General features: G+C 35.1%; 35 protein-coding genes and 1 pseudogene. 19 read left to right on the forward strand and 17 right to left on the reverse strand.

The window, feature by feature from the left end:
• A pseudogene (locus ACSVH9_RS15095) lies at positions 1 to 2,502 on the reverse strand (hypothetical protein); the annotation flags it as partial.
• 798 nt (positions 2,503 to 3,300) lie between these two features.
• Positions 3,301 to 5,217 carry an ABC-F family ATP-binding cassette domain-containing protein gene (locus tag ACSVH9_RS15100; RefSeq protein ID WP_438064426.1) on the reverse strand — a complete coding sequence of 639 codons (1,917 nt, stop codon included), beginning with the start codon at positions 5,215 to 5,217 and terminating at the stop codon, positions 3,301 to 3,303.
• A 64-nt stretch (positions 5,218 to 5,281) separates the two neighbouring features.
• On the opposite strand from ACSVH9_RS15100, the gene ACSVH9_RS15105 reads away from it, so the two are divergent.
• A complete protein-coding gene (locus ACSVH9_RS15105) occupies positions 5,282 to 5,665 on the forward strand; it encodes a DUF983 domain-containing protein (RefSeq protein ID WP_159690767.1) in 384 nt (127 codons plus the stop codon).
• A gap of 1 nt (position 5,666) precedes the next feature.
• Here the strand turns inward: ACSVH9_RS15105 and ACSVH9_RS15110 are convergent, their stop codons facing one another.
• From ACSVH9_RS15110 to topA, 7 genes are all read right to left on the reverse strand, one after another.
• Positions 5,667 to 6,719, reverse strand: a complete 1,053-nt coding sequence (locus ACSVH9_RS15110; RefSeq protein ID WP_438064427.1) for an NAD(P)/FAD-dependent oxidoreductase — start codon at positions 6,717 to 6,719, stop codon at positions 5,667 to 5,669.
• Between the two features lie 79 nt (positions 6,720 to 6,798).
• Complete coding sequence (gene gldN / locus ACSVH9_RS15115; RefSeq protein ID WP_438064454.1) at positions 6,799 to 7,788, reverse strand: gliding motility protein GldN; 990 nt, start codon at positions 7,786 to 7,788, stop codon at positions 6,799 to 6,801.
• 46 nt (positions 7,789 to 7,834) lie between these two features.
• Positions 7,835 to 9,373, reverse strand: a complete 1,539-nt coding sequence (gene gldM, locus ACSVH9_RS15120) for a gliding motility protein GldM (RefSeq protein ID WP_438064428.1) — start codon at positions 9,371 to 9,373, stop codon at positions 7,835 to 7,837.
• A gap of 49 nt (positions 9,374 to 9,422) precedes the next feature.
• Positions 9,423 to 10,067: a gliding motility protein GldL gene (gldL, locus tag ACSVH9_RS15125; protein WP_159690758.1), complete on the reverse strand. Its 645-nt coding sequence runs from the start codon at positions 10,065 to 10,067 to the stop codon at positions 9,423 to 9,425.
• A gap of 47 nt (positions 10,068 to 10,114) precedes the next feature.
• Positions 10,115 to 11,515 (reverse strand): gliding motility lipoprotein GldK, encoded by a 1,401-nt coding sequence (gldK, locus tag ACSVH9_RS15130; RefSeq protein WP_438064429.1) that lies wholly within the window; start codon positions 11,513 to 11,515, stop codon positions 10,115 to 10,117.
• Between the two features lie 108 nt (positions 11,516 to 11,623).
• Positions 11,624 to 12,775, reverse strand: a complete 1,152-nt coding sequence (locus ACSVH9_RS15135) for a formimidoylglutamase (RefSeq protein WP_438064430.1) — start codon at positions 12,773 to 12,775, stop codon at positions 11,624 to 11,626.
• Positions 12,776 to 12,778: 3 nt separating this feature from the next.
• Positions 12,779 to 15,298: a type I DNA topoisomerase gene (gene topA / locus ACSVH9_RS15140; RefSeq protein ID WP_438064431.1), complete on the reverse strand. Its 2,520-nt coding sequence runs from the start codon at positions 15,296 to 15,298 to the stop codon at positions 12,779 to 12,781.
• A 316-nt stretch (positions 15,299 to 15,614) separates the two neighbouring features.
• On the opposite strand from topA, the gene miaB reads away from it, so the two are divergent.
• The 7 genes from miaB to groL all read left to right on the forward strand — a co-directional run bounded on the left by miaB (position 15,615) and on the right by groL (position 22,327).
• On the forward strand, positions 15,615 to 17,060 hold the full coding sequence (miaB, locus tag ACSVH9_RS15145) for a tRNA (N6-isopentenyl adenosine(37)-C2)-methylthiotransferase MiaB (RefSeq protein ID WP_438064432.1): 1,446 nt from the start codon (positions 15,615 to 15,617) through the stop codon (positions 17,058 to 17,060).
• A gap of 88 nt (positions 17,061 to 17,148) precedes the next feature.
• Complete coding sequence (locus tag ACSVH9_RS15150) at positions 17,149 to 18,402, forward strand: sigma 54-interacting transcriptional regulator (protein WP_438064433.1); 1,254 nt, start codon at positions 17,149 to 17,151, stop codon at positions 18,400 to 18,402.
• An 82-nt stretch (positions 18,403 to 18,484) separates the two neighbouring features.
• Entirely contained in the window at positions 18,485 to 18,988 is a 504-nt protein-coding gene (locus ACSVH9_RS15155) for an LptE family protein (RefSeq protein WP_438064434.1), read from the forward strand.
• 27 nt (positions 18,989 to 19,015) lie between these two features.
• On the forward strand, positions 19,016 to 19,867 hold the full coding sequence (locus ACSVH9_RS15160) for a tetratricopeptide repeat protein (protein ID WP_438064435.1): 852 nt from the start codon (positions 19,016 to 19,018) through the stop codon (positions 19,865 to 19,867).
• A 3-nt stretch (positions 19,868 to 19,870) separates the two neighbouring features.
• Positions 19,871 to 20,209, forward strand: a complete 339-nt coding sequence (gene secG, locus ACSVH9_RS15165) for a preprotein translocase subunit SecG (protein ID WP_159690734.1) — start codon at positions 19,871 to 19,873, stop codon at positions 20,207 to 20,209.
• Positions 20,210 to 20,349: 140 nt separating this feature from the next.
• Positions 20,350 to 20,625, forward strand: coding sequence for a co-chaperone GroES (locus ACSVH9_RS15170; protein ID WP_024982279.1), 276 nt, complete (start codon positions 20,350 to 20,352; stop codon positions 20,623 to 20,625).
• Positions 20,626 to 20,695: 70 nt separating this feature from the next.
• Complete coding sequence (groL, locus tag ACSVH9_RS15175; protein WP_064716469.1) at positions 20,696 to 22,327, forward strand: chaperonin GroEL; 1,632 nt, start codon at positions 20,696 to 20,698, stop codon at positions 22,325 to 22,327.
• A 116-nt stretch (positions 22,328 to 22,443) separates the two neighbouring features.
• Here groL and ACSVH9_RS15180 read toward each other — a convergent pair whose 3' ends face one another.
• The 8 genes from ACSVH9_RS15180 to xrtF form a co-directional block, all read right to left on the reverse strand.
• Entirely contained in the window at positions 22,444 to 23,115 is a 672-nt protein-coding gene (locus ACSVH9_RS15180) for a DedA family protein (RefSeq protein ID WP_438064436.1), read from the reverse strand.
• Between the two features lie 140 nt (positions 23,116 to 23,255).
• Positions 23,256 to 23,600: a heavy-metal-associated domain-containing protein gene (locus tag ACSVH9_RS15185; RefSeq protein ID WP_438064437.1), complete on the reverse strand. Its 345-nt coding sequence runs from the start codon at positions 23,598 to 23,600 to the stop codon at positions 23,256 to 23,258.
• Positions 23,601 to 23,620: 20 nt separating this feature from the next.
• Positions 23,621 to 25,630, reverse strand: coding sequence for a TonB-dependent receptor plug domain-containing protein (locus ACSVH9_RS15190; RefSeq protein ID WP_438064438.1), 2,010 nt, complete (start codon positions 25,628 to 25,630; stop codon positions 23,621 to 23,623).
• A gap of 229 nt (positions 25,631 to 25,859) precedes the next feature.
• The gene (locus ACSVH9_RS15195; protein WP_438064439.1) at positions 25,860 to 26,267 is read right to left on the reverse strand and encodes an HYC_CC_PP family protein; all 408 of its coding nucleotides are present in this window, start codon (positions 26,265 to 26,267) and stop codon (positions 25,860 to 25,862) included.
• A gap of 51 nt (positions 26,268 to 26,318) precedes the next feature.
• Positions 26,319 to 27,674 carry an MBL fold metallo-hydrolase RNA specificity domain-containing protein gene (locus ACSVH9_RS15200; RefSeq protein WP_438064440.1) on the reverse strand — a complete coding sequence of 452 codons (1,356 nt, stop codon included), beginning with the start codon at positions 27,672 to 27,674 and terminating at the stop codon, positions 26,319 to 26,321.
• Between the two features lie 24 nt (positions 27,675 to 27,698).
• Positions 27,699 to 28,526, reverse strand: a complete 828-nt coding sequence (locus ACSVH9_RS15205) for a restriction endonuclease (RefSeq protein ID WP_438064441.1) — start codon at positions 28,524 to 28,526, stop codon at positions 27,699 to 27,701.
• 62 nt (positions 28,527 to 28,588) lie between these two features.
• Positions 28,589 to 29,026, reverse strand: coding sequence for an exosortase F system-associated membrane protein (locus ACSVH9_RS15210; protein WP_438064442.1), 438 nt, complete (start codon positions 29,024 to 29,026; stop codon positions 28,589 to 28,591).
• A complete protein-coding gene (gene xrtF / locus ACSVH9_RS15215) occupies positions 29,001 to 29,567 on the reverse strand; it encodes an exosortase family protein XrtF (protein ID WP_438064443.1) in 567 nt (188 codons plus the stop codon). Before xrtF ends, ACSVH9_RS15210 begins: the two co-directional genes overlap by 26 nt.
• Before the next feature lie 56 nt (positions 29,568 to 29,623).
• On the opposite strand from xrtF, the gene ACSVH9_RS15220 reads away from it, so the two are divergent.
• The 11 genes from ACSVH9_RS15220 (at position 29,624) to ACSVH9_RS15270 (ending at position 40,631) form a co-directional block, all read left to right on the forward strand.
• On the forward strand, positions 29,624 to 30,079 hold the full coding sequence (locus ACSVH9_RS15220; RefSeq protein WP_438064444.1) for a GAF domain-containing protein: 456 nt from the start codon (positions 29,624 to 29,626) through the stop codon (positions 30,077 to 30,079).
• 105 nt (positions 30,080 to 30,184) lie between these two features.
• A complete protein-coding gene (rpsO, locus tag ACSVH9_RS15225) occupies positions 30,185 to 30,454 on the forward strand; it encodes a 30S ribosomal protein S15 (protein ID WP_064716460.1) in 270 nt (89 codons plus the stop codon).
• 164 nt (positions 30,455 to 30,618) lie between these two features.
• Entirely contained in the window at positions 30,619 to 32,754 is a 2,136-nt protein-coding gene (locus ACSVH9_RS15230; protein WP_438064445.1) for a polyribonucleotide nucleotidyltransferase, read from the forward strand.
• A 199-nt stretch (positions 32,755 to 32,953) separates the two neighbouring features.
• On the forward strand, positions 32,954 to 33,352 hold the full coding sequence (locus ACSVH9_RS15235) for a hypothetical protein (protein WP_438064446.1): 399 nt from the start codon (positions 32,954 to 32,956) through the stop codon (positions 33,350 to 33,352).
• 97 nt (positions 33,353 to 33,449) lie between these two features.
• Complete coding sequence (locus ACSVH9_RS15240) at positions 33,450 to 35,177, forward strand: tetratricopeptide repeat-containing sensor histidine kinase (protein ID WP_438064447.1); 1,728 nt, start codon at positions 33,450 to 33,452, stop codon at positions 35,175 to 35,177.
• A 1-nt stretch (position 35,178) separates the two neighbouring features.
• Positions 35,179 to 35,925 (forward strand): LytR/AlgR family response regulator transcription factor, encoded by a 747-nt coding sequence (locus tag ACSVH9_RS15245; protein WP_438064448.1) that lies wholly within the window; start codon positions 35,179 to 35,181, stop codon positions 35,923 to 35,925.
• A gap of 291 nt (positions 35,926 to 36,216) precedes the next feature.
• Complete coding sequence (locus tag ACSVH9_RS15250; RefSeq protein ID WP_438064449.1) at positions 36,217 to 38,439, forward strand: peptidase domain-containing ABC transporter; 2,223 nt, start codon at positions 36,217 to 36,219, stop codon at positions 38,437 to 38,439.
• Between the two features lie 14 nt (positions 38,440 to 38,453).
• Positions 38,454 to 39,743: an HlyD family efflux transporter periplasmic adaptor subunit gene (locus ACSVH9_RS15255; RefSeq protein ID WP_438064450.1), complete on the forward strand. Its 1,290-nt coding sequence runs from the start codon at positions 38,454 to 38,456 to the stop codon at positions 39,741 to 39,743.
• 210 nt (positions 39,744 to 39,953) lie between these two features.
• Positions 39,954 to 40,094, forward strand: coding sequence for a bacteriocin (locus ACSVH9_RS15260; protein WP_438064451.1), 141 nt, complete (start codon positions 39,954 to 39,956; stop codon positions 40,092 to 40,094).
• Between the two features lie 123 nt (positions 40,095 to 40,217).
• Entirely contained in the window at positions 40,218 to 40,361 is a 144-nt protein-coding gene (locus tag ACSVH9_RS15265) for a hypothetical protein (protein ID WP_438064452.1), read from the forward strand.
• 132 nt (positions 40,362 to 40,493) lie between these two features.
• Positions 40,494 to 40,631, forward strand: coding sequence for a hypothetical protein (locus ACSVH9_RS15270; RefSeq protein ID WP_438064453.1), 138 nt, complete (start codon positions 40,494 to 40,496; stop codon positions 40,629 to 40,631).
• Positions 40,632 to 40,862: the final 231 nt, after the last annotated feature.

Raw genomic sequence — 40,862 nt, forward strand, 5'->3', positions numbered from 1 at the left:
TGATGCTGAACAAGTAGCGGCAACTGTATCAACCGTTGGCTGTGCTGGCGTTGCAGCAACGGTAATTATTCCAGATGTAGAAGCTGGAGTACAACCACCAGTTGTATTTACTGTATAATTGAATGTTCCAGAAACCGAGGGAATACCACTAATAGTAACTACATTTCCAGACCAAGACCCCGATACACCAGTTGGTAAACCTAAAAAAGTTGCACCAGTAGCTCCTGTTGTGGCTAAAGTTATATTCGTAATCGGACTATTAACACAAACAGTTTGATTTGAACCAGCCGCTATAGTATTCAATGGCGTAACAGTTACCGTTACAAATGCCGTTGGATCTGACTCCCCTAATGTTGTGACAGCGATCCTGCGGTATCTTGTAGTTATATTCAAACCAGCGGGAACATCGTAAGTTGCCGATGTAGCTCCTGTGATCGTAGTCCAAGTGTTAAAAGGACTTACTGCACTTTCCCATCTATAAGTTATAGTTCCAACCCCTACAGCATCTGCAGTACTTGAAAATGCCGCAGGATTTCCTCCACTACAAATAGTTTGATTTGCTGAGATTGAACCAGGTAAAACAGTGACTCTTACATAAGCAGTAGCTTTATCACAAATTGTTGGAGTTAAACTTGTTGAACACAACTCGTATTCTATCTGATAAGTTCCATTAACTGTTCCAGATGCAACTGAAATGATTCCTGCAGCATCTATTGTCAAAGGACCTTGCGTTTTAAGCGTTACAGTCGTATTGGAAGACGTTACTGCAATCCCATCCAGGAGATCGTTAGCTTTAACAGAAGTAGCTAGAGTGGATCCCGAAATCACAGTTGCAAATGGCGAAGCTAAACTACCATCATTAACAGCATCAATTGGAATACAATTTACTTGATAAGGTGTTGAAGCAACAGACAACCCACAAGCTTTAGTACCTGCTACAGAGTAAGAACCTGTTTCGGTAGGAACATACGTTTGGCTCGTTGCCCCAGGTATCAAAACATCGTTCAAATACCATTGATAAGGTGCTAGACCTGGTTCAGCTGTTAACGCAGTTACACAACCTGCTCCGTTAAGTGTTGGAGGATTTTGCTGTGTGGAGTTATCATTGTAAGATGACAAATAAGAAGCCATAGAATAACCATCCCCCTGTTGTACCATACTAATACTCATTCGTACTGCTGAAGTAAAAATAAGATCAGTAGGATCTGATAATTGAGTATTGGTGAAATCTATTAGATAAAACCCTGTAGTTCCTATCTGTCTTCTGGTCCCTGCGATAGTTTCAAGGTCAGTACTATTCATAAAAACCTTTTCTGTCGCACTATTTATCAAGACATAACCAAAATACTTTATATTAGTATTATTATAACGAGTAAATTTTTTTGTTTCTACTCTAAATGAGCCTGTACATGAACTAACTGGAGCTACACAGGCCATATCCACCTCACAACCATCAGCAGTTCCAGAATAGACCATAATTTTCTTATCGGATGAAATAACAGACGCTGAATACTGAACCCCATTAATTCCGTGAAAAATATTTTGAAAACTTCCAGCTGTTGCAAGCGTGTAAGTGTTTGTTGCTGTGACAACTCCTGAAGGATTAACTGTACTAACCGTTACTGTAGTATTATCTTCTGTAGCTATAAAAATCGTTTGTTCTGACAAATTTGTAGCAGTACCGGATGTACCATTACCCCTTACTACCAAATAATTAGTACCTAAAACTCGTACAGGAGGGATTTGATTTAAAACAGAGTCTCCACATCCACTAGGTGTATCTCTCCATTGCCCGGAATTCATCACTACTGGTTTCGAAGCAGTTACCAAAGAACCTATCGCAGATTGAAAAAGATACGACTGACCCGCATTCAATGTTACCAAAACGGTTCCGTTAACTGATACTACAGTATTGTTATCAATTGCCATCACAGAATAAACTGGAGCGGCTATTGCTGCAGGAAAACCAGATGGCGCATAGGCATATAAACCTGCAAAATTAGAACGGTAATACCCTACTCTAAAAGAAGATCCGATTGCCTCATTACCATAGCTAGATAAAGAAGAATTCCCTTTTATTTCTGTAGGTCGCCCACCATTTATTGCATCACTCTCTACATTCCTAACAGATACAGCGATTGGCAAAGAACTTGTAAAAATTAAACCTCTATCATTGTATATGGTGTTGATGGCATTTGCTGGTCTAGAAGCAGGAGATCCTAGAGGTCTAAAAGCAACTGGTATACCAGAAGTCACATTTAATAAAGTTGTTATTAATGTACCATCACTTTTAGTAATCGTAACATCAGTAGCACCAGAAGCAGAAGACACAATAAACTCATTAGCATTAGATGAATAATCCCAAGGAGCTGCTGCTATATAATGTTTTGTAGAATACTGAGAGAAAACAGACTGACTGAACAATAAAACTAAAAAAAGGAAAAATACTTTTTTAAATAAAGAAATAGTATTTAAATAATCAAGAGTAGAGTTTTTTATCATAAATAAATAGCGATTCAAATTTATTCCAGGATGTTTTTTTAGGATTTTTAGCACACATTCAATAAGGTTGAACTTGTATAAAACACTCTGCGTATAATCCGCAGGGCAAAAGTATTTATACGTAGAACAAGTACTACAAAAAAATATTAATAATAAAGGCAAAATTAATAGTATTTTAATCATAACATAATAATATTAAGTATTTTATATAAAAAGTCGATGAAATGCACATAAAAATCGATGAAATACATATATTGTAAAAAAGCGATTTCATTATTTAAAAGACAAAATGCATATTTTATCGGTAAAATCAACAGTATCAGCAAGTTGTTACTTATTTTCTTGTTAATAAAAATTGAATAAAATGTAAAAAATAAAGAAATTAACTTTTTTTTATTCATTTACGTAAAATCCAATGTTTTAGATCTACTAGCATATGACAAAAAACAAACCAAAGAAAAAAATGAAAGACTACTATTGGAAGAAGATAATTCTAACAGAAAGGTGAAGAATAAAAAAAACAAAGAAGAAAAGCCCCTTAAGGCCTATGAATTCAATAGAAAATTCAAATAGAACATTTTATAAAAAACAAATAAAGTCTTTAAAACACATCCATTTTAGTGTTCCAATAAAATGAATTTGGCAACTTCTCAAAATTTAAAAGTCTTGTTTTTGGAAATGAATCCAAAAAATGGAAATATTATGAATACTTCTTGCGTACTTTGCATAAAAAAAGGTTACCCATAGGTAACCAATCTTGAACTATATCACAAAATAGTGTGTTTCTGTATTCTCAGTCTACGACAAATTATCAATTTCTTCTTGAACAATTTCCCAATCCAATAAGAGTTGATCTAATTCGTCTTTCTTTTTAGTGTAAGCAATAAAAAAATTAGCATCTTCAATATGCTTATCATAATTAGAGGCCAACATTTTATCATCATGCTGAATATCAACCTCCAATTGTTTAATTTGACTTTCAATTTTACTTAACCTATTATGCAAAGCTTTATGCTTTTTTTGATCCTCATATGATGCTTTAGACTTTGCATTGTCTTTAGTTGAAGATTGCTTGTCTACATCTTTTTTCTCAACTTCACGCATGTTTTCTAAATTGCGTTGTTCTAAGAAAAAGTTAATGTCACCCAAATATTCTTTTATTTTTTGGTCTTTAAATTCATAGACAATATTTGACATCCCTTGCAAAAAATCACGGTCATGAGAAACCAATAACAAAGTACCACCAAATTTTTGCAGAGCCGCTTTTAAAACGTTTTTAGACTTGATATCAAGGTGATTTGTTGGCTCATCCATCAAAAGTACATTAATGGGCTGCAACAAAAGTTTACATAATGCTAATCGGTTGCGCTCTCCTCCTGAAAGAACTTTTACCTTTTTTTCTACATCGTCACCTCTGAATAAAAAAGCACCCAACATGTCGCGAACTTTCATTCTGTTCGTATCAGTAGCTGCATTTTCCATTGTCTGCAAAAGTGTAATCTCTCCATCTAAATATTCAGCTTGATTTTGAGCAAAATAACCCAACTGAACATTATGTCCTAGCTTTATATTCCCATCATATTTAAATTCATTTACAATGGCTTTAATAAATGTTGATTTTCCCTGACCATTTTGCCCAACAAAAGCAATCTTACTTCCTCGCTCGACCAACAAATCAATATCTTTTAGAATTATTTTGTCGCCATATGCTTTAGTAACATTCTCTGCTTCAATTACAACCTTTCCGGGTTCTTTTGAAACAGGAAACGAAATACTCATAACTGAATTATCATCTTCATCAACCTCGATTCGTTCCACTTTATCAAGCTTTTTGATGAGTGATTGAGCCATCGAAGCTTTTGAAGCTTTCGCTCTAAACTTCTCTATTAACTTTTCAGTTTCTTCAATTTTTTTGGCCTGATTCTTTTGAGTTGCTAACTGTTTTTCTCGGATTTCATGACGCAACTCTAAATATTGAGAGTAGGGTTTATTAAAATCATAAGCCTTACCTAAAGAAATTTCAATTGTCCTATTAGTGACATTATCCAAAAACATTTTATCGTGAGAAACAATCACAACTACACCTGGAAAGTTTCTTAAAAAACCTTCTAACCAAATAATACTTTCAATGTCCAAGTGATTTGTAGGCTCATCTAGCAAAAGAATATCATTGGATTGTAATAATAATTTAGCTAACTCAATTCGCATTCTCCAGCCACCAGAAAAAGTATCGGTTTGATTGTCAAAAACTTCTCTTTTAAAACCTAGACCTAAAAGAATCTTTTCAGTATCACCAACATAATTGTATCCTCCCAAAAGTTCAAAACGATGGGTATAATCAGATAAATCTTCGATGATTTGTCCATATTCCTCACTTTCATAATCAGTTCTAGTAACTAATTGATGATTGATTTCTTCTAATTTCTTTTCAACTATCTTAATCTCAGTAAATGCCTCATAGGCTTCCTCAAGAACGGTTCGTCCCGCTTCAAAATCAATGTCTTGTCGAAGAAACCCCATTCGTACCTCTTTTTCCTGAGCGATACTTCCTGAGTCTGGCGCAAAATCACGAGCTAAAATCTTAAGCATTGTTGACTTACCTGCTCCATTTTTACCAACTAGACCTACTCTATCGCCTGCACCCAAACGAAATGTAACCTCTTCAAACAAATAGGAACCACCAAAAGAAACCGATAAATTATGTATATTAAGCATAGATTGTGACTAATGTTACATAGGTAGCAAACTAAAATTGTACCTTTGTTAAAATTTTTTGCAAATGTTAAAAAAAGGATCCAAACTAAATAGCATTTTAACAGGAACTTGTCCGAAATGTCAAAATGAAAGTATGTATGAGGACAAAAATCCTCTTAATTTGAGTAAAGTACTTAAAATGAATGAAACTTGCAGCCATTGCGGCTTAAGATATCAAATTGAACCTTCCTTTTTTTATGGATCGATGTATGTAAGTTATGCATTAAATGTAGCAGTAGGAGTTGCGACATTCATAGTTTCCTACGTCTTTTTGGGGACAAGTATAAAAAACTCTTTTTTCGCAATATTAGGTTCCTTAATTATTTTATTCCCTTGGGTTTTACGATGGTCGAGAAACATTTACATCAATATGTTTGTGAGTTACGATCCATTGAACTCAAAGAAATAAACTACTTTCTAAATTTCTTAAGATATCTATTCCAATTTATTTCATCAGATAAAGGCAACTGATGTTCAATATTATTATACAAAGCTTTAGCCATTGAAGGCCCTAACATAACTCCTCGTGTACCCAAACCATTTAAAATGTGAAGCTGAGAATAGGTGTCATGCGTACCTACAAGAGGTCTTCGGTCACGAACAGTCGGTCTTACTCCAGCAAAATGCTCTATAACCTCAAATTCACAAGATATAATTTCTTTTATACGAGCAATTAATTCTTCTTTACCATCACTTGTTGGCAAGTCTGTTTTATCTTTCCAATTATAGGTTGCTCCAACTTTAAAAAGACCATCTCCAAGAGGCAAAATAAATACACTTGTATTTACAATTACATCAAGAGTAAGATTAGGAGCTTTGATAATAAATAATTCACCTTTTGTTCCGTCTAGTGGCAAATAATTAAAATAAGGATTTTGATGCATTCCAAAACCCTCAGCAAAAATTATATGCTTTGCTTTAATGCCATTGTACGCAATTCCTTCCTCTAAAAAAACAATATCGTCATACTTGAACTCTTGTTGAAATAATAAAGAACGACTAAGTAAATACCCACGATAATGTTCCAATAAAAGAGAGGTATCCACATAGCCCGTTTTAAGCACCTCACCATAACCAAATGGAGCATCAATACCATTGTATTTTTTAAACTGCAAAGTAGTTGACAAAAAGGGGGCTAAACTTTTTTTATCAGAAGCCAAAAACCAATTGTTTTGTTCTTCGATAGAGAAAAACTTTCGATATATAGGTAATTTAGTATCAAAAGCAACAGAAAACTTATTTCTCAATGAATTATAAAAATCATCCATATCGCACAATTGACTACTAGCATCCCATACTTCTGTAAAACGCTTAAGGATAACCGGGTTATACAAACCTCCAGCTATACGAGATGAATTTTGAGAATTGTTTTCAAAAACAACAATTTTTTTATTGTTATTCAAAGCTAAATCAGCAAAGGAAATTCCAGCTAAACCAGCACCAACAATCAAATAATCAATCATACAATAAAAATTTAATAAGATTAAAAACAAAAAACTCTTACTAAAAAGTAAGAGTTTTTTCTATAATGAACTACATTAATTAATAGTTCCACATATCTTGTTCGAAATTACGAATTTTCTCTTTAATTCTTTCCGATTCAATAAGCTGATTTTGGGAATTGTCTTTCATATAATCTTCAACCGCACGGTCTCCGTAGATATTTTCCTCTTTGTATACAACTGCATTAAATCTTCTTGAATTCAAGATTTGATCGAAAGAAATTGGCATTGAAGAATTCTTCTCATTAAAAGTTTTTGCTTCATGCAAAACCTCTCTTGATGCAGGGAAAAATACCCAGAACAATTCAATATAATCTTTTTCCTCACTGTTCATTGTGTAAACATCAGGAGTTACTGGACATATTCCAAGTAAACGGTACTTTAATTCACTTTGACGTTTATCAAAATACCAAAAACCTTTAATCTTATATTGAGTAACATCTTGCGCAGATAAATCTTGTTTCAAGATATACTCAGCAGGAATGCTTTTAGTTGGTCCAACTGTTTCGTCAACATAAGTAACTGTTTTCTTTTTACCAGTACCAGTAACAACTTTTTTCTTTACTACTCTAGATCTGTATGCATCTGGGTCTTGATTAATCAATTCTCTACCAGCATCAGTTGTATCAATACGAGATAAAGAACCTTGTATATCTTTAAGCGATTTTTTAGTATTAAAATAACTGTCTGTATACACTTCGGTAATCTTACCTGACTTCATTGCTTTTGTTAAAACATCGTACAATGAACGTCTATCGTGTCCAATGTTAGCAGTATCAATAGGGAAATAAAGAGGGAAATTGATTTTTTCACTTAAATCAATTATTTCCCAAGTTGTTTTACCCATCAAGATATCTCTATCATGAACATAGCCATAAGCTAATGGTTTGTCATTATCTGAAATAAGTTGAGCTGCAGTCTTAAGTCCAATTTCACTAGGCTTTTTGGCATTCAAAAGATTGGATTGTGAAAACCCAGCTACACTACCTAATACAGTGACAATAGCTACTAAAAAAAATCTTACATTCATCATGGTGTCCTTATAAAATATTGGAGTAGTTTTTACAAACGTACTATTATTGTATTTCGTAAATTACTGGAGCTGTTCTTGGTAATAAATAACTACCAGCACCAACTAATTTAGTTTTAATTTCAGAAATCGTTACTTGATCTCCTCTTCCCGCTTTTGACAAAGCAGTAATACATTGTGAATTTAAACGGTTACCTGAAACAACAACAGTTGGTTGACCTGCAATTTTGAAGTTGAATCCAACAACATCCAAACCTACTTCAAAATCAAAATCAACTAATTTAGCACCAATTGTAGCCACTTGAAGATTTGATTTAGGCCCTTTTACTACGCCCATTTCTCCTCTAATAGTTCCAGCTGGACCAGGAATACCTTTAATTCTATAAACTTTCTTATCTGATGCCATTTTACCATCAGACATTTTTCCAGTAACATTAATTACTACTTCAGTACCAGTACCTGGACTCATGTTGTATTTACCATTACCAACTTTAGTCAAACCAGGTGCAGAAGCCACTACATCTTTATCAGAAATACCCGCAAAAGAAATAGACATTGGATTAACCACACCACGATACACTACATTCATCTTATCTGCAGAAATAGTAGCAGAATTAGGTCTTGGTACCACAACATATTTACCTTCAAATTTCAAAGGAATTGTTTTACCATCTTCTAAGAATGTAAATTGACCGTTAATATTTTGCTCTCCAACACCACCAGCTGTAAGTGAGATAACCGCTTGACCGTTTTCTAATCTACCTGGACCTTGGAAAGAAGTTGGTTTTGTGTTTTCGTCATAACGACCTAAAACTACTTTACCTTTTACATTCTCTCCTTGGAAATAAGCATTCTTTTCTAATACTACGATAGCTTGATAGTTACTGTAAGAAGCTGCTTCAACAGCTGCTTTTCCTAATGCAGAATTGTAAACATCAGCCTCAACTTTTTTAACATCATTTTGCCAAGCAGATAATTTTGCAACAGATGCTACAGCAGGAAATCCTTTAAAGTGGTACGAAAGGTATTTTATTTTATTACCTTCTTTATCTTTAACCTCACTTAAATCAAACTTTGCATCAACTTCTTTAGCAATTGCAGCATATTTTTTGTCAGCTCCTAAAGCCGCTTTAATATCTGATTTATACTTTTCAATTTTAGCAATAATTTCATTTCCTTTTTTAGTGTACCCTTCACCAATAAACCAGTTATCAATGTTGTCACCTTTATCCATATTCTCGTATGGTAATTTGCCAGTTTCTGAATCTACAGTAAAGCCTTTAAGAACATCTGTTTTTAAAGTGGCAATATAAGCATCAAATTCTTTGGTAATTACTTCTACTTTATGTGCAGTAGCTGCAGCGGCAACGAAATCACCTTTTGCTTCAGCAGCTTTTGTGTCTAAAGACATCAATAAAGCTTGATTGTTTTGTGTAGAAGCAGCATTTGCATTTTCAAATTTTTCATTCATCAATCCAAAAGCAGATAAAACTTCTTTGGACATATTCATTGCTAACATTGCGATGAAAACCAAGTACATTAGGTTAATCATCTTCTGTCTAGGGGTTAATTTTCCTCCTGCCATTTTTTCTAAATAATTAGTTTAATAAATAATAATTTTAGTCGAAAACTAATTATCCTTTGTTGTTCATTGCAGAAAGCATTCCTCCATAAACACTGTTTAATGAAGCAATATTTGCTGTCATTGAAGCCATTTGCTCTTTCAATTTACCAGCATTTTCAGCAATTTCTTTATTAGCTTCAGCGTTTCTTGAAGCACTTTCTAATTGAACTTTATATAAACTATTTAATGATTCCATTTGAGCAGCAGCCATAGATAACTCTTCGCTGTATTTTTTTGTAGATGCTATAGAATCAACTGTTGGAGAAATTGCTTTAGCAGCCCCTTCAAAGTTTTTGATGCTATTTCCTAAGCTTGACATCAACTCAGAGTCAATTTTAGCTTCTTTCAACATTGCATCTAATTTTTGAGATAAAATCCCTTGAGCATCAACTTTCTCTTCTTTTTTAACTTGAGATTTAGCTTGACCATTCGCTAATTCTGGATAAACTAAAGTCCAGTCCAATTCGTCTTCAACTGGTTCGAATGCAGATAAAGCAAAAATTGCCGCCTCAACCAAAAGACCAATAGATAACATTAATGTTCCTGTTAATGGTCCTAATTCAAAGTGAGTAATTTTGAATAATGCTCCGATAATAACTACTGCCGCTCCCATACCGTAAGCGAAATTCATTGTTTTTTTGCTTAATAATGCCATGATAATTTGTTTTTAGGTTAATTTAAAATATTTAGATTTGGTTTAATTTATTTTCTTCCTTTGGTAGTACCTGTAACTTGAGTACCCATGTAATCTTGAACAGTTCTAAATCCGATAAAACTTCTTGCTGAGTCAGCATATTCAAAATCTCTTGTGCTTACTTGCAAGAAATAGGCAACATCTTTCCAAGAACCTCCACGTACAACTTTACGTTTATTAGAAGCATCTGAAACGTTTGGATTCATAGTTGAAACATACTCAAATCCATTTGGATCGTAAGCATCGTTAGTCCATTCAGCAACATTACCAGCCATATTGTATAGATTATACCCATTAGGCTCGTAAGATTTTGCTTCTACAGTATACAATGCATTATCTGCAGCATAATCACCACGACTTGGCTTGAAGTTGGCCAAGAAACAACCTCTATCGTTTTTAGTGTAAGGACCTCCCCAAGGGTAAGTAGCTGATTCCAGACCACCTCTTGCAGAGTACTCCCATTCAGCCTCTGTAGGTAAACGGAAAGAGTTAATTAAATCACGTCCTTTTTGTTTTGATTTTATATAAGTGTTTTTGTTTTGAGTTCTCCAAGCACAAAATGCTTTTGCTTGAGTCCATTTTACACCAACTACTGGATATTCTCCATAAGCTTTGTGCCAAAAATAATCATTATGCATTGGCTCATTATAAGAGTAAGCATAATCTTTAATCCATACAGTCGTATCTGGATAAACATTAATCTCTTCTGTTCTAATGAAATCTTTTCTAGAACCTTTTTTAGCTTTTGCTGCAGCTTGGATGTCCATCCAAGTGTATTTGTATTTCAATTTATTAACGTCAATTGTTCTAAGACCGTTGTAGGATTGGTCTATTGGCAAATACATTGAATCCATCACTTCAGCATAATACTCATCTGGATACTTTTTAGTATCCTTTATTAGCTTAACCTTACGGTTCAACTTTCTTGTAGCGTATGGATCTTTTTCAGTACCTACACTATAATAATTGTCATACATGTACTTATCGTAAGCAGTCATCTTGGTAGGATCGGAATCATTAAAAGCAAAATCGCCAATACTTCCAGCATTTTTACCTTTGCCAGCAGCAGCTTTTTGCCCACTATCTTCCGCAAGAATTGCTAAACGAACTCTGATAGTTGAATCTTTTACCCATTCTACGAAAGAACGGTATTCACTATTTGTAATTTCGGTTTCGTCCATATAAAACGAACGTACGGTAACGGTTTTAGTTGGTGCATCGTCAATAGCGGCAATATCATGCTCTGATTTACCCATAATAAAAGAACCACCTGGAACTAATGTCATTCCATAAGGTTTTTCTGGGTGCCACTTACCTCCTTTAACACCTACTAATTCTCCTTTATCGCTTGATTTACCACAGCTTATTAACAAAGTCAAAAAAGCCGTAAACACAATGATTTTCTTCATATAAATTTGGGGGTTAACTATTCATCTTTTAAAGTTTGTAAACCTATTTATTATTTTTTAAATAAACAATTTTTACAAGTAACAAATCCGTTTTTTTTTTAACTACTTTTAAACACTGTTTTTACGCTGTGCTTTCCACCATCTCTCAGGCAACTCTTGATTACAAGCGGCCAAATACTCTTCATAAGAACAGGGTAACAACGTATTTCTTTTTAATTTATTATTCCCATTGGTTAAAAAAGGAATTTCTATCCACCATCTGTCCGTTTTATTACTTTTATAAAACACTAACTCTTCTTCTTCTAAAGGAACGATATACTTAAGGTAATTATCTTTACTTCCAAAGGGATACTCCCCTGAACGAAATTGATAACCTTCAATAAAATACCATATAATTTGCGCAATTAAGACCGCCTCTTGAGCGGTACTGGTATGATTGAATATCCCAAATAAAGATACTTTATCACTTATACCAGCATATCTTGACAATGAACAAATTTCCTTTCCATTAAATCCATTTGGCGCGAAAGTATTAAAATTTCCCGAATCTGAGGATTTTACAGCAGTTAAATCTAAACTTACTACATCAGCATCCCTAAAAACAGGCTCTGCGAGCGCAATATTATTTGAAATCTCACCTAATCTGTAGGCATCAAAGTATAATTTCTCTATAATATCAATCTCTTCTTGAGAGTTATAATAGGTTTGATAACCTATATTACAATAGTTAAATAGATTATTCGGAGAATCAATAACCATTTTTGTTAAATACGAAGTGCTTGATAAGCGATCCGTTTCTTTACCAAAATCAAACTTGTTATCTATTGCGACCAAATTAACCATTTGTTCCAACTCGTCATAAGCTCTATAAAGTGCATAAGTTAGGTCTTGAGAACCACCAATAACAATTGGAACAATTCCTTTTTTAATCAAACTAGCTACTACTTTTTTAACAGCAAAGTAAGTGTCCATTGTTGAATTTCCGGCTAAGATATCTCCCAAATCAGCGATTCCCATTTTCCAATTACCCATAAACAATCCATAGAGCGACTTACGAACTGAAGTTAAATCCACAACAGTCGCTACTCCTTCATCTCCTCTATTCTCGAGCACTCCAACCAAAGCGATTTTAACTTCACTTAAATCAGGAAACGCATCATCAGTATGCAATGCCATAACTCCACCAATGTGCTGAGAAGACAACTGGTTTTTATAATCTACGATTTCATTATCTATCGGTACAAGAAAATCAAACTCCATAGTTTACTTTTTTTTAGCCACTGCTTTTTTAGCAGGTGTAGATTTCTTTGCTGTCGCCTTTTTTGCAGGAGCTTTTTTTGCTGGTGTTTTCTTTGCAATCATTTCCTGAACTTCAGCTAAAGTCAATTTAGACGCATCAACATCTTTACTTAATTCGATTTTTATCTTACCTTTAGTAATAACCGAACGTCCCCAGCGTGCTTTCTCAACTAAAATTCCTTCGTCTTCCCAATTGTGAATGACTTTATCAATATTCTTTTGTAATTTATCCTCAATTAGAAACTCTATATCCGCTTGAGACAAATTATCAAAATCAAACTTCTTCGAAACATTGATAAAAATACCATTCCATTTGATAAAAGGTCCAAATCTTCCGGTACCTTTTTGAACACTTTCACCTTTATAAACAGCAATAGGCGCATCGGCCAATGCTTTTTCATCAATTAATTCTTGAGCACGTTCTAACGAAACATCCAATGGATCTTCGCCTCTTGGCAAAGAAATAAAGACAGCTCCGTGGCGTACATAAGGCCCAAAACGTCCGTTACTTACTTCGACTTCTTCTCCTTTATAGGTACCTAAATTTTTTGGTAACAAAAATAAATTCAGCGCTTCTTCTAAAGTAATGTTTCCGATATTTTGTTCGTTACGCAGACTGGCAAATTTTTTATCCTCATCTTCAGCATCTCCAATTTGAGCCATTGGACCAAACTTACCCAAACGAACTGAAACAGGTTTTCCAGAAGCTGGATCTGTTCCTAAAATACGCTCTCCACTTTCTCTATCAGCATTTGCCTCAACATCTTTTACATTAGGATGAAATTTATCGTAGAACTCTTGCATCATTTTAGCCCATTCGATGTTGCCTTCTGCAATCTCATCGAAATCTTGCTCCACTTTTGCAGTAAAATTGTAATCTAATATAGAACCAAAATTTTTCACCAAGAAATCGGTTACTATGGTTCCAATGTCTGTAGGTACTAATTTTCCTTTATCAGAACCTGTATTTTCTTTTAATACTTTTTCGGCTATTTTTCCAGCTTGAAGTGTAAGCTGAGTATAATTACGTTCCTGCCCTTCTAGCGTTCCTTTTTCAACATAATTTCTATTAATGATAGTAGAAATAGTTGGTGCGTAAGTAGAAGGACGACCAATCCCAAGTTCTTCTAACTTTTTTACCAAAGAAGCCTCTGTATACCTTGCAGCAGGTCGAGAATAACGCTCCGTTGCAGTAATAAATGAGTTGGCTAATGTCTCGTTTACTTTCAAAGCAGGCAACATCCCTTCTTGCTCTTCCTCGTCATCATCATGTCCTTCCAAATATACTTTTAGAAAACCTTCAAAAAGTAACACTTCTCCAGAAGCCACAAAAACTTCACTATGATTATTCGCTTCAATTTTAACATTGGTACGTTCTAATTCAGCATCACTCATTTGAGAAGCCAAAGTCCTTTTCCAAATCAAATCATACAAACGCGCTTGATCTCTATCCACATTTACAGTATGCAAAGACATGTCTGTTGGACGAATCGCCTCGTGCGCTTCTTGTGCTCCTTTGCTTTTGTTAGCAAAAGTTCGTGGCTTAGAAAATTCTTTCCCGTAAGACTTTATGATTTCGGCTTGAGCCGCATCCATCGCTTCTTTAGACAGATTTACACTGTCCGTTCTCATATAAGTAATCAATCCCGCCTCATACAAACGTTGTGCTAACTGCATCGTGATTCCAACTGGCAAATACAACTTACGAGCTGCTTCTTGTTGTAAGGTTGAAGTCGTAAAAGGTGCAGTAGGTGATTTTTTCGTCGGTTTCGTTTCTAAATCTGAGACCTTATATAAGGAGTTGGCATTTTTATTTAAAAAATCTTGTGCTTCTTGTTTGGTAGCAAAATTTTTAGGCAATTTCGCTTTTACCGTTTTTCCTGCTTCGTTGGTAAACTCTGCAACAACGGAATAACTAGCTGTTGGCGTAAAATTTTGAATTTCTCTTTCGCGTTCCACAATCAAACGTACCGAAACAGATTGTACACGACCTGCAGAAAGACCACCTTTAATTTTTCTCCAAAGAACAGGAGACAACTCATATCCTACTAATCGGTCCAAAACACGACGAGCCTGCTGAGCATTCACTAAATTATAGTCAATCTCACGAGGATTATCAATGGCTTTTAATATCGCATTCTTAGTAATTTCATGAAAAACAATACGTTTGGTTTTTTTAGCATCTAATTTTAATTCTTCTGCTAAATGCCAAGAAATAGCTTCTCCCTCACGGTCCTCATCGCTTGCTAACCAAACCATTTCTGCATTCTTAGAAAGTGTTCTTAGTTTACTCACCAAAGCCTTTTTGTCCGAAGAAACTTCATACTTGGGTTTAAATCCATTTTCAACATCTACCCCTATTTCTTTTGAAGGCAAATCGGCAATATGCCCATAACTTGACTCTACTTGAAACTCACTTCCTAGAAATTTTTCGATTGTTTTGGCCTTTGCAGGTGACTCCACTATTACTAAATTCTTTGCCATATCCCGTTTGTTTATGTCGGCAAAAGTATATGATTTTTTTAAATTTCAAGATTATTACACTTTAAAAGTAAAATTTATAGTTAAAATACATGTTTTACAAAGCTCCAAAAGAACTCTTTTTATAAAAACTCATAAAGGTTAAAAATACTACATTCCGCTTTTTCTTTAGCTAAAAAAAACAGAGCACTTCTTATTATTCCTTCATATAAAACAATGTTTCTATTTTAAAAAAAACTCTAAAAACATTGTTAATTCTAATTCTGACATCTTGTCATATTCGCCTAATTTCGCTTATATTTGCGCTTTTAAAATACCCATGGAAAAGATCATTGAAGAAAGCAAACAAGGTGAAAGTCTTGTTTTAGAAAATAAGCCCGAAAACACAAAAAAGCTTTTTATAGAAAGTTACGGATGTGCTATGAATTTTTCTGACAGTGAGGTTGTCGCATCAATATTATCTACTAACGGATACAACACCACTCAAAAACTAGAAGAAGCCGATCTTGTATTGGTTAACACATGCTCAATTAGAGATAAGGCTGAACAAACCATACGTAAGCGTCTTGAAAAATACAATGCTGTAAAACGAATTAATCCAAAAATGAAAGTTGGCGTTTTAGGATGTATGGCGGAACGTTTAAAAAGTCAATTTTTAGAAGAAGAAAAAATTGTAGACTTGGTTGTTGGACCAGATGCATACAAAGACTTACCAAACTTACTAAATGAAGTTGAAGAAGGTCGTGACGCTATTAATGTAATTCTATCCAAAGAAGAAACTTATGGTGACATTGCTCCGGTTCGATTAATGAGCAATGGAGTTACTGCTTTAGTTTCTATAACACGTGGTTGTGACAATATGTGCACGTTCTGCGTTGTTCCATTTACCCGAGGTCGAGAAAGAAGTCGTGAACCTCAAAGTATAATGAATGAGATTCAAGAATTACAAAACAACGGATATAAAGAAGTTACTCTTTTAGGACAAAACGTAGACAGTTATTTATGGTATGGTGGCGGTTTGAAAAAGGATTTCGTCAATGCTTCTGAAATGCAAAAAGCCACAGCTGTAGATTTTGACCAATTACTCGAAATGGTGGCTGTAGGATTTCCAAAAATGAGAATTCGTTTTTCGACTTCCAATCCGCAAGACATGCACGAAAGCATTTTACATGTTATTGCAAAATATCCTAATATTTGTAAACACATCCATTTACCTGTTCAATCTGGAAGCAACCGAATTCTAAAAGAAATGAATCGTTTGCATACTCGTGAAGAATATATGGCACTTATTGACAAAATCAATTCAATTATCCCAAATTGCGCTATCTCTCAGGACATGATTGCGGGATTCCCAACCGAAACCGAGCAAGACCATCAAGATACATTGAAGCTGATGGACTATGTTAAATATAGTTTTGGGTACATGTACAGTTACTCTGAACGCCCAGGAACTTTAGCCGGAAGAAAAATGGAAGATGATGTTCCTGAAGAAACAAAAGCAAGAAGATTACAAGAAATTGTAGATTTACAACAAGCCCACGCTCGATACAGAACAGAACAATACATCGGTCAAACCGTAGAAGTTTTAGTTGAAAAAGTATCCAAAAAATCGCCTAACGAATTCTCTGGAAGAAATTCACAAAGCATCACAGTAGTTTTTCCGAAAGAAAACTATAAAATTGGTGATTTTGTTAATGTACTAGTAGAACGAACAACAGGCGCTACACTTATTGGTAAAGCAATTGGGCTTAGCGAGATGAATTAAGAAAAAGTTTAATAGTTTAAAATGGCTTAAAGTCGTTCCAAAAAACAACTTGAAACCATTAAACACTTAAACCTTTAAACAAAACAATATGGAAACAGTTCAAGCAATAAAACAACGATTTGAAATTATTGGGAATGACCCCAAACTCAATCGCGCCATCGAAAAAGCCATTCAAGTGGCTCCAACAGATATTTCGGTTCTGGTTTCTGGTGAAAGTGGTGTGGGTAAAGAAAACATACCTAGAATAATTCATTCTCTTTCTCATAGAAAACACGGCAAATACATTGCCGTAAACTGTGGTGCCATCCCTGAAGGAACTATTGACAGCGAGCTTTTTGGTCACGAAAAAGGCGCTTTTACTGGAGCAACGAATACACGAGAAGGCTATTTTGAAGTTGCCGATGGCGGAACCATATTTCTAGACGAAGTGGGAGAACTTCCTCTTACTACGCAAGTTCGTTTACTGCGTATTCTTGAAAATGGTGAATTCCTAAAAGTAGGTTCGTCTCAAGTACAAAAAACGAACGTTCGAATTGTGGCAGCAACCAATGTTAATCTTTTTGATGCCATTGAAAAAGGAAAATTCAGAGAAGATTTATACTATCGTCTAAGTACGGTAGACATTACTTTACCTCCTCTTCGCGACCGCAAAGACGACATTCATTTATTGTTTAGAAAATTTGCTGCCGATTTTGCGCATAAATACAAAATGCCTCCATTAAAACTAGACGATAACGCCGTTCATATATTGCAAAAATTTCGTTGGAGCGGAAACATCAGACAGCTAAGAAACGTTGCAGAGCAAATTTCTGTTTTAGAAACCAATCGCGATATTAATGCGGCTACTTTGCAATCGTATCTCCCAATGGAAAGCAGCAATTTACCTTCTGTAATTAAAGACAAGAAAAGCGAAAGCGACTTTAATACCGAAAGAGAGATTTTATACAAAGTGCTTTTTGATATGAAAAGTGACTTACATGATTTAAAAAAACTGACGTTGGAGCTAATGCAAAACGGAAGTTCTAAGGTACAGGAAACCAACCAAAATTTGATTCAAAAAATTTATGGTTCAAAATCAGACAGCGAAATAGAATTCGAAGAAGAACCGAGAACAGCAGTAATTACGACTCAAAATATTGACAACAATTATCAAGAACCTGAGGAAAACTATCTTTTTGCCGAAACTATTGAAGAAGAAGAGATTCTAAAATTAGAACAAAAAGAAATCGAATTGATTAAAAAGTCGTTAGAAAAAAACAAAGGAAAACGAAAGGCTGCCGCTGATGAACTTGGAATTTCAGAACGTACTTTGTATCGAAAAATCAAACAATTTGATTTATAAAAATGAATACAATTTCAAATTACTATATTTGAATAAAATTGGAATTGAGAACTTAAAATGGTGTTCGTTTCACCACAACTTTATGAGAAAATTATTTTTTTTATTTGCATTCGTTTGCCTTTTCACACTGAATAGCTGTGGCGTATACAACTTTACTGGCTCAGGTAAAATTGATGCCAAAACATTTCAAGTGAATTTTTTCCAAAACAATGCCGAATTGATTGAACCTGGAATAGACAGAACTTTCACCTTACAATTACAAGATTTAATTCAGAATCAAACCAATTTAAACTTAGTAAAAAACGGAGGTGATTTGGTATACGAAGGAGAAATTACCGATTATAGAATCAGCCCAATGACAGCAACGGCCGATCAGCGTGCCGCACAAAACCGTTTAAAAATCAGAATTAATGTCCGCTTCACTAATAAAAACAAAGAAACCGATAACTTTGAAAAACCATTTGAGTTTTTCTATGATTATCCTGCCGACCAACAGTTAACAGGTTCGACATTGAGTGCTGGTCTAAAAGAAATTTTCGATAGAATTTCGCAAGACATTTTTAATGAATCACTTGCTAAGTGGTAATCCAATTAATCCTATCTTGATTATAAAATGAACGTTACTGATTATACCTTTTTGATAAACAAACCCGATACTATTAATAGTGTCTATACGGATGCACTTGGAAATATTCTAAATGAATTTCCCTACTTTCAAAGTGCAAGAGCCTTGCGTCTAAAAGGTCTTTTCAACCAAAATAGCTTCAAATATAATTATGCATTAAAAGTGACAGCGGCCCATACTACAGACCGTTCGATACTATTTGATTTTATTACCTCAGAACATTTTGACACCATACAAAATGATTTGTACGACAAAAAAAATATCGAACTGATGAATATGGAAGTGGTAGATAGTGAAATCGTACATCCAAAAACTATTTTGGAACAACAACAAAAAGCACTAGAATTATCTATACTCACGTCTATAAAAGAAGCGACTAATAATAACGATACTATTTCCGAAAACGAATCGGAATCGGTTATTGAACTCGGCAAACCCATTGACTTCACTCCAAATGAGAAGCACTCCTTTCAGGAATGGTTACAATTATCGAGAACACAGCCTATCGACCGAAGTATAGAAAACAATTCAAAAACCTTCGAAGATAGTATGGAAGAAGAAAGAAAGAAAAAAGCAGCATTGATTGATAAGTTCATAGAAACCAATCCTAAAATTGCACCAATCAAACCCGGTTCTGCTCCAGCTCCGCAATTTGAACTCAATTCTTCAGACAATACCCACTTAATGACAGAGACTTTAGCAAGAGTTTACTTGGAACAAAAAAAATATCAAAAAGCGATACAAGCTTATGAAATATTAATTTTGAAATATCCAGAAAAAAGTAGTTTCTTTGCAGACCATATATCAGAAATAAGGAATTTACAAAATAACAATAATTAAACAATGAGCACATTTTCAATTTTTTTAGTTTTAATAACTATAGTTTGTTTTTTACTAATCGTAGTAATTATGGTTCAAAACCCTAAAGGTGGAGGATTATCATCATCAATAGGAGGATCACAAATGTTGGGTGGTGTTCAAAAAACGACTGACTTTTTAGACAAAAGTACTTGGACATTAGCTACTATCTTGATTGCTTTAATTTTGCTTTCTAGCTTAAGCTTTTCAGGATCTATGAGTGATACAGATTCTAAAATCATCGAAAAAACTGAAACTGCTGCTCCACAAACAGCTCCAGTACAAAATGCACCTGCAACACCTGCTGCACCTGCTACAAAATAATAGAAACCTATACATTATAAAATGCCAGCCTGTCAAAGCTGGCATTTTTTTTAGGAAAAATTGTCAGTTTACAAGGGTTGGCACAATTTCTGAAATTCAAGAATCGATTAAAAATTAATTCAAAATAAAAAATAAAAACCATGGCATTAAACATTAAACCCCTATCGGATAGAGTTCTTATCGAACCTGTTGCCGCTGAAACAAAAACAGCTTCAGGGATTTTTATTCCTGATACCGCAAAAGAAAAACCTCAAAAAGGAACTGTAATTGCTGTTGGTAACGGAACCAAAGACCACGCAATGACAGTAAAAGTAGGCGATACCGTACTTTATGGTAAATATGCGGGTACAGAATTAAAATTAGAAGGAACCGATTATTTGATTATGCGCGAGGATGATATTCTTGCAATTATCTAAAAAATTAAACAGTACGGATAAGTCGCGGCTTATCCCTTCAATTTATTAATTATTCTAAAAAAATAAAAAAATGGCAAAAGATATTAAATTTGATATTGAAGCACGTGACGGTTTAAAACGTGGGGTAGACGCATTAGCTAATGCAGTAAAAGTAACACTTGGACCAAAAGGACGAAATGTTATTATTGGAAAAGCTTTTGGAGGACCAAATGTAACTAAAGACGGTGTAACGGTAGCTAAAGAAATCGAATTGAAAGACCCATTAGAAAATATGGGAGCTCAAATGGTAAAAGAAGTAGCTTCAAAAACCAACGACTTAGCGGGTGATGGTACTACAACTGCAACTGTTTTAGCGCAAGCCATCGTAAAAGAAGGCTTAAAAAACGTAGCCGCTGGAGCCAATCCAATGGATTTAAAAAGAGGAATCGACAAAGCTGTTGAAGCTATTGTTGCCGACTTAGCCAAACAAGCCAAAGTAGTAGGAAGTGATTCTGAAAAAATCAAACAAATTGCTTCTATTTCTGCCAACAATGACGAAGTAATTGGTGAATTAATCGCTACTGCTTTCGCAAAAGTTGGAAAAGAAGGTGTAATCACTGTTGAGGAAGCCAAAGGAACCGAAACCTTTGTAGATGTAGTAGAAGGAATGCAATTCGACAGAGGTTATTTATCTCCTTACTTCGTAACGAATCCAGAGAAAATGGAAGCTGAATTAGAGAATCCATTCATCCTTTTATACGACAAAAAAGTTTCTTCATTAAAAGAATTATTGCCAGTTTTAGAACCGGTAGCACAATCAGGAAAACCATTATTAATTATTGCAGAAGATGTAGATGGCGAAGCTTTATCAACATTGGTAGTAAACAAATTACGTGGTGCCTTGAAAATTGCTGCGGTAAAAGCACCTGGTTTTGGAGATAGAAGAAAAGCAATGTTAGAAGACATCGCAATCTTAACAGGAGGAACTGTAATCTCTGAAGAAAGAGGCTATACACTAGAAAACACTACTATCGATATGTTAGGAACTGCCAACAGAGTAACTATCGACAAAGACAATACTACTATTGTAAACGGTGCTGGAGATACGGAATTAATCAAAAACCGTGTGAACCAAATCAAAGGTCAAATGGAAACTACGACTTCTGATTATGACAAAGAAAAATTACAAGAGCGTTTGGCTAAACTAGCTGGCGGTGTTGCTGTTCTTTATGTAGGTGCTGCTTCTGAAGTAGAAATGAAAGAGAAAAAAGACAGAGTTGACGATGCTTTACACGCTACTCGTGCCGCTGTAGAAGAAGGTATTGTTGCTGGTGGTGGTGTAGCTTTATTGAGAGCAAAAACTGTTCTTAGCACACTAAAAGCGGACAACGCTGATGAAGCTACTGGTATCCAAATCGTTTCTCGTGCAGTAGAAGCTCCATTGAGAACTATTGTAGAAAACGCTGGATTAGAAGGTTCTGTTGTAGTAGCAAAAGTAGCTGAAGCAACTGGAGATTTTGGTTACAATGCCAAAACTGACGAATATACTGATATGCTAAAAGCAGGTATTATCGATCCTAAAAAAGTAACTCGTGTAGCTTTAGAAAACGCAGCTTCTGTTTCTGGAATGATCTTAACTACAGAATGTGCTTTGATTGATATTAAAGAAGAAAATGCCGGAGGCGGAATGCCAATGGGAGGCGGAATGCCAGGAATGATGTAATTTCAAAAACGAAGTACGATATACGAAGTTCAAAATAAAAAAATCCGAAGTTTAAAACTTCGGATTTTTTGTTTGTATAATCAACTAAGGACTAATCACTATTTACATGGACAAAATTATTCTGGTCGCTTTTTCAACATTTTCATAAATACTGGAAAAGTAGAAACCAAAATAATTCCAATCACAATATATTCAATGTGTTTTTTCAAGTCGATACCGTATTCAAGAAAAATGCCATACAAATAATGCCCTGCAAAAATTAAAAGAAACGCCCACATAAACGAACTTAAAATATTGAAGAACATAAATTTCTTTTTATCCATAGAAACAATACCTGCCACTATAGGCGCAAACGTTCTGAAAATAGGCAAGAATCTAGCATAAATAATAGCTTTTCCTCCATACTTTTCGAAGAAATCTTTCGATTGCAATAAATACTTTTTCTTAAACCAAAAAGTATCTTCCTTTTTGAATAAGTAATAACCACTTTTGGCACCAAACCAGTAGCCTACCATATTCCCTAATACTCCAGCAATAGCAACCATAACAGACAAGAACGTTACGTTGATAAAATCACTTTCAACCACGAAAAGATTTTCAACTAAACTACGACTGTAAATTCCTGAAAGAAAAAGCAAACTATCACCTGGAAGAAAAAAACCTGCGAAAAGTCCTGTTTCGGCAAAAACAATAAACAGAACTACATATAACCCAATTTGAACGCCACCAATACTTAATGTGATATAAAACTCAGGATTCAATAATTGGGTCCATTCAAAATTATTCATATTCGGGCTTAAATTTGGATTTATTAGTTGGTGAAAATAGGCATTTTTTAACAAAGGCGCAAAACAAACCCCTATTTTAAAGTTTTATTAACGGTTTAAAAAAACACCCAAAACGATTGTCTTGGGTGTCATTGTCTTTGCTATTCTTTTCTCTCATACAAACAACATGAATGCAACTTGTCATAATCTTCTTTGGTTGCTTTTACCTCATCCGTATCATGACCCACTTTTGCAATTGCCTTTTTAACATCAAGAAGGGAACACTTTTCTTCATTGAGAATTAAAGATAATTGATGCGAAGGAATATCCCAAGTAGCTGACTTCACTCCTTCTACCGAAAGAGCTGCTTTTTGAATACGTTTTTGACACAAACCGCAATTCCCGTTTACCTCAGTTACATATTTAGCATTTTTGTTCTTTTTTTCTTGTGCTTGAGCAACAAAACCAACTAAAGCAACTAATACAACTAAAACTATTTTTTTCATGATTTCTATTTATTTAAAGTTTATTTTATTTTAAAACGTAGGCCTGCATAATACATTTGACCAAAGATTGGCGCATATACAATTGAGGCATCAAAAGTAGGCCCAAAAGGAGTTTCTGCTCCAAGTATTGCTTTGCTTTGCTTATAATTTCCAATATTTTCTCCTCCAACATATATTTCAAAGCTAGAAGAAAACACATGTGTTACTTGAGCATTAATCAAGTTATAAGAAGGTGAAAACTCAGGCAAACGATCTTGAGCAGGATTCGAGGCTGTTACTGGCAATTGCTGTTTGCCTAACCAATTATAAGTCGCATCAAAACGCCATTGGCTTCCAGATTCACTTCGTCCTGTTTCGTATTCTAAATTCCCAAAAAAACGATGCTTCGCTTGCAAAGGTCTTTGATAAACACCAGACAAATAGTGCGTTTGAATGTCATAATACTTATAAGCAGAACGCAAACTAAAACGATTCGCAAGTTCATAATTGAATTCGATTTGCAAACTCGTCGCATAGGACTTCCCTTTTAGATTATAAAACAAAACCTGCTGCGGCGATTGCATAACATCAACAACCGCTTGATTTTGAAAATCGGTTCTGTAAAGATCAAATCCTGCATCGCCGTTTCGTCCAAACAATTGAAATTTTTGATTAAAACTTAGACCATAATTCCAGGCAATTTCTGGATTCAACCCATAGATTTTTCCATCGGTATCCAAAACAGAAAGCGTTCTAGAGCTAGCAAACAACGATTGGTTCTCGGCAAAAATATTCGCCGCGCGTTTTCCTCTTCCTGCCGAAAAACGAATCACCGATTTTTCCCAAGGATTGTAACGAAGATGTAAACGTGGCGTTACAAAAGTCCCCAATCGATTGTGATTATCGACTCTTCCGCCCAAAACTAAACTGAAATTATCGTCGTTATCATACGTATACTCAAAAAAAGCACCTACAGAATTATCTACTCTTCCATAATCTATCAACCCCACAAACTCATTGTAGTTATCGTATGCAAAGTTGATTCCTGTAGCAAACTTATTTTTGGTATTGTTAATAATAGAATTGAAAATCAAATTCGAATAAAAGCTACTTTGCTTAATATCGTACACATTCAATCCGTAATACGAATTTTGATCGTGTAACGTAAAAGCATTTTGAAAACCTATACTTTGAAACGGCATATCTTTGAAGACATAGCCCACTTTCGTAGCCAAATCCAATCGTTGTGTATTGATTTCAGAACCCCAACGATTAGTAGTACCTCTGTCTTTATCTGGATCAAAATCAACCTCTCCCGATTGCTTTTTGTCATTCATATACCTGAAATTGATAAAACTCACAAGACCTTTTTCGGCATCATAATATTGGTAGCGATTCATAACATTGATTTGCTTTGCCAACGGATTATCCATAAAACCATCGTTGTTCTGGTCCATTTTAGACACACGAGTGTTACCGTGTACAAACAAACTACTACTCCACTTTTGGGACAATTGCGTGTTAAAATGCGTGTTCAACTCAAATCGAGAATCGGTAGAACCGTAGGCATTCAAAAAGAAAGGAATATCATTGATAGGCTTGATTAATTCGGTGTTAATTTGTCCCGAAATGCTCTCATACCCATTCACCACGCTTCCCGCGCCTTTGGTAATTTGAATACTTTCGACCCAAGTTCCCGGAGTAAACGACAAGCCATACGCTTGGGATGCCCCACGAACGGATGGTACATTTTCTTCCGTAATCATCAGGTACGGACTCGTCAAACCTAACATTTTGATTTGTTTCGTGCCCGTCAAAGCATCCGAAAAATTCACATCAATAGATGGATTGGTCTCGAAACTTTCGGCCAAATTACAACAAGCTGCTTTAAGCAACTCTTTGCTGGTCACCAAGGTAGTGTTGGTGGTAACCGTGAAGGATTTTTGCAATCCTTTTCGCTTTTTGGTCACCTTTACTTCGTCTAGATTTTCTTGTGAAAAAACCGGAAACGCAAGTAAAATGGTGGCTAAAAGCACTATTTTTTTATACATTGTTTACTCTGATTTATGCCGTCGTCCCAACATATTTTGGGCGTAACCCCATTTAGTCAAGGGGGCAATAAAAGTAACGTGCTATTCGCCCCCTTGCCTAAATGCGGTCGGGCTATACGCGTCCGCCGCGGCGGACTGCTGCTATCCCTTACGCAAACCTGCGTACAAGAAAAAATAGGCTCAAACGACAACTGTTTATAAAATTTTCAAGAAATTAAATAAACAAAAATCAGGCGTAAAAAATGTATTGATGGTATAATTGATAGAGCGGCGGTGCATTGATAGCAACATAAAAATCGTTGACTACCGCTTTTTGAAAATGAAGTGTTCTAGCAAAAACTGGAACTTGCTGAACAGGCACTAAGAAAGGAGCCGAAATATCAAACAGTACAATTTTCACAGTCGCATTATCCGACTTTTTCTCAAAATGCACCACTTTATCTTTACAGCAAGAATCTTTTTCGACAACTGCTGTTTTCTCACAACAGCCATCAGGTTCCGTCAAAGATAAAAGTTCAGAATGCAAACTTATCGCAGCAATAGAATCGCCACAATAATGCACATTAAAAGCCATACCTATATTGGAAACCAATAATAGGAGTGCCAAAAATAAACTAGTGCTCTTCTTTACATTCATACTGCGAAATTACTCATTGGATTCTTGTAGCAATTAAAATATTTGTTAAAATTACAAATCAAACGCTTGTCCCATCATTGGAACTACACATTCAAAGCCATAAAGTTCTTGAATCTTAATGCGCAATTCATCAGCCGCTTGATTTTCGCCGTGCACCAAAAACACTTTCTTAGGTTTGTTTTCTAAAGCCGATAGCCAATGCAATAAATCCTTCTGATCACCGTGAGCTGACAAGCCTTCAATCTCTACAATATTGGCTTTGACCTCATAATATTTACCGCGAATTTTGATATCCTGAGCGCCTTCTAATAATTTTCTACCCCGAGTTCCTTCGGCCTGATATCCAATAATAATTACTGTTGTTTCTGGCAAACCAATATAGCGTTCTAAATAACTCAAGACTCTTCCTCCTGTTATCATTCCACTCGCAGCAATAACTACTTTTGGCTGTTTGTTATAAATTATCTCAATCGTTTCTTTATAATCAGAAACCATCGTAAACATTTTACACATTCCAACATACTGTTCTTGCGTTAATTTATGCCATTTCGCATTATGCTCAAAAAGGTCAAGCATACTAATTCCCATTGGGGTATCAATAACATAGGGAATCGAAGGAATTCGCCCTTCTTCTTTCAATTGCCACAATAAAAACATCACACTCTGAGCTCTTTCGACTGCAAAACTGGGCAAAATTACCGTTCCGCCTTTGGCAATAGCGTTGTTGATGTACATTTCCAACTCAAGTTTGGGGTCGGTTTCGGGATGCAATCTGTTTCCATAGGTACTTTCTAAAAACAAATAATCGCCTCGAGTTGGTAAGGTAGGTGGAAATAGCAACACATCATTGTCGCGTCCAATATCTCCCGAGAAAACCAAATATTGATTTTCTAAATGCAATTCGATACTACAAGCACCTAGGATATGTCCTGCGTTACTAAAAACAGCTTGAATTTCGGCATCCAAAGAAATAACTGTTTTGGGCTGAATCACTCTAAAATGGGAAAACACTTGTTCGGCTTGAGCCACAGTATAAAGTGGTTCAGCAATTTGATGTTTCGAATAATGGCCTTCATTCGCTTTATTGGCTTCTTCTTCTTGAATTTTGGCGCTATCTAGTAAAATTAATTTGGCTATAGCAGCCGTGGGACTCGTACAATAAATCTTTCCCTTAAAACCTTGATCGACTAATCTTGGCAACCAGCCACAATGATCTAAATGACCGTGAGTCAGCAAAACAAAATCAATGGTAGCAGGCAAAACAGGCAAAGGTTCCCAATTCAATTCTCGCAAGGGCTTAATCCCTTGAAACTGTCCACAATCAATCAAAATCCGAATTCCGTTACTTTCTACGAGGGTTTTCGAACCGGTAACAGTTCCTGCCCCTCCAATACATGTAATTTTCATGAGGAATGTTTTTTAAATTAAATGCTAACTACCACACAATTCTCTTGCTTCTTTGAGTACATTTTGTATCCTATTTGGACTCAAACCAATTGTATTCAAAACCGATGAATGGGTCAAAATATCTTTAACCAATAGTAAATCTTTTTGCAATAAATGCTCCTTTTCTGCCAGAGACAAAGTGGTCAAACATGTAATGGGATATAATTTATTCTGGTCCGTTTTGGACTTCAAACAATTATTTTCGGGATAATTCCAACTCAAAAGTTGCAATCCTGAACAATTTGCAAAAGTGATGGCATCTGTCGTAAATCGATTATTGGTTACTATCCAACACAAAGTCAGAGGACTTTTGGAATCAAAAAAAGAATGTGATTTTGTTTTTAAATCATTGAATCTTGACAAAATGTACATCGGTACTTTTACATCCGAAGCCACTTCTCTACCCGCGTGAAACTTGCATTCAACCATCCCCATTTCAGAGTCTTTTTGAATCAAAACATCAATCTCGTGCGTAACACATTTTCCTTGTAAAACTAAATTGGTTTTCGTTTTATAGCCTTCTGATTCAAAAAGTCGCGCTATATATTTTTCAAAATAAAAACCTGCAGGACCTAACATTCGGATGGCTTCACGCAAGTTGTAACGCGCCGCATGTGCATTTGAATTTTTCTTTAGCAAGGCAAAAGCCATCTTGTAGATTTGCTTGGTCGCCATCCCCTCAAAAAGTTGCGCACTTATGGTCGAAATGATATGTTGGGCTTGCTCAGGATTGGCACCTGCTTTTAGTAGTGATTCCAATAACTTATTGGAATTAAAATCAACTGTATCCCCTGAATATTTGACAACTTTCATCACGCTTTAGTTTACATATTCTATATGCAGAAATCCAACTAAAGGTACGTATAAATTAGCTATTAAAGGTGTTTTTGATAATAAAATCCAGGGATAAAGAGCAGGATAAAAATAGGTTGAATCAAAAACCTACGCACATAAAAAAGAAGCAAATAATTTTGATTCTGAAAAGAAAGGATGTAAAAAAAAGTCAATAGTAAAACCACAAAGAAAACAGCAAACAGTACACCCGAAAACTGAAGCATATCCTTATCTTCAAAAATAACATACAACAAAGCCAAGGATAACAAGGAATTCAATCCGTATCTCAAAAGCAATCCTAAAAACAATGGAATGGGTTCATATATTGGCAAAGGTTGACCAGCATAATCACTTTTAAAAAAAGCCAAAAAAGGATCATAAAACAGTTGTGTTTCAAATTCGCGAATTAACACTAAAAGAAAAACAAGCAACAACCCAAGAACGATTTTGCCTTTATTTTGAAGTAGGTTTTTTAGCATAGATAGAAAAGTAGTTAACCCAAATAAACCATAAGATAAAAACGACCCCATAAATAAACAGAGGAAAAATCACACCATGCAAAAGATGCTCATAGGCTGAAAAACGATACAAGAGTAGGCTCAAAACTGCAATTCTAATCACGTTGAGCAAATAAATCAAGACATTACCTCCAATCAAATACAACAAAGTAGCCTTAAACTTTCCAGCGAAAGCAATCACAAAAGAAACAAAAAGTATCATAATACTTATTGCATTGCATCCCTCAATTACGGTAGCCACTTCTTTTTGATGCATCAAAATACTGATTTTAGTATTTTGATGATACACTACAGCCGAATTGGAATCGAATACTTGCAAGACTTTTTCAACGTGACTTGCTACAAGACGCGTGATACCATCCAATTGATTATTTTCATATCCTGACAGATACCACTGGTATAAAAAAGTAAGCAAGATATAAGCGAATAAAAATGCCCCAATGAATTTCAAAAAAGGCTTGTAAAGTGTCCAATAGTTTTTCAAAATTGATTTTTTTTTCAAATTTATGTAATTTATAAGACTAGCATTAAATACTTTTGTATAAAAACAATTATAAAATGACATTTCAAGAATTACAACCAAAGGTAATTGCCATTACAAGCAGCGCCACTAGTACTAGAGACGAGAAATTATTAGCCATTTGCCAACTGCTGAACGAATCTGTTGACTACTACAATTGGGTAGGATTTTACTTCGCCAACCACGATACCAAAACCTTACACTTAGGTCCTTATGTAGGAGCTGAAACAGACCATACTGTTATTCCCTTCGGAAAAGGAATTTGCGGACAAGTAGCCGAATCGAATGCCAACTTTGTAGTTCCTGATGTGGCCGCACAAGATAACTATATTGCGTGCAGCTTTACCGTAAAATCAGAAATTGTAGTGCCGCTATTTGTAAACGGGGTAAACATTGGTCAAATCGATATTGATAGTCACGTTATCGACCCTTTCACTGAAGCCGACGAACGATTCTTGGAGTTTGTGAATGAAGAAATTGCAAAGTTATTTTAAGGATTTCATTAATTTGTACTTAATAATTAATAATTATTTTCTACTTTTGCACCCGTCTTACAATAGCTGTAAGTCATACATAAAAATCATTTAAATAATATTAGCATGTATTTAACTAAAGAAGTAAAAGCGGAAATTTTCGCGAAACACGGAGGAAAAGCAGAAAACACTGGATCTGCAGAAGGACAAATCGCTTTATTCACTCACAGAATTAGCCACCTAACTGAGCACTTGAAAAAAAATCGTCACGATTATAACACTGAGCGTTCTTTGGTACTATTAGTAGGTAAAAGAAGAGCTTTGTTGGATTACTTGAAGAAAAAAGAAATCAACAGATACCGTGAGATTATCAAAGTATTGAATATTAGAAAATAATCAATATAAAAAAGAGGTGCGAAAGTGCCTCTTTTTGTTTTTACATTTCAAGCATTTACAAGAAAAAAAGTTTGGTTTTTCATTGGGTTTTAGGAACAACAACTACTACAACAACTACTACAACACAACTAAAACCCATTGTATAACCAATTAAGGAAAAATTTATGATTCCACAATTATTTGTAGAAAAAATCGATTTGGGTGATGGCAGAAGCATCACAATCGAGACAGGACGATTAGCCAAACAAGCGGATGGTTCTGTAGTAGTTAGAATGGGCGACACGATGATACTTGCCACAGCAGTTTCAGCTCGTAGCGCTAACCCAGCGGTAGATTTCTTACCATTAACAGTAGATTACCGCGAAAAATTCGCAGCAGCAGGTCGTTTTCCAGGTGGTTTCTTCAAAAGAGAAGCACGCCCTAGCGACAGCGAAGTATTGACGATGCGTTTAGTAGACCGTGTTTTACGTCCACTATTCCCAGATGACTATCATGCTGAAACACAAGTTATGATTCAATTGATGTCTCATGATGAAGAAGTAATGCCAGATGCATTGGCAGGTTTAGCAGCATCTGCAGCATTAGCAGTATCTGATATTCCGTTTTACAATTTGATTTCCGAAGTACGTGTTGCACGTATTGATGGTAAATTTGTAATCAACCCAAGCAGAGAAGACTTAGCAAAATCAGACATCGACATGATGATTGGTGCTTCTATGGACTCTGTAGCGATGGTGGAAGGTGAGATGAAAGAAATCTCAGAAGCTGAAATGGTAGAAGCCATCAAATTTGCACACGAAGCGATTAAAGTTCAAATTGAAGCACAATATCGTTTACAAGCGGCTTTTGGCAAAAAAGAAACTCGTACTTACGAAGGAGAAAAAGAAAACGAAGAAATTTATAAAAAAGTAAAAGCTGCTGCTTACGATAAAATTTATGCTATCGCAAAAGTAGGTTCTGCTAAACACGAAAGAAGTGCTGCATTTGCTGAAGTAAAAGAAGAAGTAAAAGCTTTATTTACTGAAGAAGAATTGGCTGCTGACGGTGATTTAGTTTCAAAATATTTCTACAAAACCAACAAAGAAGCCGTTCGTAATGTAGTGTTAGAATTAGGTGTTCGTTTAGATGGTAGAAAAACAACTGATATTAGACCAATTTGGTGTGAAACAGATTATTTGCCAAGAGTTCACGGTTCTTCTTTATTTACTCGTGGAGAAACACAAGCTTTGGCTACAGTAACTTTAGGAACATCTAGAGAAGCGAACCAAATCGACTCTCCATCAGAACAAGGTGAAGAGAAATTCTATTTACACTACAACTTCCCTCCTTTCTCTACTGGTGAAGCAAAACCACTAAGAGGAACATCAAGAAGAGAAGTAGGTCACGGAAACTTGGCACAACGTGCGTTAAAAAACATGATTCCTGCTGACTGTCCTTACACTATCCGTGTGGTTTCTGAAGTATTAGAATCTAACGGTTCTTCTTCTATGGCAACCGTTTGTGCAGGTACAATGGCCTTAATGGATGCTGGAGTTCAAATGGTAAAACCAGTTTCTGGAATTGCTATGGGATTGATTACTGACGGAGAGAAATTTGCGGTATTGTCTGATATTTTAGGTGACGAAGATCATTTAGGAGATATGGACTTTAAAGTAACTGGAACTGCTGACGGAATCACAGCTTGTCAAATGGATATTAAAATAGAAGGTTTACGTTATGACATTATGGAGCAAGCCTTGGCACAAGCCCGTGATGGACGTTTGCATATTTTAGGCAAATTGACCGAAACTATCGCTGCACCTAGAGCTGACGTAAAAGCACACGCTCCAAAAATCATTACAAGAACTATTCCTGGAACTTATATTGGTGCCTTGATCGGACCTGGTGGAAAAGTAATTCAAGAATTACAAAAAGCTACAGGAACTACCATCGTAATCAACGAAGTAGACGAGCAAGGTGTGATTGAAATTTTAGGAACGGATCCTGCTGGAATCGAAGCTGTATTAGCAAAAATTGCTTCTATTACTTTTAAACCACAAATGGGAGAAGCGTATGAAGTGAAAGTAATCAAAATGCTTGACTTTGGTGCTGTGGTAGAATATACTGCTGCTCCAGGAAACGAAGTGTTATTGCACGTTTCTGAATTAGCATGGGAAAGAACTGAAAACGTTGCCGATGTTGTAAAAATGGGAGATGTTTTCCAAGTGAAATACTTAGGTATTGATCCTAAAACTCGTAAAGAGAAGGTTTCTAAAAAAGCATTAGTACCTAGACCTCCACGCGAAGAGAAAAAAGAATAACGATTCAAGTAAAGGTTATATTCAAAAACCCCTTATTCATTTTGAGTAAGGGGTTTTTCTTTGCATAAAAAATCGAGCCTAAATCCATAGTTATTTATGAATTTCACAATAAAAATCAAAAAAAGTTAAACAACTTTACATTTAATTCATATAAAAAAAATACCTTTAACCTTATTAACCTTATAAACCAGTAATAGACATGGCAATTACAGTTATTCAAAACACAAAAATTAACACACAAGTATTTACTTTTACAAGTCCTGCAACCGTAACCTATCCAGTTGCTCCTTTGGTTTCGGCAAAATTCTACACCCCTGAAGGTGGTCCCTTAACCCTAAAAATTAGAGCTACTTTGTACATGAACTCAGAGGACACTATCCCACCAACAGTGCAAACCCCAATAGAAAATGGAAACGTACTAACCATGAATTACGATTACAATTTCTCCGAAGAAACCCCAGAAACTTGCGATGTATATTATATAGAAGTGGATTATACTTCGGACACTGTGGGAAACATTACAGAAATTGATTCTTATATGGTAAATGAAGATCCTGAGACTTCTAGAGGAACGGAGGTAATCGTTAAGTATCCATAATAAGCCCTATAAATAGTATAAAAAGGCATCGAAAAAACAGTCTTTGACACATATTTTTCTCGATGCTTTTCATTTTACATCCATAAAACAAATCGTTATGTTTAGAGTACGAATAATTATAAATCTATGCATTGTATTCTCTAGCTTTTTTGTATTCCCACAAGAAAACAACAAAGATTTATTGCACTTAGAACTTAATAAACAAACGCAAAAATTTCCAACCGAAATTAATTTTAAAAAAGCAAAAATATTTTTTTATAAAAAATACTGGGATTCTACTCTAGTATATTCAATGAAACAGCTAAATTCTAGCAAAACTAAAGAAATAGCAGATTATTGCCATTTTTTAAGAGGTAGTAGTTTCCGAGAATTAAAACTTTTTCGAGAAGCGAAAACCGAATTTAATTTGATTTCCAAAAAATGGCCGTTATATCCTTTTGTTTACAATAATCTTGGTATCATTTCATTAGAATTAAAAGACTATAAAAACAGCATTTATTACTTTAGTATACTCGAAAAACTTTCAGAAAAGGATAAAAAAAAGTATTATATCAAAAGTCTATATGAAAATATTGGGCTTTGTTATTTACTTTTAAATCAGCTCTCAAGTGCAGAAAATTACTACTTAAAAAGCAATGAGATTTTAAAAAAAGAAAAAGACACTATTTCATTAATTGGAAGCTATAGCAATATTGCAAATTTATACTATCAACAATACAAAGATCGCCAAGCCATTCCCTATTTTGAGAAAGCCTATTTTTTATCCAAAAAAGTAAAAAATTTTGACACCAGAAGGGTAGCTTCCAAAAACATGGCGATAGTCGAAGAAAATCGAGGCAATTTCAAACAAGCCCTAGTCTACCGCAAAGAATCAGAGCAATGGCAAGATTCTCTTAACAACCAAAACAAAGTTTGGGCACTCGCAGATTACGAGAAAAAATATGCGGTGGCTCAAAAACAAAAACAAATCTCGGTACTCAAAGTAGAGAATGAATTAAAAAATACGCAACGCAATACCATGTTTTTCTCTACCGTAGGTTTGCTACTCCTTTTAACTGGCGGTGTGTATGTTTATGGACAAAAGGTAAAAAATGCCAAAATCATTTTAAGCCAAAAAGAAAAACTAGACGAACTCAACGCGACCAAAGACCAACTGTTTTCTATTGTTAGCCACGATTTGCGTTCATCAGTTAATGCACTAAAAACCAGCAACACCAAACTCACCAGTTCATTAGAATCCAAAAACTACGACGAACTCGACAAACTCCTGCATCAAAACAGTGCGATTGCCAATGGCGCCTATAGCCTATTAGACAATTTGTTGCATTGGGCGTTACTACAAACCCAACAATTGTATTTTCATAAAGATTCGGTGCATTTGTTTTCTATTGTACAACAAATAGAATACAGCTACAAACCCTTACTGTTAGAAAAAACAATTGCCTTTGAAAATGAAGTATCCAAAAACTGTTTTATCTTCGTAGATCTCGATTCGTTAAAAATAATTTTGCGCAACTTGTTGGATAATGCTATTAAATTCTCTCCAGAGAACAGCAAAATTCGTTTTTATAGCCTAGACACCCCATCCGAGTTCCATCAATTCATCATTGAAGATCAAGGCATTGGGATGCGTCCAGAAACCATAGCCGAGTTATTAGAAGACAACGAACTATTGGCCAAGAAAAGCAATTCAGAAATCATAGGAACGGGACTCGGAATGCAATTATGCAAACAAATGATCAAGAAAAATGGCGGCACACTCGCCATAGAAAGCGAACTCAACAAAGGCACTAAGATGATTTTATCATTCCCAAAAACCGTATAATATGGATACCATCAACATTCTAATCATAGAAGATACACCAGAAGAAAGCCACGCCTTAAGCAAAGTACTTTTGGAAAACAACTACAACATCGTTGGGGTAGCAAGAACCTTTAAAGATGCCTTAACGCTGTTTTATAGCGAAAAAGTAGATATTGCCATCATAGATGTTTTTTTGGATGGAAAACCCGATGGCATTGCTTTTGCTGAAGCGATTAGCATAGTACCCAATGCGGTTAAGCCTTTTGTGTTTTTGACCAGTTCGCAAGACCGTCAAATCTTCGAAAGAGCCAAACTCACTAAACCGTTTAGTTTCTTGATGAAACCTTTCAATGCATTAGAAATTTTGTATGCTATTGAAATGGCAGTAGAAAAATTTTATGCCCAAAGCCAAGTCTTTCAAAGCGAAGAACAAGATACCGTGGTAAGCAATGAGTATTTGTTTATCAAGAAAAAAAATGCCTTAAAAAAAGTAGCCCTAAAAGACATCCTCTACATCGAAGTGGAAGAACGGTATTGCAACATCATTACTGAGAAAGAAAAATTTGTGATTTTAATTTCGTTGACCAAAATCAGCGGTTTACTCAATCCCAATGAATTCATCAAAACCCATCGCAATTACTTGGTCAATGTAAACAAAATCGAAGAAATCATCCTTGCCGACAATTTAATCATCGTACAAGGCGGACACAAAGTCAACCTAAGCGACACCTACAAAGACTTCATTAAGAAAATGAATATTTTGTCGTAATATCGTTTCCTCAGATTTTGCAATCGCTATATTATAAAAAGACAATAACTAACACCACTTAAATTACTTAAACGAAGTAAGAAATAAGTTCTGATGAAGTTATTAAATTCAAAATGCATATAAAAATCTTCTCTCCATTTAAAAAACACTAATAAATTATTTAGTGGTTTACATACTAGTAAGTAAGTAAATTACTTTTAAAAATAACTAAACTATTTCTCATTAGTAGGTATTTGACTATATTTACAACCTCCCAAATTAAAAACCAAATCCCTAATTTGAAATAACGGAATGAGAAAAAAATACCCCCATTATCATCAATATGATTTTATGGATTGTGGTCCAACCTCCTTAAAAATGATTTGTAAATATCACGGCAAGAACATCGATTTGGTTTATTTGCGTGAGATTTCGTTTATTTCTGGACAAGGTACCTCCATGGCAGGACTAGTGGATGCTGCTGAGAAAATCGGTTTTGCTACTATGGGACTAAGTGTGAATTATCAATCCCTAGCCGAGGATATACCTTTACCCTGTATTGTACATTGGCGGCAACGCCATTATGCAGTTGTTTATGAGATTAAGAATGATAAGATCATTGTGGGCGATCCAGCAAACTATGACCTTATAACTTACACTAAGAAAGAGTTCGTAGAAGGATGGTTACCTTCCAAAAACAAACAAGAAGACTCGGAAGGTATTATCTTAGTAATGGAACCCACTCCTCTGTTCTATGAAGATGATAAAAACGTTTCTAAAAAACCAAATTTACTTTCTTTTTTAAACCAATACATCAGACCTCATAAAAAATACATTGCCCAAATTTTTTTAGGATTGTTTTTTGGTACGGTTATTCAATTAATATTTCCATTTCTTACCCAGCAAATTGTTGATACAGGAATCAATACCCGCAACCTCAACTTCATATACCTTATATTAACCGCTCAAGTAGTATTATTTATTTCACAGTCTGCACTTAGTGTTTTTCGAAATTGGATTTTGCTGCACATCACCAGCCGAATGAACCTAAGAATGCTGTCTGATTTTATAATCAAATTAATGAACCTTCCTATTATTTATTTTGACAGTAGGGCTACAGGAGATATCCTTCAAAGATTAAAAGACAATTACCGTATTCAAGAATTTTTATCAACCACCACATTAGACGTTCTTTTTTCAACACTCACTCTTTTTGTTTTTAGCTGTATTTTGGCTTATTTCAATCTGTACTTATTTTTGGTCTTCTTTGTTGGCTCAGCGTTTTACATGATATGGATTTTGTTATTTATGAAAAAACGAGCCGAATTGGATTTTCGGTATTTTGACCAACAAGCAAACTATCAAAACACAACTATTCAATTAGTTAATGGGATGCAGGAAATCAAACTCAATGGCTCTGAAAAACGCCGCCGTTGGGATTGGGAAGCCGTTCAAACGACGCTTTTCAAATTAAATATTAAAAATTTATCATTAAACCAAAGCCAAAATGAAGGTGGTCGTTTTATAGACCAAATAAAAAACATATTCATAAGTTTTATTGCAGCTAAAGCTGTTATTAATGGTGAAATGACTCTTGGGACTATGCTATCTGTCCAATATATTATTGGTCAAATGAATGTACCTATCAATAATTTTTTAACTTTTATAAGAAGTTATCAAGATGCAAAATTGAGTTTACTACGACTTTCAGAAATTCATAGTAAAGACAACGAAGAACCGGTAGATGGAGGCTTTATCAATGAACTGCCAGAAAACAAAAGTATCAAAATAGAGAATCTTAATTTTCAATACGGGAGTTCTGCTTCGCAAATGGTCTTAAAAGACATCAATATCACCATTCCCAACGGAAAAGTTACCGCAATTGTGGGAGCAAGCGGAAGTGGAAAAACGACATTATTAAAACTATTATTGAAATTTAACGAGCCTACCAACGGACAGATCTATGTAGGTCCAACAAATTTGAAAAATATAGGATTTAATTTTTGGAGGGCCAATTGCGGAGCAGTAATGCAAGATGGGTTTATTTTTGCCGATACCATTGCTAGAAACATAAGCGAATCCGACATCAATGGATTAATTGACCCCAAAAAGCTACGCCAAGCTACACATACCGCCAATATAACTGAATTTATTGAAGAATTGCCCAATGGCTACCAAACTAAAATAGGCGATAGTGGCATAGGCATCAGTGGTGGACAAAAACAACGCATCTTGATTGCAAGAGCCGTTTATAAAAACCCCGAATACATCTTTTTTGACGAAGCTACTTCGGCATTAGATGCTAACAATGAAACGGTAATTATGAAAAACCTTGACGAATTCTTCAAAGGAGATGCAAACAAAAGTAAAACGGTTATAGTAGTAGCACATCGTTTGAGTACCGTAAAAAATGCCAACCAAATCATTGTACTCAACAAAGGGGAAGTCGTAGAGCAAGGGAACCACAATGAATTAGTAGCAAAAAAAGGATATTATTTTACATTGGTAAAAAACCAATTAGAACTTGGTGATTAATAAAAATTTACAACATGTCAAACCTACCAGAAATAGATACTAGCAGTGAAGCCATAAGAGATTATATGGAGCAAATTCCAAACCGTTTAATACGGTGGGGTAGTTTAATCCTTTGTAGTGTTTTGTTCGTTTTGTTTGCCATCACTTGGTTTATTGAATACCCGTCTATAATTCGTGCCGATTTTAAACTTATCGCAGTACAAACACCAAAACCAGTTATTGCTAAAGTAAACGGGCGATTGGAACAATTATTTGTAGCTGATAATCAATCCGTAATTGCAGGACAAACGTTGGGCTACCTTGAAAGCACCGCCAAACACCAAGAAGTTTTGAGTCTGGACAAAGAACTAGAGCAATTGGCCACTTTGGTCAATCAAAGAGATGTGATGCACTTAAAACAATGGCAACTCAAAAACTATCAAAATCTTGGAAACGTACAAATGGCTTACCAAGACTTTCAGCAAGTGTATGTACAAACAGCTGCCTTGTTTAGAGATGGGTACTACCAACAAAAACAAAATTTTTTAAAAGGCGACATTCAGGAATTAAACCATTTGACTCAAAATCTAAAAAACCAAAAACAAATTTTAAGTCAAAATGCAGCACTACAGGAAAAAGAATTCCTGATGAACAAAACCTTGTACAAACAAAATGTTATTGCTGCATCCGACTTAAATAAAGAAGAAAGTAAGCTTTTAGACAAAAAATTACCGCTAAAAAATACCGAAACTGCAATAATAAACAATACTATACTGATAAGAGCCAAAGAAAAAGAACTCTTGGATCTGGACAAACTTGCTATTGAACAAAAAGAAACCTTCAAACAATCGCTAAACACCTTGCGTAGTGTAATTGCTTTATGGAAAAACAACTATGTATTGACGGCACCAAACCAAGGCATAATTAATTTTACTGACGCATTACAAGCCAAACAAAACCTGAGAGCAAACAGTATTGTACTGTATGTTGCTGGTAATAAAAAAGAATATTTGGGCGAAATAAAAATCCCTCAAGACAATTTTGGAAAGGTAACAATAGGGCAGCAGGTGCTCATCAAATTTCAAGGATATCCATTTGAAGAATATGGTGCTGCCGAAGGAAAAATAAAATCAATAGCACAAATTCCTAGTCCAGAAAATAAAAATTTTTATGCTATTGTTGCTTTACCAAACGGACAAAAATCCACCAATAATTCCCATTTAACTTTTAGAAACGGCATGCTTGCCTCTGCCGAAATCATTACCGAAAACAAAACCCTAGCCGAGCGCTTGTTTTATAGTTTTAAGAAAGCCATAAGCAGGTAATTTTTTCGAATATTTATAAAAAACTATCCTTTAGCGAAATAAACATTCTTTTGTAGTATCTTTCCTGACTTTTTTTTGCAATCGTCAGGATTTTTTGTTTATTTTTATTTTTTAATTTCTAAAAAATACGATTAATATAACCCAAAAGTCATACCCCCCAAGTGACTCAAAAAAAATGGAGCTATTTTTAAATTTAAAAAACAAAAAATTATGAAAAACAAAGCAACACAAACCACAAACACTGCTAAAACAGCAAAACTAAAGAATTTAAAACCTCTTTCTAAAGACGAATTAGAGACTGTTATTGGTGGTCCCGAAGGTTCTAGAGGCACATCGACAGAAGTTCCTTAGTAAACTACCAACTCTAAGAAGTCTCCCAACTTCGTCACACAAGTTGAGCACACCATACAGTCATACCCCCCAAATGACTCAAAAGAAATTGGGGCTTTTCTTAAATTTCAAAAACAAAAAATTATGAAAAACAAAATCACACAAACCGCAAACACGGCTAAAACCGCAAAACTAAAAACAATCACTCCCCTTACTAAAGAACAACTTGAAACCGTAGTGGGAGGCCCTGAGACTTCTAGAGGGACTGTGACAGGAGTGCAAAATTAAAAATAAACTTTATTGAAAAACCAGCGCTACGAAGTCTCCCGATAGCGCGGATTTGCAATCCGTGCCCATACAGTCATAACCCCCAAGTGACTAAAAAAAATTGGGCTATTTTAAATTTTAAAACAACAAATTATGAAAAACAAAATCACACAAAACACAAACACTGCTAAAACCGCAAAACTAAAAACAATCACTCCCCTAACTAAAAAACAACTAGAAACCGTAGTGGGAGGGCCTGAGACTTCTAAAGGTACTGTCATTAAACTATAACTTTTTTTAACCCGATACCCCGCGGATTTGCAATCCGTGCCCACACAGTCATAACCCCCAAATGACTCAAAAGAAATTGGGGCTATTCTTAAATTTCAAAAACAAAAAATCATGAAAAACAAAATCACACAAACCACAAACACTGCTAAAACCGCAAAACTAAAAACAATCACTCCCCTTACTAAAGAACAACTTGAAACCGTAGTGGGAGGACCTGAGACTTCTAGAGGG

It is taken from the genome of Flavobacterium sp. RSSB_23 (assembly GCF_051547145.1).
Classification (GTDB): Bacteria; Bacteroidota; Bacteroidia; order Flavobacteriales; family Flavobacteriaceae; genus Flavobacterium.

Excerpts from the sequence above, each read along its gene's own strand:
- secG (WP_159690734.1), top strand. The coding sequence starts at position 19,871 with ATGAGCACATTTTCAATTTTTTTAGTTTTAATAACTATAGTTTGTTTT.
- gldK (WP_438064429.1), bottom strand. The coding sequence starts at position 11,515 with ATGAAGAAAATCATTGTGTTTACGGCTTTTTTGACTTTGTTAATAAGC.
- ACSVH9_RS15135 (WP_438064430.1), bottom strand. The coding sequence starts at position 12,775 with ATGGAGTTTGATTTTCTTGTACCGATAGATAATGAAATCGTAGATTAT.
- topA (WP_438064431.1), bottom strand. The coding sequence starts at position 15,298 with ATGGCAAAGAATTTAGTAATAGTGGAGTCACCTGCAAAGGCCAAAACA.
- ACSVH9_RS15220 (WP_438064444.1), top strand. The coding sequence starts at position 29,624 with ATGACATTTCAAGAATTACAACCAAAGGTAATTGCCATTACAAGCAGC.
- ACSVH9_RS15110 (WP_438064427.1), bottom strand. The coding sequence starts at position 6,719 with ATGATTGATTATTTGATTGTTGGTGCTGGTTTAGCTGGAATTTCCTTT.
- ACSVH9_RS15265 (WP_438064452.1), top strand. The coding sequence starts at position 40,218 with ATGAAAAACAAAATCACACAAACCGCAAACACGGCTAAAACCGCAAAA.
- ACSVH9_RS15160 (WP_438064435.1), top strand. The coding sequence starts at position 19,016 with ATGAACGTTACTGATTATACCTTTTTGATAAACAAACCCGATACTATT.
- ACSVH9_RS15205 (WP_438064441.1), bottom strand. The coding sequence starts at position 28,526 with ATGAAAGTTGTCAAATATTCAGGGGATACAGTTGATTTTAATTCCAAT.
- ACSVH9_RS15185 (WP_438064437.1), bottom strand. The coding sequence starts at position 23,600 with ATGAAAAAAATAGTTTTAGTTGTATTAGTTGCTTTAGTTGGTTTTGTT.
- groL (WP_064716469.1), top strand. The coding sequence starts at position 20,696 with ATGGCAAAAGATATTAAATTTGATATTGAAGCACGTGACGGTTTAAAA.
- ACSVH9_RS15170 (WP_024982279.1), top strand. The coding sequence starts at position 20,350 with ATGGCATTAAACATTAAACCCCTATCGGATAGAGTTCTTATCGAACCT.
- ACSVH9_RS15230 (WP_438064445.1), top strand. The coding sequence starts at position 30,619 with ATGATTCCACAATTATTTGTAGAAAAAATCGATTTGGGTGATGGCAGA.
- ACSVH9_RS15260 (WP_438064451.1), top strand. The coding sequence starts at position 39,954 with ATGAAAAACAAAGCAACACAAACCACAAACACTGCTAAAACAGCAAAA.
- ACSVH9_RS15235 (WP_438064446.1), top strand. The coding sequence starts at position 32,954 with ATGGCAATTACAGTTATTCAAAACACAAAAATTAACACACAAGTATTT.
- ACSVH9_RS15100 (WP_438064426.1), bottom strand. The coding sequence starts at position 5,217 with ATGCTTAATATACATAATTTATCGGTTTCTTTTGGTGGTTCCTATTTG.
- gldN (WP_438064454.1), bottom strand. The coding sequence starts at position 7,788 with ATGAATGTAAGATTTTTTTTAGTAGCTATTGTCACTGTATTAGGTAGT.
- ACSVH9_RS15105 (WP_159690767.1), top strand. The coding sequence starts at position 5,282 with ATGTTAAAAAAAGGATCCAAACTAAATAGCATTTTAACAGGAACTTGT.
- gldM (WP_438064428.1), bottom strand. The coding sequence starts at position 9,373 with ATGGCAGGAGGAAAATTAACCCCTAGACAGAAGATGATTAACCTAATG.
- ACSVH9_RS15250 (WP_438064449.1), top strand. The coding sequence starts at position 36,217 with ATGAGAAAAAAATACCCCCATTATCATCAATATGATTTTATGGATTGT.
- ACSVH9_RS15255 (WP_438064450.1), top strand. The coding sequence starts at position 38,454 with ATGTCAAACCTACCAGAAATAGATACTAGCAGTGAAGCCATAAGAGAT.
- ACSVH9_RS15180 (WP_438064436.1), bottom strand. The coding sequence starts at position 23,115 with ATGAATAATTTTGAATGGACCCAATTATTGAATCCTGAGTTTTATATC.
- miaB (WP_438064432.1), top strand. The coding sequence starts at position 15,615 with ATGGAAAAGATCATTGAAGAAAGCAAACAAGGTGAAAGTCTTGTTTTA.
- ACSVH9_RS15150 (WP_438064433.1), top strand. The coding sequence starts at position 17,149 with ATGGAAACAGTTCAAGCAATAAAACAACGATTTGAAATTATTGGGAAT.
- ACSVH9_RS15245 (WP_438064448.1), top strand. The coding sequence starts at position 35,179 with ATGGATACCATCAACATTCTAATCATAGAAGATACACCAGAAGAAAGC.
- ACSVH9_RS15195 (WP_438064439.1), bottom strand. The coding sequence starts at position 26,267 with ATGAATGTAAAGAAGAGCACTAGTTTATTTTTGGCACTCCTATTATTG.
- gldL (WP_159690758.1), bottom strand. The coding sequence starts at position 10,067 with ATGGCATTATTAAGCAAAAAAACAATGAATTTCGCTTACGGTATGGGA.
- ACSVH9_RS15155 (WP_438064434.1), top strand. The coding sequence starts at position 18,485 with ATGAGAAAATTATTTTTTTTATTTGCATTCGTTTGCCTTTTCACACTG.
- ACSVH9_RS15240 (WP_438064447.1), top strand. The coding sequence starts at position 33,450 with ATGTTTAGAGTACGAATAATTATAAATCTATGCATTGTATTCTCTAGC.
- ACSVH9_RS15200 (WP_438064440.1), bottom strand. The coding sequence starts at position 27,674 with ATGAAAATTACATGTATTGGAGGGGCAGGAACTGTTACCGGTTCGAAA.
- ACSVH9_RS15210 (WP_438064442.1), bottom strand. The coding sequence starts at position 29,026 with ATGCTAAAAAACCTACTTCAAAATAAAGGCAAAATCGTTCTTGGGTTG.
- ACSVH9_RS15270 (WP_438064453.1), top strand. The coding sequence starts at position 40,494 with ATGAAAAACAAAATCACACAAAACACAAACACTGCTAAAACCGCAAAA.
- ACSVH9_RS15190 (WP_438064438.1), bottom strand. The coding sequence starts at position 25,630 with ATGTATAAAAAAATAGTGCTTTTAGCCACCATTTTACTTGCGTTTCCG.
- rpsO (WP_064716460.1), top strand. The coding sequence starts at position 30,185 with ATGTATTTAACTAAAGAAGTAAAAGCGGAAATTTTCGCGAAACACGGA.